The organism is Streptomyces sp. NPDC093600, assembly GCF_044764755.1.
GTDB lineage: Bacteria > Actinomycetota > Actinomycetes > Streptomycetales > Streptomycetaceae > Streptomyces.
In genome coordinates, this window is the sequence record NZ_JBIWIU010000017.1 from 55574 (window position 1) to 111092 (window position 55519).

Sequence of the window (55519 nt, forward strand, 5' to 3'; positions counted from 1 at the left end):
GTGGGTCCTCGAACCGCAGCTGTGGGAGGACCTCCTCGTCGACCACGGCCTTGTCATGGAGACGGTCACGACGATCGACTCCCCGCAGCCCGACCAGCCCCTGTCGTACCGGCTGTACGCAGCTCGCCGCCCGGAACGGATCCGCAGCCGGCCCCGGACGTCGGCGCCGCCCGCACCCCACGCAGCGCTGGGGGTCGGCATCATCGTGCACGGCCCGGACGGCGTCCTGCTGGGGCGCCACAGGCTCGGCACATGGGAAATGCCCGGCGGATCGCTGGAGCCGGGCGAGACGTTCGCCGAGGCCGTGATCCGAGAGCTCGCCGAGGAAACCGGCCTGATCGCGCAGCCCGGCGACGTGCAGGTGCTCGGCACGCTTCTCGACCATGTGGGCGGCGTCCTGCGGCTCACGGTGCCCGCGCTGATCACCCGCTGGTCCGGCACACCACAGGAGTTGGAGAAAACCATCGGGTCGTGGCGGTTCTGGAGCCTCGACGCGCTGCCCCAGCCCCTCTTCGTGCCAAGCAGCCAGTGCCTGACGGCGTGGAAGCAGGAACTCCCCCTCGACCACCCGCCCGCCGACTTCCAGCCCTACAACACCCGCCTCGCCTAGCCCGGCGGCCACCACCTCAGGAAAGGAGCCCCGTCATGGCCCGCCCATCGCGCCCTTCACTCCTCGCCGTCTTCGGCCATCCCGACGACGAAGCGCTGCTGGCAGGAGGCGTCCTGGCGCAGCACGCCGCCGCAGGAGCGGACACGGCCGTCGTCACTGCGACGTGGGCCTCCGATACCCATCGAGCCGCAGAGCTGGCCGATGCCTTGGCTGTTCTCGGCGCCGGGGAACCGCGGATGCTCGGCTACGCCGATGCGCGCGTCCCCGAGTCGGCCCCCGGCCGCCCGCGGCTGTGCGACGCGCCGATCGACGAGCTGGCCGAGGCGATCGTCGCGCACATCAGGGCGGTACGCCCGCAGATCATGATCACCCACGACGCGTACGGTCAGCAGACCGGGCATCCCGATCACGTCCGCACCCACCAGGCGACCGTCCTCGCTTTTCACGCCGCCAGCCTCGAACACCGCTACCCGGACGCGGGACCGCCCTGGCACCCCCAGGCCCTGTACGCGGCCACGCACCCGCACTCGCGTGCCGGGACGCTGAGCGCGCTCATGAAGCGGGTCGGCAAGACAACACTGAGCGTCCCGGACGAGCAGGTCACCACGGCGGTCGACGTGGGCAGCTACCTCGACCAGAAGTGGAGAGCCATCCTCGCCCACAGGAGCCAAGTCGCCAGGGAACGCCCTTTGCCCGGCATCCTCTCCCGTCTCGCTCCCGTCGACCGCGAGCCGCTCATCCGGACCGAGTACTTCACTCGCCTCTCCCCCGGCCTCGTGCCCGGCATGCTGCCGGAACTGACCAGCTGAAGAGCGCGATGACCACAAACCGAATCACCGTCGCGCTGCGCGCCGAACCTGCTCAGGGCGAGAGCGGGAGGCGGGTGGCGTCGGTGCGGGAGAAGACCAGGTCGGTCATGTCCTTCGGGGTCGTGGTGCACCGGATGGGCGGCTGCGGCCGGCACATGGCCCGGGGGTAGGTGGCCGGGTCGTAGTCGTTGGTGAGCGTGTACGGGTGGAAGCCGTGCTCACGCAGGGTGGCGATGATGGCGGCGGCGCTCTCGCCCTGCTTGGCCAGGAGCCGGGGGGGGTGACCTCGATGACGAGTTCGGCGTCGTCGCGCAGGTGCGGGAGCGCGGGGGTGAGTCCGCGGACCGCGGCGGCTTCGGCGCCTTCGACGTCGATCTTGATGACGCGCGCGGTCGCGAGGTCGGCCCGGCCTACCAGATCGGCCAGGGACGCGGTGGGGACCTCGACGGTCGCGTGGACGTGGCGGGGGCGGACGGCGGTGGTGTGGCCCAGGTTGGAGGGGTCCTCCACGTACAGGACCACGACGCCGGTGGAGTCGGAGGCGGCGGAGCGGACGGTGCGGATGTTGGTGCGATGGTTGGCGGCGGCTACGACGGCCAGGTCGTCGTGGAAGCGGGGGTGGGGTTCGATGGCGACGACGCGGCCGTGGGGCCCGACGGCGTGGGAGGCCAGGAGGCTGAAGGCGCCGCGGTGGGCGCCGACGTCGATGAAGGTGTCCCCGGGGCGGAGCCGGTCGCGCAGGAAGGCCGACAGGTTGGGCTCCCACTCGCCGAACAGGTACTGGAAGCGCTGGATGACGTCGCTGGTGGTGACGGGAACCGTGTCGCCGGACCGCAGCCGGACAGTGGCATGCACGGGGTGGGTACGCAGGTGCTCGTCGAGGAAGTGGTCGACGAGCCGGGCCTTGCCGAGGGTGCCGGGGGCGTAGCGGACGTAAGCGCGCAGCATGCGGGCGAGGGCGGAGGCGGGCACGGACGGCTCCTTCGGGTGGCGGCGGCCGGGATCGGGAGTCCGGCCTGGCCAGCGGTGGCAGACTGCCGGGAACGACGGCGAAGCTGAGGGGAGTTGATGGTGGTCGAGAGCGGGGCTCCGACGGTCTTCCTGCTGGTGGGGCTCACCGGATCGGGGAAGACGACCTATGCCCAGCGGGTGCTGGAGCCTCGGGGGGCGGTGCGGCTGTCGGTGGACGAGGTGGTCTTCGAGCGGCACGGCCGGTACGGCGTCGACTACCCGGAGAACACCTATTTCGAGAAAGAGGCTCCGGTTGTCGCCGAGCTGCACGAGCGGCTGGCCGAGCTGGTTGCGGAGGGGCGGGACGTGGTGTGGGACCACGGGCTGTGGCCTCGCAAGGACCGCGAGGCGATGAAGACGCTGGTGGAGTCGGCCGGCGGGCGGTGGCGGCTGCTGTACTTCCCCGTGACCCGTGACGAGCTGCTGCGCCGGCTGGCGGAACGCAACGCTCGTGGGGACGCGAATGCCTTGCTCGTGACGCCGGAGGCGCTGGACGACTTCTTCGCGCGGTTCGAGGAGCCTCAGGGCGAGGGCGAGGAGATCGTGGAGCCGGGCTGGTTCTGAGGCGCCGGCGGGCGCCAGCCGATGGTGATCATGGCTGCCTCGGCGGCCCAGCCGTCGGGGAGCCGGTCGAGGGTGACGTGGCGGAAGGCGAGGCGGGGGTCGGCGACGTCGATGCGGCCGGAGTGCCGGCCGGTGTGCTCCAGCAGGCGAGACGCCTCGCTGCGGACGGCCGGCGTGTGCTCGACCCAGGTGCCGGAGGAGAACCGCTCGACGCGTCGGCGCAGGTCGTCCAGGACGCCCGAGCGCCACTTGAAGTGGTGCACACACGCGAGCGTGTCCGGGTCCGGCTTGTGGCCGGAGGCGCGGTGGTTGCCGGAGGCCACGGTCACCGAGGAGTGGGCGAGGACGATCTTGCGCGGGTCGCCCTGGAGTAGCCGGTGGGTGAGGTGCCCGCCGAGGGGGAAGGCCCGCTCCAGCCCGGGGCCCGGGCGCCAGGGGGCGAGGCTCCCGTCGGCCGCGACGCGGTCGAGCATCAGCCCGCCCACCACCTTCCGTCCGGCATCCTCGGCCTGGCCGATCACGTCGGCCAGCGGGGCGGGGTAGGTCTGGAACTCGTCGGCGTCGGCGATCAGGTGCCAGCCGGGCCCGGCCTTCTCGCGCAGCCCGTCGCGCAGCAGGGTGTAGGTGTGCTCGTGCCACGGGCCGGTGCTGACCTGGGTGGGGACGATGCCGAGAGCGTGGCTGGCGGCGAGAAGCTCGTGGCGCTGGGCGTCGGGGAAGTGGAAGGCGAGGAGGAACCGTTCGATGCCGAGCCGGCGGTAGTGGGCGGTCCAGGCGGCCAGCAGCGCGGGCTCGACGGGGCCGACGACCGCGACCGGGGTGGGAGGGATGAACGTCATCGGCGGCACTCCTTGAGCAGGCGGGCGTAGGTGGTGGTGAGGAAGGCGGCCTGCTCGGCCGCCGGGGACAGGTCCAGCACCGCCCGTGCCGACGGCCCCGGCCGGGCGGGGACCTCGGCCGAGAGCTTGTCCAGCGTCTCGGCGAGCGCGCCGGCGTCGCCGGCCGGGAAGGACCGGACCCACGGCTGGCCGGCGAGCCGGGCAGTCAGGTCGGGGTCGTGGTCGGAGACAAGGAGCGGAACACCGAGGCGGGCGGCGTCCATGACGAGCCCCGACTCCTTGCCCACGCCCGCGTGCCGGGCGACGAAGGCCGCGTCGGCGGCGCCGTAGACGAGCCGCAGGATCTCGTCGGCGACCGGACCGGGCACGGTGTGGAGGCGGACCTGGGGCAGTCGGTGCCAGCGGGCGAGGACGGCGTCGTCCAGAGGGGTGCCGCACACCAGGACGTGCAGCGGAGTGGTGAGGCGGGCGAGGGCGGCGTCGATGACGGCGATGTCCTTGTACGGCCACCAGCCGCCGACCACGCACACCGCCGTTGCGTCGTCGGGAATGGCGAAGGCGGTCCGGCCGCCGTCGCGTTCCGCCTGCGTCAGCCGCCGCCCGTCGTCGACCGCGAACGCCCGCACTTCGCCGGGCAGGTGGGGGAAGGCTGCGGTGGTCTGGTCGCGGACGGCCGTGGTCGGGTACAGCGCGACCACCCGCTCCTCTCCCCGGAGGGCGAGCTGGCCCAGCCACCGTGCGGGGCGGTCCTCGGTGGTGACCAGCTCGTGGACGAACCGCAGGTGCGGGGTGCCGCCGAGGACGGCGGCCAGGCCGTGCAGGGCCTCGCTCGCGCTGAGGATCACCACCGCCGACGCCCGCGGGGCGAGGCGGCGCGCGGTGCGTAGGCAGGCGGCCTCGGTCAGACATCGCGCGAGAAGTGGTGACCTGGTGCGGGAGCCGACGGACCGGCCGGGGCCAGCGCCGGGAGGCGAAGGCCCGCCGGCCGGGCGTCGAGACGCGCTCCGCCGCCCGCGCGGCGGCCAGCAGGAACCGCGCCGCTGCCCCGTCCGGGCCGGCCGCGATCCGGGCGCCGGAGCGGGCCAGCGGACCCAGCCCTTCGCCCAGGCCGGCCGGGACGATGACCAGGCTCGCCCCGGTGGCGGCGAGCGCGGTCAGCGTGTGCTGATGGTGCCCGCCGCCCCGGTGCGCGTACGGCTCGATCAGCACCAGCGCCCCCGGCGCGGTGCTCATCCGGCGACCGCCTGCTCGTCGCGCAGCACGGTGAAGTGCTGCAGCAGCCAGGCCGGGTCGTTGATCGCCTCGAAGCGCTCGGGGTCGCGGCCGACGGCCTGGGCGAAGTCGATCCCGTCGAGGGCGCCAGCCGCCGCGTAGGCAGCGAAGTCGCCGGTGCTGCTGGCCTTCCAGGCGTCGATCCGTTCCTGGGCGGAGGCGTCGGTCATGCCGTACTCGCTGCCGCGGGCGAGCATCGCGCACTCCCGGAAGCCCGCCTTCCACGCGTGGAACGGCGACTGGTTGAACCGCGTGACCCCGGCGGTCTGGCGGCAGAACTCCACCCGTCCGGGCAGCGCGGCCAGCACGTCGACGGCCTGGCCCATCTCCCGCAGCACCGACCGGCGGACCAACTTGAGCCCGCCGTAGCCGTAGACCAGGCCGTTGACCGGGTTGGCGGCCTGCCAGACCCTCATCGCCACCCCGTCGGCCAGCGGCTCCACCTCGCCGGCGCAGAAGTCCTCGTCGATGGCGAAGTCGCCGTCGGCGAGGAAGAACTGCTCGGTGTCGACCAGCTCGGCGGTGAGCCGGTAGGCCCGCCGCATCCCGCGCACGCCGTGCAGGCGCTTGACCGGACGGCCCAGCACATGGACGAGCCGGGTGTGCAAGGAGTCGGCCTGCGGCTCGTCATAGGAGAGCAGGACGGCATCGAAGCCGGTTATCGGATCGCCTCCAGGTAGCGGGCGGCCACCGCGGCCGGGGTGAGGTCGGCGGTGGAGGCGTACGCGCGCTTGGCGTGCAGCAGGTAGAACTCCGGGTCCGTGGCGAGGCGTGCGGCGATCTGGACGGCCTGCTCGTCGGTGTCGAACAGCAGCTCGTCATCGATGTGCTCGGCCAGCCAGCCGGTGCGCGGGGCGATCACGGGCAGGCCCATGGCCTGGCAGTCGATGACCGACATGGACCAGGACAGCCGGGCCGGAAGGGGGCGATGCCGAAGTGGGCGCTGGCCAGGATGTTGTGGTAGCGGACGCGGTCGCCGCGGTCGGAGGCGATCGTGACGCCGTCCGTGATCGCCAGCTCCTCCAGGTGCCGCTCGGGGCTGGGATCGAGGCGGATCCGCTCGGGGCTGCGGGTGCCGAACAGGTCCATCACCGTCAGCCGCACCGTGCCGCCGGCGACGAGGCGGCGGGCCAGCTCGGTGAAGCGGGCGGTGCCGTAGTGCCGGTAGAGGCGGTGGTTGTAGAGGCCGGTGGCCCGACCGTCGGGCGCGGTGATGCCGGCCGGGTCGCGTACCAGCCGTACGTCCCTGGGGGCGGGGAGGATGTGCAGCTTGTCGCCGAGGTCAACGCCGGTACGGGCGGCGGCAGCGGTGGTCCAGGAGGCGGCGGTGGAGGAGTGGACCAGGACGCGGTCGCAGGCCGCGAGGCCGGCGGCGAAGGCCAACAGCACGCTCCGGCCCAGACCCCGGTCGTCCATCGCCGGGTCCAGCTCCAGGCCGCCGCCGTCGCTGAAGGAGAACGGCAGGTAGTGGCAGTAGCCGACGACCAGTGCGTCCACCCCGGCCTCCAGGAGCGCGGCCCGGATCGCGGGAGCGGCCTCGACCTGGTTGGCCACCACCACCTCGGGCCGCCGCTCACGGAACAGGGCGACCAAGGCGTCCATCCCGGGGTCGAACCGGGCCCGGTACTTCGTGGACGGCGAGACGGTGGGCGCGAAGCGGACCCGTGCGAGCGGGGGTGTTCCGACACCTGCGGGCGCGTCCCCCACACAAACGACGTGGTCCCCGCGCGAGCGGGGGTGTTCCGCGCGGCCGCCGCATACGAGCAGCTCGTGACCGGTGGTCCCCGCGCGAGCGGGGGTGTTCCGGAACCAGAGGGACTTCGGGTTCCGGCAGGTCAGTGGTCCCCGCGCGAGCGGGGGTGTTCCGCTGGTGTGTGTGGTCCGGCCCCGCTCCTCGGTGTGGTCCCCGCGCGAGCGGGGGTGTTCCGACGTAATCAATCGTTCCGGTCATCCGCTCGTGGTGGTCCCCGCGCGAGCGGGGGTGTTCCGTCGGCCACCACGCCCGCACCCGGCTCACCCTGTGGTCCCCGCGCGAGCGGGGGTGTTCCGCCGCGGAGTCGGTACGACGGTAAGAGCCTGGCGTGGTCCCCGCGCGAGCGGGGGTGTTCCGGAGATGTCGGTGCGGCGGGCGCCGAGGCGGGGGTGGTCCCCGCGCGAGCGGGGGTGTTCCGGTGGTGGCCCGCCAGCTCCTACAGGGGGCTGGGTGGTCCCCGCGCGAGCGGGGGTGTTCCGTCGTCATACAGACCGAGGGGCAGCCATGTGCTGTGGTCCCCGCGCGAGCGGGGGTGTTCCGCACCTTTCAGGTGCCGCTTGGTGAGGCTAGGGGTGGTCCCCGCGCGAGCGGGGGTGTTCCGTACCGCGTGACGTACGCCCGTGTCGGTCGGCAGTGGTCCCCGCGCGAGCGGGGGTGTTCCGAGCGTGGGTCCGATCCTCGTCTCCCTGCTGAAGTGGTCCCCGCGCGAGCGGGGGTGTTCCGCACTTCGAGCCCGTAGTCAGCCGCCACCGACCGTGGTCCCCGCGCGAGCGGGGGTGTTCCGCGACATCAGCGGATACCGACAGGCGAGCCGTCGTGGTCCCCGCGCGAGCGGGGGTGTTCCGCCGACCGGTGACCCGTTGGACCGTAGAGGTGCGTGGTCCCCGCGCGAGCGGGGGTGTTCCGTGTTGTCGGGTGCTCATAAATGCGGAGTGCACGTGGTCCCCGCGCGAGCGGGGGTGTTCCGATCGACGACCACTCGGCGGACGCCCTCAGGTAGTGGTCCCCGCGCGAGCGGGGGTGTTCCGAGCAGCGGAACGCCCTCGTGAGCCACTCCTTCGTGGTCCCCGCGCGAGCGGGGGTGTTCCGAAGCCCGCGCCCGCCGACACCCGCCCGTACCGGTGGTCCCCGCGCGAGCGGGGGTGTTCCGGTGCAGTTGCCCCGTGACGACTTCCCGCTCCCGTGGTCCCCGCGCGAGCGGGGGTGTTCCGCTATGGGTGGACGACTGGACGGCCCGGCTGTGGTGGTCCCCGCGCGAGCGGGGGTGTTCCGAACGCCAAGCCCGCCGTGGACATCCTCGGTAAGTGGTCCCCGCGCGAGCGGGGGTGTTCCGGTCGTGGTCGGCTCGGCGCCGGCCTTGGGCGCGTGGTCCCCGCGCGAGCGGGGGTGTTCCGACGGCTGAGGAACTGGACGCGCTCAAGGGCCAGTGGTCCCCGCGCGAGCGGGGGTGTTCCGGCGACGAGTGGAACCACGTGCGCTCCGTCTGGGTGGTCCCCGCGCGAGCGGGGGTGTTCCGGCCAGGACGGCGTTCCAGCGGTTGCTGCGGCAGTGGTCCCCGCGCGAGCGGGGGTGTTCCGGCAAGAGGGTCACGTGCACCACATGCACCCGAGTGGTCCCCGCGCGAGCGGGGGTGTTCCGACGCCGTCGAAGCCCTCCAGGACTGGGCCGACGTGGTCCCCGCGCGAGCGGGGGTGTTCCGGCCAGGACGGCGTTCCAGCGGTTGCTGCGGCAGTGGTCCCCGCGCGAGCGGGGGTGTTCCCCGGTCGCCCGGTCGTGGACGACGCCGACCGACGTGGTCCCCGCGCGAGCGGGGGTGTTCCGCTGACGAGCTCGGCGGCGACGACCCACTTGGTGTGGTCCCCGCGCGAGCGGGGGTGTTCCGCCCTACGTCCTGCTCCGCAAGGCCCTCGAGCGGTGGTCCCCGCGCGAGCGGGGGTGTTCCGTACGGCCTCCGCGTCCTGGACGCCCTGAACGAGTGGTCCCCGCGCGAGCGGGGGTGTTCCGCTGGCTGGCAAAGAGCTGGAGATCGTGCCCCCGTGGTCCCCGCGCGAGCGGGGGTGTTCCGTAGTTGCCGAGGTCCTCGTGTGCCTTCCGGTCGTGGTCCCCGCGCGAGCGGGGGTGTTCCGCCGCGCAGGCCCTCATGCCGCGCATCGACTGGGTGGTCCCCGCGCGAGCGGGGGTGTTCCGCGTTGCCGAAGTGCTCGTGTGGCGACTCCAACGTGGTCCCCGCGCGAGCGGGGGTGTTCCACAGCAAGGGCCCGGGAGCAGACTCCCGGGCCCGTGGTCCCCGCGCGAGCGGGGGTGTTCCGCGCCACATGACGGTCTTCTACCGCCGGTTCGCGTGGTCCCCGCGCGAGCGGGGGTGTTCCGGCCGCCGCGAAGAAGGCGCCGGCATCGACACCGTGGTCCCCGCGCGAGCGGGGGTGTTCCGGTGGTCGCGCCCATCTCCTTGAGGACACTGTCGTGGTCCCCGCGCGAGCGGGGGTGTTCCGGGTGCTCGTCAGGGAATGTCGCCCTGGTGACAGTAGTCCCCGCGCGAGCGGGGGTGTTCCGGCCGACCGATGGACTGGCACGCCGTCGCCCGGGTGGTCCCCGCGCGAGCGGGGGTGTTCCATCTGGATGGCGTAGACGTCGGTGGTGACGACCGTGGTCCCCGCGCGAGCGGGGGTGTTCCGCGAACTGCGGAACCCGATTCAGCTCCGTCTCCGTGGTCCCCGCGCGAGCGGGGGTGTTCCGGAGCAGTAGTGACCTGGTGTCCGGAGGATTGGGTGGTCCCCGCGCGAGCGGGGGTGTTCCGCACCCGCAGCCGCGCACGCGGCAGGCCACGTAGTGGTCCCCGCGCGAGCGGGGGTGTTCCGATCCGTCGGGACGGACCGGTGTTGCTCTCTTCGTGGTCCCCGCGCGAGCGGGGGTGTTCCGGGCGATTACGCAGGAGCGACCCGCCCCGGCTCGTGGTCCCCGCGCGAGCGGGGGTGTTCCGTGGACCGCGAGGTTCTCCATCACGGACACCCCGTGGTCCCCGCGCGAGCGGGGGTGTTCCGCCGCAAGCTCCTGCTCGACGTGCGTCGCCTCGGTGGTCCCCGCGCGAGCGGAGGTGTTCCGACCAGCGGGCGCGCCCCACACGGTGCCACCACGTGGTCCCCGCGCGAGCGGGGCGTTCTGCGCCGCACCTACGTGGCGTCCGTCCTGAACCTGGAGTCCTCGCGCGAGCGGGGGTGTTCCGGCCCCGATCGCGACGCGGGCTTGGCCCCGCCGTGGTCCCTACGCGAGCGAGGGGTGCGATTCCGGCGACAGCCCCTATAGCGTCGAGTCCGAATGGGTGCTCCTGACCAGGTGAACACCTCACGGGCAGCGTAACGCTTGAGGCATCGGACGATTTTTCGCGCCGGGTCTTGCCCTGCCGGATACGGCGCTCGTAGTACTCCTGGGTGCGCGGGTCGAAACGCAGGCGGGTCTGCACGATCCGGTACAGGGCTGCGTTGGCCTGCCGGTCGCCTCCGCGGTTGAGGCGACGGTACTGCCTCGCGCCCGAGGACCGCTCGACGGGACTGACCCCGCACAACGCGGCAAAAGACGCCTCACTGCCCAGACGCTCGGGGTTGTCCCCCATCGTGATCAGCAAAGTCACGGCGGTATCCGGGCCGATGCCCGCCACGTCGAGGAATTGCGGGGCATGGCGTTTCGCGAGCCGGGCCAGGCGCGCGTCCACGTCCCGGATCTGCTCGGAGAGCTGGCCGATCCGGTCGGCCAGCAGACGCAGGATGATACGGGTGGCCTGCGCCACCGACTCATCACCGCCCTCTTCATGACTGCTCACATCGGCGAACCGCGCACAGGTACGGAAGAGCTCGGCATTACCCAGTCCGGCCAGCTCTTCCCGCAGAGCGGGGTCAGCAGTGACGAGAACGGCCTTGAGCTGGTTGACGGCTTGCGTGCGGGCCTTGACCGCCGACGCCTTCGTGAGTCTGTACAGTCTCGCGATCTGTACCGGTCCGTCGCCCGATTTTGCCCGGGCGCGGGCCCGCCCGCTTAGTACGGCTCGCGCTGCGTTCTGGGCATCGAACGGATCCGAGGCGCCCAAACCGGTGGACGCGTGGTGACTCCACCGCACCGCAAGTTCAAGAAGAACACCCCGGACTGGTACGAGGAAATGCACGAGCGACAGCGCAAGGCGCACTCCTCACGACGCATCCGCGTCGAGCACGGCATCGCCCACATGAAGAACTGGCGGGCCCTGGCCCGCCACCTCGGCCGCCTCGAGCACATGAGCGACATGATCCAGGCCGTCGCTGGCCTGCTCTCCCACCAGCAGACTGCAGACCTGGGCCCGCGACGACAGCGGTGAGCACCGGCGCTACCGAAGCCCTCGACGTCTCACCGCTAACCGTGCACGAGCTCGTTAGGGGCCATGGATCCTGCCGCTAATCCGGTGACGGGGTGTGTAGCCGTCTCGCGGCGCGATGACGTTGCCTCACCAGCGGAAGATGCCGTCCCGAACAGGCTGGGCTGGGGAGAATCTGGGGAGTATGAGCGGCCCTGGGGAGCGGCTGGGGAGAATCGACGACACAACGCGGGACGACTCTGAAAGACGCTGAAAGGGCCATCGACACAGGTCAGAGAGGGCGCAAACCCCATCACTGCAGGTCAGAGCGGCTCGGTAGTGGACTTCATGACGTACGTGCCGAGATCGTCGGCCTCGACGATCCCGGGGAGCGAGCCGCCCTCACGCAGGGGCGTGACATAGCGGGTCGCTACGACCTCTTTCAACATTCTCCTAGGCCACCCATCTGTTCAGCCTTGCAATCAACGGACGGCTTCTTCGGGGGCGTAGAGGCGGGAGTCTCCGGTCGACGGCGCCGGGGGCATCCGGGGAGTCTCGACCGGTAAGCCGGTCTCCCCGCTCCCCGAGCAGTCCGTCGATGGTGCCGCGCCCCTTGCTGCCGGCCTCCGGCATGAAGTGAGCATAGTAACCGGGGGCGGCCGCGGGGCCGTGGGCGAAGCCGCTCCCGCCCCCGCCCACGGTGCGGTCACTTCCGGCTGAGTGCCTTCAGGGCGATGTTCAGCTTCAGGACGTTGACCCGGGGCTCGCCCATGAAGCCCAGAACGCGTCCGTCGGTGTGGTCGGCGACCAGCTTCTCCACCTGGGCGACGTCGAGACGGTTCCGTTCGGCGACCCGGTGGACCTGGAGCTCGGCGTACTCCGGGGAGATGTGGGGGTCCAGGCCGGAGCCGGAGGAGGTGACGGCGTCGGCGGGGACATCCGTCGGCCTCACCTTGTGGTCGGCGGTGGAGTTGTCCTTCACCACGGCCGCCTTGGCGTCCGTCACCCACTTGATCAGGTCGGCGTTGTCGCCGGAGCGGTTGGTCGCGCCGGACAGGAGGATCGAGTACTGGGTGTTGACGGAGTTGGTGCCCAGGCCGTTCGAGGGGCGTGGCTGGAACCAGCGGAGGTCCGGGGCCGGTGTCTCCTCGCCGTCCTTGAGCGGGAGGTCGTAGCGCTGGCCGATGAGTTCCGAGCCGACGACCTTCCCGCTCGCGTCCTTGATCTCGGAGCCGTTCGCCCGGTAGGGGAAGGCCGCCTGGGCGATGCCGGTGACGGCGAGCGGGTAGAGGATGCCCGTGATCACGGTCAGGACGAGCAGGGCGCGCAGGCCCGCCCAGAGCACACGCCCGGTGTTTCCTACGGAGTTGTTCATCGTGGATCAACCGATTCCGGGGATGAGGGAGAGGAGCAGGTCGATGAGTTTGATGCCGATGAACGGGGCGACCAGGCCGCCGAGTCCGTACAGGCCGAGGTTGCGGCGGAGCATCGAGTCGGCGCTGGAGGGGCGGTAGCCCACGCCCTTCAGCGCGAGCGGCACCAGCGCGATGATGATCAGCGCGTTGAAGACGACCGCGGAGAGGATCGCGGACTCGGGCGAGGTCAGGCCCATGATGTTGAGCTTGTCGAGGCTCGGGTAGGCGACGGCGAACATGGCGGGGATGATCGCGAAGTACTTGGCGACGTCGTTGGCGATGGAGAAGGTGGTCAACGCCCCGCGCGTGATCAGGAGTTGCTTGCCGATCTCGACGATCTCGATGAGCTTGGTCGGGTTGGAGTCGAGGTCGACCATGTTGCCGGCCTCCTTCGCGGCCGACGTGCCCGTGTTCATCGCCACGCCGACATCGGCCTGAGCGAGGGCGGGGGCGTCGTTCGTGCCGTCACCGGTCATCGCGACCAGCTTTCCGCCGGCCTGCTCGCGCTTGATCAGCGCCATCTTGTCCTCGGGCGTCGCCTCGGCGAGGAAGTCGTCGACCCCCGCCTCCTCGGCGATCGCCTTCGCGGTCAGCGGGTTGTCACCCGTGATCATGACCGTCTTGATGCCCATGCGGCGCAGCTCGTCGAACCGCTCCCGCATGCCCTCCTTGACGACGTCCTTCAGATGGATCACGCCGAGGACGCGCGCGCCCTTGCCGTCCTCCGCGGCCACAAGGAGCGGCGTGCCACCAGCCTCGGAAATCCGGTCCGTGAGCGCCTGGGCGTCCTCGGCGACGGTGCCGCCCCGCTCCTCCACCCACGCCACGACCGAACCCGTCGCGCCCTTGCGGATCTTCCTGCCGTCGACGTCCACGCCCGACATGCGGGTCTGGGCGGTGAACTCGATCCACGTGGCGTGCGCCGGCTCGCCCTGGTGACGTTCGCGCAGGCCGTACGTCTCCTTGGCGAGGACGACGATCGAGCGGCCCTCGGGCGTCTCGTCGGCGAGGGAGGAGAGCTGAGCGGCGTCGGCGAGCTCGGCCTCCGTGGTCCCCCTGACCGGGACGAACTCCGCCGCCTGCCGGTTGCCCAGGGTGATGGTGCCGGTCTTGTCCAGCAGCAGCGTGGACACATCGCCGGCCGCCTCGACAGCCCGGCCGGACATGGCGAGGACGTTGCGCTGGACGAGCCGGTCCATGCCCGCGATGCCGATGGCCGAGAGCAGGGCCCCGATCGTCGTCGGGATGAGGCAGACGAGGAGCGCCGTCAGGACGATCAGGGAGGTCTGCTCGTCGGCACCGGCGTAGATCGCGAACGGCTTCAGCGTGACGACGGCGAGCAGGAAGACGATCGTCAGCGACGCGAGGAGGATGTTGAGGGCGATCTCGTTCGGCGTCTTCTGCCGGGCCGCGCCCTCGACCAGGTTGATCATCCGGTCGATGAACGTCTCGCCGGGCTTCGTCGTGATCTTGATGACGATGCGGTCGGACAGGACCTTCGTGCCGCCGGTGACCGCGGACCGGTCGCCGCCGGACTCGCGGATGACCGGGGCGGACTCGCCGGTGATGGCGGACTCGTCGACCGAGGCGACGCCCTCGACGACATCACCGTCGCCGGGGATGACGTCGCCGGCCTCGCAGACCACGAGGTCACCGATGCGCAGCCCGGTGCCCGGGACCCGCTCCTCGTCCGTGCCGACGAGACGGCGGGCGACGGTGTCGGTCTTGGCCTTGCGCAGGGTGTCCGCCTGGGCCTTGCCGCGGCCCTCGGCGACCGCCTCCGCCAGGTTCGCGAAGATGGTCGTCAGCCACAGCCAGGCGGTGATCGCCCAGCCGAACCAGTCCCCCGGGTTCTTGACCGCCAGCACGGTGGTGACCACCGAGCCGACGAGGACCACGAACATCACGGGCGACGTGACCATCACGCGCGGGTCGAGCTTCTTGATCGCGTCCGGGAAGGAGGCCAGCAGCTGCCTGGGGTCGAAGAACCCGCCGCCGACCCGGCCCGGCGTCGGCTTGTGGCCGGTGGGGACGTCACTGTGCGGAGCCACTGAGGGTGAGGCCGTGGGGGGCATGGTGTCCTGCTGCTTCTCTACGTCGATGGTCATGCCGCGAGCCCTTCGGCGAGCGGGCCAAGCGCGAGGGCCGGGAAGTAGGTGAGACCGGTGATGATCATGATTGTGCCGACCAGAAGGCCCGTGAACAGCGGCTTCTCCGTCCGCAGCGTGCCCGCCGTCTCGGGTACCGGCGTCTGCTCGGCGAGCGAGCCGGCCAGGGCGAGGACGAACACCATCGGCAGGAAGCGGCCCAGCAGCATCGCGATGCCGATGGCCGAGTTGAACCACTGGGTGTCGGCGTTCAGGCCGGCGAAGGCCGAGCCGTTGTTGTTGGCGCCCGAGGTGAAGGCGTACAGGATCTCGGAGAAGCCGTGCGCGCCGGAGTTGGTCATCGAGTTCACCGGGGTGTCGAGGACGAACGAGGCGGCGGTGAAGCACAGCACCAGGGCCGGGGTGATCAGGATGTAGCAGGCGGCGAACCCGATCTCGCGGGTGCCGATCTTCTTGCCCAGGTACTCGGGGGTGCGGCCGACCATCAGACCGGCGATGAAGACGGCGATGACCGCCATGATCAGCATGCCGTAGAGGCCGGAGCCCACACCGCCGGGCGCGATCTCGCCGAGCTGCATGCCCAGCATGGTGATGCCGCCGCCGAAACCGGTGTACGAGGAGTGGAAGGAGTTGACCGCACCCGTCGACGTCAGCGTGGTGGCCACCGCGAAGATCGACGAGCCGCCGATCCCGAACCGGGTCTCCTTGCCCTCCATCGCACCGCCGGCGAGCTCGAACGCGGGACCGTGGTGGGCGGACTCGGTCCACATCATCAGCGCGGTGAAGCCGAGCCAGATCGTGGCCATCGTGCCGAGGATCGCGTACCCCTGCCTGAGGCTGCCGACCATCCGCCCGAAGGTGCGTGTGAGGGCGAACGGAATCACCAGGATGAGGAAGATCTCGAAGAGGTTCGACAGCGCGTCGGGGTTCTCGAAGGGGTGGGCGGAGTTGGCGTTGAAGTAACCACCGCCGTTCGTGCCCAGCTCCTTGATGACCTCCTGCGAGGCCACCGCCCCGCCGTTCCACTGCCGCGTCCCGCCCATGAACTGCCCGACCCCGTGGATGCCGGAGAAGTTCTGGATCGCACCACACGCGACGAGGACGAGCGCGCCGACCACGGAGATCGGCAGCAGGATCCGTACGACGCCGCGGACCAGGTCGGCCCAGAAGTTGCCCAGCTCACCGGTACGGGAGCGGGCGAAGCCGCGCACCAGTGCCACCGCCACCGCGATGCCCACCGCCGCCGAGACGAAGTTCTGCACCGCCAGGCCGCCGGTCTGCACGACGTGGCCCATGGCCTGCTCGCCGTAGTACGACTGCCAGTTGGTGTTGGCGACGAACGAGGCGGCGGTGTTGAACGCCTGGTCGGGGTCGATCGACACGAAGCCGAGCGAGCCGGGCAGGGAGCCCTGCGCCCGCTGCAGCACGTACAGGAACAGCACGCTCACCGCGGAGAAGGCGAGGACTCCGCGCAGGTAGGCGGGCCATCGCATCTCCACCGACGGATTCGCGCCGATCGCCTTGTAGATCCACTTCTCGGGCCTGTAGTGCCGCTCCGAGGAGTAGACGCGCGCCATGTGGTCGCCCAGCGGCCGGTACGAGAGACCGAGCGCGACGACGAGCGCCAGAAGCTGGAGAATCCCAGCCAGAACAGGACTCATATCCGGGCTCAGAACCTCTCCGGCTTGACCAGCGCGAGGACGAGGTATCCCAGCAGGGCGGCGGCGACGAGCAGACCGACCACGTTCTCGGCACTCACAGCTTCGCCACCCCCTTGGCGATGAACGCCACCAGCGCGAAGACCGCGATCGTGGTGACGACGAAGGCCACGTCGGCCATCGTGAACTCCCGGAAGAAAGGAAGAGCGGATTCTCTGACGAAATGAGGAAATAGCCTTTTCAGCCACACTTCGTCGTCGTTGACGCCTCTCTGACGCCCTTGACACCCCTCTTGACGCATCCCCTACGCGACACACCGGCGGCCGGTGCCCAGCGTGACGACGGGCGGTTCACACGGTCGGGCGCGTGCCGCGCGCGAAGGCGTGGGGTCGGCGTGGGTGGGGGCGTGTGCCTGACCGGGGTCGGCTGCTTCCCTACCGCGACAAGGGCGGGTCAGAGCCAGTCGCGGCGCTTGAAGACCACGTACAGGCTCGCGCACACCACGCCCATCAGCAGCAGAGCGAAGGGGTAGCCGAACACCCAGCCCAATTCGGGCATGTGGTCGAAGTTCATGCCGTAGATCGTGCCGACCAGGGTCGGGGCGAACAGGATCGCCGCCCACGAGGAGATCTTCTTGATCTCCTCGTTCTGCGCGTGGCCGGCCTGTGCCAGCGCCTTCATCTCCTCGTTCTGCTGCTGGGTCACGAGGGTGGTGTTGACGGTGAGGATGTCCTGAAGGGCCTGCTTGAACCCTTCGACGCGTTCGGTGACATGCGTGGCGTGGTCGGCCACGTCCCGCAGATAGCGCCGCAGCTCCTCGTCGATGTTGTACTTCTCGAACCCGGCCGAAAGGCCGCCGACGATCCCGGCCAGGGGGCGGGTGGCACGCTGGAACTCGACCACCTCGCGGGAGAGTTCGTAGATGCGGCGTGAGACGCCCGGGGCGTTGCCGAAGACCTCGGTCTCGATCTCGTCGATGTCGTTCTCCAGACCGGCGACGACGGGGGCGTAGCCGTCGACGACCGCGTCCAGGATGGCGTAGAGGACGGCCTCCGGGCCGCGGCCCAGGAGGTCGGGGCTGTCCTCCATCCGGCGGCGGACCGCTGCCAGGTCGGGGGCCGCGCCGTGGCGGACGGTGATCACGAAGTCCGGTCCGACGAACATGTGCAGTTCCCCGAAGTCGACCTCCTCGGCGGCGTCCATGTAGCGGGCCGCGCGCAGCACGACGAAGAGGGTGTCGCCGTAGCGCTCCAGCTTGGGCCGCTGGTGCGCCTCCAACGCGTCCTCGATCGCCAGGGGGTGGAGATCGAACTCCGCGGCCAGAGAGTGCAGTTCCTCCGGGTCGGGCCGGTACAGGCCGATCCACGCCATGCCGCCGGGCCGCTTGCGCAGCTGCCGGTAGGTCTCCGCCAGCGAGTCGGGGGTGCTGACGCGCCGCCCGTCCTCGTAGAGCGCGGCGGCGATCACACTGCCCTCACGCCCCGGCGTCCCGGCCTGCGGCGGGGCCGCGGCGTGCTCGTCCGCAGCGCGGTCGGGGACGGAGCGCCTGGGCGGCATGGAGGGGGTGAACGCGCGCAGACGGCGCGGACGACGCTCGAACATCGAGGGACCCTTTCCGGGGCGGGAAGATCGGGAAGCGACGGAAGCGGCATGCCGCTGACGCCACCGCCGGATCTCCTGCTCAGGTCCCGGTTCGGGCGGCGCCGTGCGGCATGCGACTGGGAGGTTCACCACTCATCGCGGACTCCACCACCTTTCGACGCGAACACACACGGGGCCACTGGGCAGCGTATATCCCCTCGCGGGCGGCCAGGACCGCCGCCGCCACGCTCGTACGCGATCCTTACGGTGGGCGGCCGTCGCGGGTCCTCGTCCCGTAGGGCACGCGCGGGGCCCCTGGGACAGCGGCCGCTCTCCGCGCGCGTTCAGAGGCGCAGGCGGAGCCGGCAGATCGTCGCGTCCGCAGCCTCCCGGTCACCTGGGACGAGAAGTGAGCACGTCGCGGCTGAGCGTCGACCGCGAGCGCTGCATCGGTGCCGGGATGTGCGCCATGACCGCCCCCGACGTCTTCGACCAGGACCCCGACGACGGCCTCGTGCTCCTGCTGCAAGCCGAGCCGCCCACGGTCCATCGCGCGGCCGCACAGATGGCCGCCGGCCTCTGCCCCTCCGGGGCGATCACCCTCCACGAGCCGAAATCCGGCGCCTCCTAGAGGCCCTTCACCGCCGCCATGGAGCCGTCGGCGGGGCGGTCAGGGGCGGTCTCCCGGGCTCTGCCCCCGCGGCGTCGTGCTCGGAGCCGGGCTCGGGGTCACGGTGGGGGGCCCGGTAGGGGTCGCGCCCCGGGATGTACCCGGAGTCGGGGACGTCATCGCGGGCGGGACGGCCGGCGGCACGGGGCGCGGGTCGGCAGGGGCCGGGGCCAGCGTCAGATAGGCGAGGCCGGCCACGGCTGCGGTCGCGAGGCCGGCCAGACCGGTGCGGCCGGCCCGGGACACGGGGGCGCGCCTCCACCACGGCCGCGGGCGGGCCGGCCGGGGCGGGGCGGCCGGGCGCAGATCCCGTACGGTCACCGACTCCGCTCGGGCTTCGAGCGCCTGCCGGAGCCGGTGTTCCACGAGACGTTCGCGTTGCCCTTCGGCCGTCATACGCGTCCCTCCAGGATCTTCTCCAGCGCGTCCAGGGCGCGGCTGGCGTTCGATTTGACGGCCCCTCGGCTGATGCCCAGCGTCTCGGCGATCTCCGCCTCGCTGAGGTCGGCCCAGTACCGCAGGACCAGGACCTGGCGGCGGCGCGGGGTGAGCCTGCCCAACGCGGCGAGCACCTCGCGGTGCGCCTCGTCCAGCACGACGTGCTCCTCGGCGGAGGGGATGTCGGTGGGGGCCGGCGGCGTCCAGGCGCGGACGGTCCGGCGGCGTCGCAGCACCGAACGGGAGGTGTTCACGACCGCCGTACGCAGATAGCCCAGCGCGTTGTCCACCTCCGTGATGTGCTCGCCATGGCGCCGGTAGAGGGCGGTGAAGGCGTCCTGGACGACGTCCTCGGCGGTGGCGAGGTCATCGACGAGGAGCACCGCGAGGCGGACCATGCCGAGGCGGTGGGCGTGGTAGAGGTCGGTGACGGTGGGAGGCCGGTGGGCCGACGTGTCGTACGAGGGCGTGGGCGGACGGTGGGCCGCGGTGCCGTACGAGGGCGTGGACGGGCGGTGGCTCGCGGGCGGGCGGTCGACGGGTGGGGCCGACCGGTCGCGGCGCTGCAGCAGGTCGCGCAGCGCCGCACGCACGCCCCGCGCACCGCCGAGCCGCACCCGGGGGAATCCGGGCGCGGCAGGGCGGAACGGCAGGGCATGGTGCGGCACAAGGCTTCTCGGGTCGAGCACGTCAGCGAAGAGCACGCCGCCGTACGACGAACAGGGTGCCGGCTCCGAGCCCGACAAGCCCGACGGCGACGGCGCCCAGGGCGGCGTTGGTGGAATCGGAGCCACCAGTATGCGCGAGCTCGGGGGCGGCGGAGGGCTGCGGGGCCCCGGGGGCGGCAGGTGCCGGCGTGGCGGACGGGTCACCGGGGGCGGCAGGCTCCGGCGCGGCGGTCGGCGCGCCGCTGGTCGCCGGTGCCGGTACGGCGGACGGTCCGGTGTTCGCCGGACCACGGGTGGCCGGTGCGGAAGGCACCGGTGTGGCGCGCGGCGCACTGCCGGTGACGGAGGTCGGCGCGGCGGACGGCGCGGCGCTCGGCCCGGCCGCCGCCCACGCGGGGACGGCGGCGGTGACGATCGCACCGGTGGCGGCGGCGATGACGACTGCGCGCTTCAGATGGGACACGGTGGTTCTCCCGACTCGGGTACGAGGGCGCGGGATCACGCCCCTTCATCCCGCACGACGTGCGAGTGGCCGGGAGGTTGCCGCCTCCGGCGAAGATTTTTTCGAGACGGAGGGTGGGACGGGGTGGGGTGGGACGGAGGGCGGGGCGGCGCGGTGGGGCTGCGCCGTCATCCCAAAGCGCGGCCCGGTCTTTGGGCCACGGGACCGAGAGCCGCGTGCGGGTGTGCGGGTTGGCTGGGGTGCGTGGCCGGCCGAACCACCGGCTCCGGACGGCGAAGTGCCGCCGGGCGGATCACCGGATCCCCTGATCTCTCCTCGATGCGGAGGTGTGCGCCATGCGCACAGCCAATCTCAATGACCGTCTGACGCTCGTGTTCGACGACGGCGTGGTGGACGTGGAGACGGCCAGCGGCGGCCTCTTCCCGGCCGACCCGCAGGTTGTCTTCGACCGGTGGCCGGAGTTCCGCGCCTGGGCGGACTCCGCGGCGGCGGCCGGTCACGAGCGCGCCCCGTTCGACCCTCGGGACCTGGGCGCGCCCGTACCGCGACCGCGGCAGGTGTTCGCCGTCGCCCTGAACTACTCGGACCATGTGGAGGAGTCGGCGGCCACGGCGCCCGCCCAGCCGGCCGTCTTCACCAAGTACCCCACCTCGCTGGCCGGCCCCCACGACACGATCGAGCTGCCCAGCACCCTCGTGGACTGGGAGGTGGAGCTGGTGGCGGTGATCGGGGCCAAGGCCCACCAGGTGGCGGCCGAGGACGCGTGGCGGTACGTCGCGGGGCTCACCGCCGGCCAGGACCTGTCCGAGCGGCGCATCCAACTGGAGGGACCCGCACCGCAGTTCTCCCTCGGCAAGTCGTTCCCCGGGTTCAGCCCGACCGGACCGGTCATGGTCACCCCCGACGAGTTCGCGGACCCCGACGACCTGGCGCTCGGCTGCGCGCTGGGCGGGGAGACGATGCAGGAGTCGCGCACCAGCCGGATGATCTTCCCGGTGTCCGAGCAGATCGCCTGGATCTCAAGGATCTGCCCGCTGCTGCCCGGTGATCTGGTCTTCACCGGTACCCCTGCCGGCGTGGGTGGCGCCCGGGACCCGCGCCGCTTCCTCGCGCCCGGCGAGGAACTGCGCAGCTGGGTCGAAGGTGTCGGGGAACTCCGCAATCCGCTGATCGCCGGCCCGGCCCACCCCCACGGCCCGCACGGCCCCGACAGCCGCTGACAGCCACCACGGCCGGAGCACACCACCTCCCCACCATTCGTTTTCTCGAGGAGCCCGCCATGCCTCTGCACCGTCTCGCCCGCATCACCATGGGCGTCCCCGACGTCGACGCGACCTCGGCCTACTACGCCGACTTCGGCCTCACCCCCCTGGGTGACGGACGCTTCGCCTCCACCGACGGCGGCGAGCAGCTGAAGATCGTCCACGCCCGCCGTCGCCGCCTGGAGGAGCTGGTCGTCGGCACCGACGACGCCGACGACCTGGGCCGGATCGGCGCGGCCCTGGACCGGCTGGAGGTGCCGTTCATCCGCGACGCGCACTCCCTGCGCACCGTGGACAGCGGCACCGAGGTCACCGTCACCGTCGAGGTCCAGCCCCGTACCGTCCAGCCCGCCCCCGCCCCCGTCCCGTACAACGCGCCCGGTCGAGCCGAACGCCCCGACGTGCGCGCCCCCGGCGTGCTGCGTGAGGGCGCCGTCCGTCCGCGCCGGCTCGGCCACGTCGTCCTCGGGTCGACGGACCAGGAGGCGTCCCAGCGGTTCTTCACCGAGGGACTCGGCTTCAAGGCCAGTGACCTGGTGCCCGGCGCGGCGTTCCTGCGCTGCTCCACCGACCACCACAACGTCCTCGTCCAGCGAGCCCCGATCGCGTTCCTGCACCACTCCTCCTGGCAGGTGGACGACGTGGACGAGGTCGGCCGCGGCGCCACCCGCATGCTGGAGGGCCACCCCGAGCGGCATGTGTGGGGGTTGGGCCGCCACCACCTGGGCTCCAACTTCTTCTGGTACCTCAAGGACCCGGCCGGCAACTTCTCCGAGTACTTCGCCGACATGGACTGCATCGTCGACGACCAGCTGTGGACGCCGCGCGTGTGGGAGGACGTCCGCGCGCTCTACAGCTGGGGCCCGCCCGTGCCTCCGTCCTTCCTCCACCCCGAAGACCTCGCCGCTCTCATGACCGGCGCCCACGACGCCGGCTGACGGGAGTACGGGACACCATGCGCACCGAGCACGACACGAGCACAGACACAACCACGGACACGGGCGTGACGTACCCATACGACGTTCTGGTCGTCGGCGCGGGGCCCGTCGGGCTCACCACCGCCATCCAACTGGCCGTGCGCGGCCGCCGCGTCGGTGTGGTCGAACGCTGGCCGCGGCCATACCCGCTGCCGCGCGCCGTGGTCTTCGACCACGAGATCGCCCGCGTCCTCGCCTCACTCGGGCTGGCCGACGTCCTGCCGGCCCTCAGCGAGCCCGCCGAGGACTACGAGTGGCGCAACGGCGAGGGCCGGACCCTGCTCCGCCTCGCCTTCGACGACACCGGCCACTCCGGCTGGCCGTTCATGAGCGTCTTCACCCAGCCCTGCCTCGAAGCCGCCCTGGAGGAACGGGCCCGCGCCCTGCCCGGCATCGACGTCCTGCGCGGCTGGGAGGCCGTGGACCTGACCGAGGAGCCCGCAGGCGTCGCGCTGACCGTGGCCGAGAGCGCCGGTGACCGGCCGCTGCTCCGCAACGGCGAACGGGAGCACCGCACATGGCGGGCCGCGTACGTCGTCGGCTGTGACGGCGCCAACAGCTTCGTACGCTCGCGCATGCGGACGGCGATGACGGACCTCGGTTTCCGGTACGACTGGCTCGTCCTCGACGTCGTCCCGCACGACCGGGACCGGGTGTGGTCCCCCCGTAACCTCCAGGTGTGTGACCCGGCGCGGCCCAGCACGGTCGTGTCGGGAGGCCCCGGCCGGCGGCGGTGGGAGTTCATGCGGCTGCCCGGTGAGACGGTCGACGAGCTCAGCCGGGCGGAGACGGCGTGGAGGCTGCTCGAACCGTGGGACGTGCACCCCGGCAACGCCACCCTGGAGCGGCACACCGTCTACACCTTCCAGGCCCGCTGGGCGGACACCTGGCGCGAAGGCCGGCTGCTGCTCGCCGGTGACGCCGCCCACCAGATGCCCCCGTTCGCCGGACAGGGCATGTGCTCGGGCATCCGGGACGCCGCCAACCTCGGCTGGAAGCTCGATCTCGTCCTGTCCGGCCACGCCGACGAGGCGCTGCTGGACACCTACACCACCGAACGCTCCCAGCACCTGCGGCACGCCATCGAGCTCTCGGTGCACCTGGGCCGGATCATCTGCGAGCCGGACCCGGCGGCGGCCGCCGAGCGCGACGCGCGGATGCTCGCCGACCAGCGGGCTCGCCGCGATCCCCTGGCGGGCATGCCGCCGCAGACGCTCACGGGTGGTCTCCTCGTGCGCCGGGCGGACGGCAGCCCGGCGGAACCGGCCGGGGAACTCGGCCGTCAGGGCCGGGTGCGTTTCCGCGGTCGTACGGGCTTGTTCGACCAGGCGGTGGGTACGGGGTTCACCCTGCTGGCGGTCGAGGACCCGGGCCGTGTGCTGGACTCCGACACGGCCGCGTGGTGCGAGCTGGTCGGGATGCGTCTGCTGAGGATCACCGACGACCCGACGGCCGACGGCCCGGGGGATGTCGTGGACCTGGACGGCACGTATCTTCCCCACCTGGCCCAGGCCGGGCTGGGGGCCCTGCTGCTGCGCCCTGATCACTACGTCTTCGGCGCGGCGGCGCACATGGAGGACGTGCCCGCCCTGGTGAGCGCCCTCCGCGACGGGCTCTCCCCCGCCTCGCCCGTCCGGTGAGCCGGCCGGGCGGGGGCTGGGCCGGGCCGGCGAGCGGCTTGTCATGCTTGAAGGACGGGGCACGCGCGGGTACGCACCCGACCACTCCACCACCCGAGGGCACGGTTCATGACGCGACAGTGGCTCCAGCGGCTCCGGCCGGACCCCGATGGGGCGGTCGACCCGGCGATGCCGTCGGCGGCCATCGCCGGTGCGGTCGAACTCCTGGGCACGGGCCCGGCCCGGTGGGCGGTCCAGACCGCCGAGGCCATCGCCGCGGAGATCCTGGAGCAGGTCCCGGAGCACGGCGGCGGCCATGGCCCCGTGGCCACCCTGCGGCGCTCCACCGAGTCGGCCGTCCTGGCCGCTCTGCGGCTGCTCCTCTCGGAGTCCCCGCGCGGTATCTCGGAGCTGACCGACGAGACGCTGGCGGGGTGCCGCGAGTTCGCCCGCCGTGGTATCCCTCTCGCCCAGGTGCTGCGGGGCGTACGGCTCGGCCACGCGCGGCTGGCGCACGACCTGGCCGCGGCGATCGAGGAGCACGTGCCGGCCGACCAGCGCCTGGCGGAGGTGCGCCGGGTCAACGACCTGCTGTTCACCTACGCCGACAGCCACGCGAGCATGATGGCCGAGGAGTACATCGCCGAACGCGACCGCTGGCGCGGCAGCGACGAGGCCGCCCGCCGCGCGATCGTCGACGACGTCCTCGCCGGACGTCCGGTGGACGCGGTGACGGCGGCCCGGCGTCTGCGCTACGACATCTCACGCACCCACCTCGCCGCCGTCCTGTGGTGCGACGACGCCGACGGCCGGACGCCCGTGGCGGAGCGACTGCACCGGACGGCCATGGCGATGACACGCACCATGGAAGCGGCCGGCATGCTGCTGATCCCCGCCGACAGCGTGAGCGCCTGGGTCTGGTTCGCCCTCACCGACGAGGACTCCGCCGACTTCCCCGGCCGGGCGGAGCGCCTGCGGGCCGGTCCCGGCCGGGCGCACGGCGTGCGGGCGGCCCTCGGCTCGCCCGGTGCCGGCCCGCAGGGCATGCGCCGAAGCCACCTGGGAGCCCTCCAGGCAGAGCGCGTCGCACGCGGCTCGGGGCAGTCGGGGCAGTGGCTGTGCGACTTCCGGGAGGTCCGTCTGCTGGCCCTGGCGACGGCGGACCCCGAACAGGCCCACTGGTTCGTCCAGGACGTCCTCGGCCCCCTGGCGTCCAGTGGAGACAGAGTGCGGGAACTGCGGGAGACCTTGCGTGTCTACCTCGCCGAGGAGCGCGGTCTGCGCGCGGCCGCCGACCGCCTGCACGTGGCCCGCAACACCGTCACCTACCGCGTCAGACGCGCCGAGGAGCTCCTGCCCACCGCCACCACGGCGAGCGACTCGCTGGAACTGCGCCTGGCCCTGGAGATCGCCCGGCACCTCGACACCTGACGCGAGGGAGCGGCTCGGCTCCGTAGATGGCACCGGAGATGACACCGGAGATGTCCGTCTACACGGTGCGTTTCCGCTTCTCGGTCGTGCGGCGCCGCGCGTCCGCGGTCTCCGACTTCGCCAGCTCACGGCACCAGGGACAGTCGTCGAGCGGATGTCCGTCCGTGAAATCTCCTGTCAGTCCCCGGGTACCGGTGAACTCGGCCCGCACACCGGAGATGTACTCATCGTGTTCGCGGCGTTGCTGGTTCATGGCCAGCCCAACGCGGTCGAGGACGATTCGTGCATGTTCCTGACCGAGCTGCCGTGGACCAGTGACAGGACGATCACAAACGGCCACGATTGTCGCATCTGCGACATGCCGATTGTCATCAACTGCTACCGGACGCCCTCCGTCCAGCCGCCGACCGACCCCGCACACAGCGGAGGCCCCGGCGGAAAGGAATCCGCCGGGGCCCACCGCCCGGATGTGCCGGGCCCGCGGCCCAGGTGTGTACGCCCGACGGCCGGCCGCCGTCAGTCCGTGCCGGACTCCATCGCGGCACGGTCCAGCATGGTCTCCTCGTCCGTGGCCGCGCCGCGCGACGCGATCGCCTCGGCGCCGCCCCGGTCCATGGCGCCGATCAGCCCCGTCGCCGCCGCCTGCGCGGCGCCGATCGGCGTCGGGTGGGCGGTGCCGACCAGGCCGAGCCCCACGTACTGCTCGAGCCGGGCCCGCGAGTCCGCGATGTCGAGGTTCCGCATGGTGAGCTGGCCGATGCGGTCCACCGGACCGAACGCCGAGTCCTCGGTCCGCTCCATGGAGAGCTTGTCCGGGTGGTAGCTGAGCGCCGGTCCCCGGGTGTCGAGGATCGAGTAGTCCTCGCCGCGCCGCAGCCGCAGGGTCACCTCGCCGGTGATCGCCGCGCCGACCCAGCGCTGCAGCGACTCGCGCACCATCAGCGCCTGCGGGTCCAGCCAGCGGCCCTCGTAGAGCAGCCGGCCGAGCCGCCGGCCCTCGTTGTGGTACGCGGCCACGGTGTCCTCGTTGTGGATCGCGTTGACCAGGCGCTCGTAGGCGATGTGCAGCAGTGCCATGCCCGGCGCCTCGTAGATGCCGCGGCTCTTGGCCTCGATCACCCGGTTCTCGATCTGGTCGGACATGCCCAGGCCGTGCCGGCCGCCGATGGCGTTGGCCTCCATGACGAGGTCGACCGGGGAGCCGAACTCCTTGCCGTTGATGGTGACCGGGCGGCCCTGGTCGAAGCCGACCGTCACGTCCTCCGTGGCGATCTCCACCGACGGGTCCCAGAACCGCACACCCATGATCGGCTCGACCGTCTCGATGCCGGTGTCGAGGTGCTCCAGGGTCTTCGCCTCGTGCGTGGCGCCCCAGATGTTGGCGTCCGTGGAGTACGCCTTCTCCGTCGAGTCCCGGTACGGCAGCCCGTGGGCGAGCAGCCACTCCGACATCTCCTTGCGGCCGCCGAGCTCGCTCACGAAGTCGGCGTCCAGCCAGGGCTTGTAGATCCGCAGGTGCGGGTTGGCGAGCAGCCCGTACCGGTAGAACCGCTCGATGTCGTTGCCCTTGAACGTGGAGCCGTCGCCCCAGATCTGCACGCCGTCCTCGAGCATGGCCCGCACCAGCAGCGTGCCGGTGACGGCCCGGCCCAGCGGCGTGGTGTTGAAGTACGGGCGGCCGCCGGACTTGATGTGGAACGCGCCGCACGCGAGCGCCGCGAGGCCCTCCTCGACCAGTGCGGCACGGCAGTCGACGAGCCGGGTGATCTCGGCGCCGTACGCGGAGGCACGGCCGGGCACGGACGCGATGTCGGGCTCGTCGTACTGACCGATGTCGGCGGTGTACGTGCAGGGGACGGCGCCCTTGTCACGCATCCAGGCGACGGCGACGGAGGTGTCGAGCCCGCCGGAGAAGGCGATGCCGACGCGCTCGCCGGCCGGAAGGGAGGTGAGGACCTTGGACATGGCAAAAGTATGCATGAAACCGCATGACCATGCAACGTCGGCGGTTCGACGGGTGTCATCGAACATGCGGAGCCCCTCGTTGAACATGTGGACCCCGTCGTTGAACATTCCGAGCCCCTCGCCCGTACTCCCCCCTGACAGGTCGACGTGTCGACCGGACGGGAACCCGAAGGGGAGCGCATGAGCACAGTGGCACGGCGAACGGTGGTCTCGGCGGCGGGCGGCGCAGGGCTGGTGGTGGCACTCACCGCGTGCGGCGCCGGCTCGGACGGCAAGGCCGGCGCGGACACGGGCGGCAAGCCGGACGGGGGAACGTCCGACGCCCCCCAGGGCGCGGGGGCGCCGCTCGCGCGGACCGCGGACATCCCGGTGGGCGGCGGCAAGGTGCTCGCCGATCAGGGGGTGGTCATCACGCAGCCGACCGCCGGCGAGTTCAAGGCGTTCTCGTCGAAGTGCACCCACCAGGGCTGCGCCGTCAGCGGCGTCGGCGACGGGGTCATCACCTGCCCCTGCCACCAGAGCCTCTTCGACGTGTCGGACGGCAGCGTGAAGGGCGGACCCGCGACCTCTCCGCTGCCTCCCACACCGATCAAGGTCGAGGGGGACGCGATCACCCTGGCGTGACGCGCCCCGGGCTCCTCCAGCAGCGCAGCACCTCCTCGGTGGTGGCGATGGTGGAGACGAGCGCGAGCGTATGGCGGATCATCGCGGGGGTGTAGTCGGCCGGCACCCCCGCGATGGCGTCAGCGGGCACGACCACGGTGTAGCCGAGGTTGACGGCGTCGAAGACCGCGTTGGGGATGGCGACGTTGGCCGAGACTCCGGTCACGACCAGGGTGCGGCAGCCGAGGTTGCGCAGTAGCGGGTCGACATCGGTCCCGGCCATGGGCGAAAGCCCGTGCAGCCGTCGTACGACGAGGTCCTCGTCCGCGACCTCGATCGGTGCGGCGATCCGTACCGCCGTGCTGCCGCTGTACTGCTGCACGGGAAGCCGGGCGGCGGCGCGGAAGAGCCGGGCGTTGCGGTTGGCGCCCCGCCCGTCGGGCCGGCGCTCGGCGACCGCGTGCAGCACCTGCACGTCGGCCTCGTGCGCGGCCGCGACCAGCCGCGCGACGTTCCGGAGCGCCCCCGAAGACCGGGCCGCGGCGGCGAGTTCGGGCAGTGCGCCGTCCCGGCCGACCACACCCTGCTGGCACTCGACGGTGAGCAGCACCGTGCCGGCCGGTGCGAGCTGCTCCCGCAGCTGTTTCCACTGAGCGGCGCCGGTCATGTCTCCCCCTCCGTGCCGGTGCGATCGGGCGCCGCCCCGGGCGGGCGAGGCTAGCCACCCTTGCCCGTGGAAGGAAGAGCCTCCATTCTTTCTGACACATCATCAGAACAATTGAAGGGGGCGGACGATGGCCGTGACGCAGCGCCGGGGGCGCCGGATCATGATGACCCCGGCCGAGCTGGACACCTTCCTCACCGAGCAGCGCACCTGCCGGGTCGCGACCGTCTCCGCCGACGGCCGGCCGCATGTCGGCGCGCTCTGGTTCGTCTGGGACGGCACCTCGCTCTGGCTGTACTCGATCACCCGCAGCCGCCGCTGGACGCAGCTGCGCGCCGACCCCCGGATCGCGGTGGTGGTGGACGACGGCGAGGAGTACGGGGAGCTGCGCGGCGCCGAACTGTCGGGTACCGCCGTCTTCGTCGGCGAAGCCCCGCGCACGGGCGAGCCCTGCCCCGAGCTCGACGTCCCGGAGCGGCTCTTCGCGGCCAAGTACTTCGGCCTGGCGTCCATGCCGCACGACGGTCTGCACGCGTGGCTCAAGCTGACTCCGACCGCGATCGCCTCCTGGGACTTCCGCAAGCTGGCGCACCTCTGAAGGAACCCGGCGAGGACGGTCGGGCGCGGTCCGGCCGCGGGCCGTTCGCAGCACCCACCACTCTCGTACGCCGCCCAGTCGCCCACGCACTCAGCCGTTCACGTACTCAGCCGTTCACGTACTCAGCCGTTCACGTACTCGGTTGCTCGCGTACTCAGCTGCTCAGCGAGGCGCCCGCCTCCCGCAGCGCCTCCACCGCGGCCCGGATCGACGGCCGCCGGGCGGCGTCCGTGCGCCAGGTCGCGTAGATGTGCCGCCGCACCTTCTGCCGTACAGGCACGAAAGCCACGCCGTCCGGGGCGCGGCCGCGCCCGAGGCGGGGGGTCAGGCAGACGCCGAGCCCCGCGGCGATCAGCACGAGCTGGGTGTGGTGCTCCCCGGCGCAGTGGGTGATGCGCGGCTCGATGCCCTGCGAGCGCAGGGTGAATATCAGCCAGTCGTGGCAGAACTCGCCCTCCGGCCAGGACACCCAGTCCTCGTCGCCGAAGTCCTCCAGGTCCACCTCCGCGCGTCCGGCCAGCGGATGATCGACGGGCAGGGCGACGTCGGCGGCGTCGTCGAGAAGATGGACCCGCTCCAGTCCGCCGGGGACCGGAGCCCGCTTGTTGCTCCAGTCGAGCACGATCGCGAGGTCGGCATCGCCCCGGAGCACCTCCCGAATGCCCTGCTCCGGTTCCATCTCACTGGTACGCACCCGCAGTTCGGGGTGGGCGGCGCGCAGCGCGCGGAGCGTACCGGGGAACAGCCCGCGGGCGGCCGTGGGGAACGCGGCGATCCGCACCTCGCCGACGACCTGGCCGCGCTGGGCCTCGATGTCGGACTGGGCGAGCTCCACCTGGGAGAGGATCCGCGCGGCGTGCTCGGCGAGGAGCAGTCCGGCGTCGGTGAGCCGCACACCCCGTCCGTTCTTCGCGAGCAGCTGCTGGCCGATCTCGCGCTCCAGCTTGGACAGCTGCTGCGAGACGGCCGAGGTGGTGACATGCAGACCGTCGGCCGCGCCGCTGACCGAGCCGTGCCGCGCGACGGCGTCCAGGGTCCGCAGGCGCTCCAGATTCAACATGTAAGCGATGCTAAGGCATGAGGTCCAAATAATCTCGCTTGTTCTACGAGATCGGAGCGGTCAGTCTGTACGGCATGAGCTCCGCCGCCCCGTCCCGGGCCCTCCTTCCCGCCGCCCACCACCCTCGCCGCACGCTGGACTGGCGCGTCCGCTTCGGCATCCTCGCCCTGATCTGGGGCTTCAGCTTTCTGCTCATCAAGGTCGGTACGGAAGGGTTCGCCCCCTTCCAAGTGACGTTCGGGCGGCTGCTGTTCGGTACGGCGGTGCTCGCCACCGTCATGGCGATCAAGCGTGAGCGGCTGCCGCGAGGTGCCCGCACATGGCTCCATCTCACGGTCGCCGCGTTCCTCCTCAACGCGCTCCCGTTCTCGCTCTTCGCCTACTCCGAGCTGACGATCCCGTCGACCCTCGCGGGCATCTGCAACGCGACGACGCCCCTGTGGGGCATGGCGCTGTCCCTGGTGGCGCTCTCCGAGGACCGCCCGACGCGGGTGCGCGCGGCGGGTCTGGGCATCGGTTTCATCGGGGTCCTGACGGTGCTCGGCGCCTGGCAGGGTTTCTCCGGCCTCGATGTCTCGGGCACGGCGATGGCGCTGCTCGCCTCGTTCAGTTACGCGGTGGGCTGGATCTACGTCCGCCGCACGCTGGCGGGGACCGGCGCCTCCCATCTCTCCCTCGCGGGTTCCCAGGTGGGCCTTGCGACACTGCAACTGGCCGTGGTCACCCCGCTGTTCACCACGCTTCCGGCGTCCGTCGAGATCGTTCCGCTGCTCGCCGTGATCGCGCTGGGGGCGCTGGGCACGGGGTACGCGATGCTGCTGCAGTACGGGGTCGTGGCCGAGGTGGGCCCGACGACGGCCTCGATGGTCACGTACTTCATCCCCGTCATCGCCACGACGGCGGGCGTCGCGCTCCTGGACGAACAGCTGACGTGGAACACCCCGATCGGCGCCGTCATCGTCCTCGCCGGCGCCGCCCTCACCCAGACACGCGGCCCTCGCCGCCGGTCGGCGACGAGCCCGGCCAGCACGGGTACGGCGGTCGCCGGTACGGCAGCCGCGGGTACGGCGGCCGCGGCCGGGTCCTCCGGCCCGCACGGCCCCGCCAACGGCCCCGCCCCGGCAGGCCCGGTTCCGGCAGAACCCGTCGTCACGGAGCCGCCCGTGCCGACGCCCGCAGACCACCCCTCCCCCTCGCCCGTGGCATGCACCTCGGGCACCACGACGGGCCGCCCGTGAGGACGGCCTGCCCGCCCGGAGGACAGCCCGGCCTTCTCCCCGCCTCAGCCGTAACTCCGCGCCGGCGCCGGTCCCGCCGCGGCGGCGACGGCGTCGGCCAGGGGCTCGATGTCGTCCATGGTCAGGCCGGAGACGGTCAGCCGGACGGCCGGCCCGGCGTTCATCCGGAAGCGGGCTCCCGGAGCCACCGCCCAGCCCGCGCCGAGGAGCCGCGCCACGGCTCCCGTCTCGTCGGCGACCGGCACCCACACGTTCATTCCGCTGCGCCCGTGCGCCTCGACCCCGCGTCGTCCAAGGGCGCGCACGAGCCCGTCGCGCCGCCGGGCGTAGGAGCCCGCGACGGCCGCCGCGTCCACGGCGCCGGTGGCCCACAGATGTGCGACGGCGCTCTGGAGCAGTCCACTGACCCAGCCGGGCCCGAGCTGTTGGCGCCCCAGCACCCGGTCGACGGTCTCCGCGTCCCCGGTCAGCGTGGCGATCCGCAGATCCGGTCCGTACGCCTTGGCGACCGAGCGGACCATCGCCCAGCGGTCGGTCGCACCGGCCAACGGGTGCAGCGGAAGGTCGACGATGCCGTGGCCGTGGTCGTCCTCGATGAGCAGCACGTCCGGGTGGGCGCCGAGGAGGCGCCGCAGCTCCTCGGCGCGGCGCGCGGTCACCGCCGCGCCGGTCGGGTTCTGCGCCCGAGCGGTGACGATCACGGCCCGCGCCCCTTGCCGCAGCGCCCGCGCCATGTCGTCCGGCAGCGGCCCCTCGTCGTCGACCGCGACCGGCACCGGACGCAGCCCGAGCGCCGGAACCAGGTCGAGCAGACTCCCCCACCCGGGGTCCTCGACGGCGACCCCGTCCCCCGGCCTGAGGTGGACGGCGAGGACCCGCTCGATGGCGTCGAGCGACCCCGATGTGACGGCGATCGGCCCGTCGGGCACCCCGTCCGCGTCCAGCGCGGCCCGCGCGAGCCGGGCGAACTCCTCGTCGACCGGCGCCTCGCCGTACAGCCTGGGCCGCTCGGCCGCCTGGCGGGCCGCCTCCGCGAGCGCGGGCCCCAGCGCCGGCAGCAGCGCGGGGTCCGGGTTGCCCTTGCCCGCGTCCCGGACACCGGCCGGTGACTCCACGCGGATGGACCCGCGAGCCGTGGTCGCGGGCCTGGGCCGCACCCGGCTGCCGCGCCGGCCGTCCGTCTCGATCACCCCGCGCTCGCGCAGGATGCGGTACGCGGCCGCGACCGTATTGGCGTTCACCCCGAGGCTGCCGGCCAACTCTCGCATGGGAGGGATCAGTTGCCCTGGTTCCAGCGCACCCGTGGCCACTCCCCGCTCCACGCTCGCGGCAATCTCCGATGCGCGACGACCTTCGATCCGATACTCTCCTAGCACAAACCACATTATGCACTAGTGCAATGGAGAGCGCAATGACGGACACCTACGAGCGGACCGAGCGGACCTTCCCCACGCGGGGACGCGACCGTGCCTCGTACGACCGCGCCCTGGTGCACTCGATACTCGACGAGGCGTACGTCTGCCACCTCGGCTTCGTCCGCGACGGCGCCCCGGTCGTGCTGCCGACCCTGTACGGCCGGATCGGTGAACGCCTCTATGTCCACGGTTCGACCGGCTCCCGCCCATTGCGCATGGCGGGCAAGGGCGCCGAGACCGCCGGGCTGCCCGTCTGCCTCACCGTCACCCATGTCGACGGCCTGGTCCTGGCCCGGTCCGCCTTCCACCACTCGATCAACTACCGCTCCGTCATGGTCCACGGCACCGCCCACCAGGTGACCGACCCCGAGGAACGGCGCACCGCGCTGGACGCCCTGGTCGACCATGTCGTCCCCGGCCGCTCCCACGACGCGCGCCCGGCCGACGCCAAGGAGCTCGCCGCCACGGCCGTCCTCCGTCTCGACCTCGACCAGGTCTCCGCCAAGGTCCGCACCGGCGGCCCCAACGACGAGCCCGAGGACCTCACGCTCCCCCACTGGGCCGGTGTGATCCCCGTACGCCCGGCCTACGGCACCCCGATCCCGTCCGACGACCTCGATCCGGTGATCGCCCTGCCCGACTACCTCTCCCTCGGCTGAGGGCCGCGCCATGCTGATCCATCCCTGGGACTCCGTTCAGGACGACGACGAGTGGCGCTCCTGGCTGAGCGGCCACGACTTCGGCCAGCTCGCGGTCAACGGCCTGCCCGGCGAACCGCCGTGGGTGCAGCCGATGCACTTCCGCTACGACTCCGAGCCGGGCCGGTACGGGCAGGTGATCGCCCACCTCGCCCGCCCGAACCCGATGTGGGCGGCGCTGGAGGAGAACCCGACGGTCCTGTTGAGCGTGGTGGACGACTATGTGTTCGTTCCCGGCCCCTGGGCGGCCCCCGAGGGGACCCCGGCCGAGCACGGCACCCCCACGTCCTTCTACGCCGCCGTCCAGCTGCGCTGCACCGCGCGGGTGGTCGACGACCCGGCGGAGAAGGCGGAGCTGCTCGACCGCCAGGTCGCCCACTTCCAGCCGGAGGGCGGCACGGCCCCCGTCACGGCCGGCGAGGCGCCCTTCGGACGGCTGCTGTCGGGCCTGCGGGTGCTGCGCCTCGAAGTGACGGACGTCCGCGCCAAGTTCAAGTACGCGAACCACAAGCCGGAGGCGGTCCAGAACCGGATCGCCGAGGGTCTCGCGCGCCGCGCCGCCCCCGGCGACGCGGCGGCCCGCACCCACCAACTCCGCCGCCGCGCCCGCTCCGGCACCACGACGTGACGGGCGGGGCCCGGCGAACGCCGGACGGACCGTTCCGGGCCGGGTGGCCCGGACGGACCGTTCCGGGCAGGGTGGCCCGGACCCCGCCCCGGAACGGTCCGCCGCGCGTCGATACAGCTAGCCCCGCACCTCCTCGCGGGACGCGGGCGCCGTCCGGCTCTCCGAGACCGACAGGCCCACGACGGCCGCGAGCAGCAGCAGGGTGCCCGTCACGGTGGCGGCGGTGAGTCGCTCACCGAGGGCCGTGACCGCGATCAGCGACGCGCTCACCGGCTCCAGGAGCATGATCACGGAGACCGTCGCGGCGCGGACGGCGGCCGCTCCGGTGAAGTAGAGCGCGTACGCCAGCGCCGTCGGGACGGCCGCCACGTACACCAGCAGGCCCAGCACCCGCAGCGGCTCGGCCGTGTGCGGCACGAGCCCCTCGACGATCGCGGCCGGCAGCAGCCCGGCCGCTCCGATCGCGAAGGCCCACGCGGTCGTCGACAGGGCGTCCGACGGCCCGCCGTCCCGCCCCCGCCACCGGGTGAGCAGGGTGACCGCCGAGTACCCGGCCGCCGAAAGGAGCGCGAAGGCCACGCCCAGCGGCCGGACGCCACCGCCGTCGCCGCCCAGGACCAGGACGGCGAGCCCGGCGAGCGCCCCGGCGACGGCGGCGATCCCGCCGCGCCCGAGCCGTTCGCCGAGGGTCAGCCGGGCGCCGACGGCGATCAGGACCGGCCCCGCGCCCAGCGTGACCAGGGTGCCGACCGCGAGGCCGGTCGCCTCGACGGCGGCGAAGTAGGCGCCCTGGAAGACGCCCATGGAGATCCCCGTACCGAGGATGCGGATCAGCCGCCGGCTGCGGGGCTCGGTCGGCCGGACTCCGGCGCGCCGAGGCCGCAGGGCCAGCGCCCCGAGCAGCAGAACCAGGCCGCCGGCCGAGCGCCAGAAGGACAGGGCGAGCGGCCCCAGGTCGCTGCCCCGGAAGATCAGCGAGGCGGCGGCACCGGCCGTGCCCCAGGCGATTCCGGCGACGGCGAGACAGAGGAGGCTCCGCCCGACGGCGGGCGCGGCCGCAGCCGGGGCCCCAGAAGCGGACCGGGCCCCAGACGCGGACGCGTCCGCGAAAGTGAGAGCGGAGGAGGGAGATTTCGACACGTGCTTCTCCGTGTGAAGACGGGTGATGTGGTCGCTCGACTGCGCACGGGGGCAGCGAGGACCCGCTCGGGGACTGCCCGAGCCCGGTCTTCGTCAGGGAGAGTGCCGCCCGCGCCTAGGCGGCCGGCGGCGAAAGTACGGTCTTCATCATGATCGTGACCCTAGAGGGAGGCCCGGTCGGCCGACAACTCCGTTTCCCGGCCGGCCGGACCGGTCCCGGCCACCGGGCCCGGCGACGCGGCCTTCGGTGTCGACGACTGGGCGATGAACGCGCCGACCAGGACCACCGCGCCGCCGAGGATCTGCGGGGCCGCGAGGTGTTCGCCGAGCAGCACCCAGGCGAGGACGGTCGCGATCACGGCCTCCAGGCAGGCGACGACGCCCGCCACCTGCGGTGAGAGCCTGCGCACCGAGATGACTCCGGTGACATAGGCGAGCACGGTGGCGATCAGCACGATCCAGCCGAGGAGCAGCCAGGCCGGCGCGTCGGTGCCGTTCATGTCGGCGGTGCCGCCGAGGACCGACCACTCCATGCCCCACGGGCGGGCGACGACGGTCAGGACGAGGGCGCCGAAGAGCAGTCCGTAGGCGATGACGCCGAGCGGATCGGCCGGGTCCGACTCGTCGCCGCTCTGGTCGGAGAGGACGAAGTAGCCGACCTGGCAGCAGGCGGCGCCGAGGGCGAGGAGCAGCCCGAGCAGGTCGAAGCTCAGCCCGGACCAGATCTGCACCACGCAGGCGAGTCCGCCGACGGCGAGGACGACGCCGAGAGCGGCGGCGCGGGTCACCGGGCGGCGCTGGACGAAGCGGACCCAGCCGAGCACGAGGGCGGGTGCGAGGTACTCGATGAGGAGCGCGACCCCGACCGGAATGCGGGACAGGGAGGCGAAGTAGAAGGCTTGGACACCGGCGACGGCGAGGAGGCCGAAGCCGGCGAGCAGCGCGGGCTTGCGTCGCAGAAGGTCGCGGTGGCGCCAGGCGACGGGCAGCATGACGAGCGCGGCACCGGTCACCCGGAGCCATACGACATGCAGCGGGTCGAGTCCCGCCTCGATGAGCGGCTTGGCCGCCACTCCTGAACCACCGAATGCGAAGGCCGAGGCCAGGGCGAGTCCCAGGCCGGCGCTTCTCCCCTGAGACGCGTGCATCGGGCCATCATGACAGGATGGCGTCAGGTGCGTAACCCCCGTTACACCTGTTGAGACAGCGCCCCGATCCGGTCCCCCAGCGCGCACGGATCCACCCGTGCCCTGCGGAGCACCTCGACGGCCCGGCTGCCCGGATCAGCGGCGATGGCGGCGAGCAGATCCAGGCCACGGGCGCACGGCTCACCGCGCGACGCGGCCCGCTCGAAGGCGCTCGCCATGGCCGCGGCGGCCGAGGGCGACCACTCCGCCGTGCCGCCCCCCAGGTCTGCCCGCCGTACGAGATGTCCGCCGCCGGGCTCCTCGACCGAGCCCTGCCAGCGCAGCCCGTATCCGATGGAGCGCTGAACCAGATAGCCGAGGAGGCGGGCGCGCTGCGAAGCGTCCTCGAAAGCGGCGCCCACCTCGGGGTCGGACTCGACGAGCGAGTGCAGCAGATGGGCGGTGTCGATCTGCCGGTCGCCGTCCCGGAGCGCTCTCCGGCGCGCACCCGCCACGACCGCCGCGAGTTCGGCGGTGAGGCCGGCGGCCATCTCCGCGCGCCGGATCGGCGACTGCGGGGGCACGCGGTGGACGGGTCTTTGCACCCTCCCACCTCATCAGCCGGCGGCGGCCGGAGCATCCCCGGTGAGAAGCATGTGCGCGTCCCACCGGAGTTGTGCGTACCCGAGCGGTTCCTCCTTCTCGGGGATGAGATCGCGCCGGTTCGGTGTCCGGGGCGCGCGCCGCCTTGCCTCGCGCCCCGGACGCAACCACAGCCCCCTCCCGTAACGTCTCCCGTACATGTTCTGGATGGTCGCCCTTCTCGCGCTCGACGGGCGGCAGTACGTGTACCGCGTGTACGCACCGCGGGAGGCACTGCCGGCCGACCTGTTCTGGGCCGCGTTCCACTGCCACGACGAGAGCGGCGGGCCCCGGGCCTCCGACTGGTTCGACTCGGCGCAGATCTGGTGGATCGGAGACGTCGAGGAACTGGCACGCAACTGACGGTTCATCAGTATTGAATGTTCACGGCCGTACGGCTACGTTCCGCGACACCGGATGCCAACCAGCGAACGTGGACGCGTGAAGGGGTGGTCGCATGGCCGAAGTCAGCGCGGAGGCACGACTCGATGCGCCGGCCGAGAAGGTCTGGGCACGGCTGACGGACTTCTCCTCGTACGGCGAGTGGAACGCCACCCACACCGACTTTCCGAACGGCGGCCCGGCCTCGCTCGAAACGGGCGCCACCTTCGCGGAGAACATGAAGCTGATGGGATTCCCGGCCGAGGTGACATGGACGGTCGAGGAGCTGGAGACCGCCCGGGTGCTGGCCATCCGGGGCAAGGGCCCGATGGGGGTCATGGTCGGGACGCGCTACTCACTGGCGGCGGACGGTGACGCGACGACCGTGCGCATCGACGGGGAGTTCACGGGCGCGGCGGTCTCCTTGATGGCGGGCAAGCTCAAGGACTCGGCGACGGCGGCGCTGAACGAGTCGCTGCGCAAGCTGGCGGGCCTGGTGACCTGACGCGCATCGGCACGCACCGGACGAGCACAGAGGCGCACCGACGCTCTCACGGCATACGCGAAAGGGGCCCCGCGGCGGATCGCCGCGAGGCCCCTCCCCCCCGGCCGCTCAGTGCTCGTCGGCCAGGATCAGATACATCTTCTTGCGGGCGTCGTTGATGACCTCGACGGCCTTCTGCCGCTGCTCGGGGCTGCCGGTCTTCCAGACCTGCCCGAACGCCTCCATCAGGCCGAAGCCGGCCTGCCGGATCTCGTTCAGGGCGTCCCAGTCGACACCGCGCCCGGCCTCCTCCCAGGGGGCCTCCGGCCCCGACTCGGCCTCGGCGCGACCGGCGCCCGTGAGCGTGAACAGCTTCTTTCCGCCGTCGCTCGCGCTGGCGATCAGCCCCTCGTCCTCGAGCAGCTGCAGGGTCGGATAGACGGAGCCGGGGCTGGGCTTCCACGCCCCGCCGCTGCGCTCACCGATCTCCCGGATCATTTCGTAGCCGTGCATCGGACGGTCCTTGAGCAGCGCGAGGATCGAGGCCCGCACGTCTCCGCGCCGGGCCCTCCCCCGTCCACCGCCCCCGCGGCCGCGGCCTCCGAAGGGCCCCCCGAACGGTCCGCCACCGAAGCCGGGCCCGAAGGGCCCGAAGGCAGCGCGCCGGCGCTCGAAGTCACCGCGCCCGAATTCCCCACGGCCGCGGTGGCCGGGCCCGCAGTCCCCATGACCATGCCCGTGCTCGTGTCCATGTGTACGCATCGCAACGCTCCTTCCGTCGGGTTACATCGTTGCACTGTCGCGATGCGTCAACGATATATCGGAACTATTCGTTTGCCAAGCGGTCCCGGGCCGCGCCGCTGTCCGGTGCCACGGAACTCCGGTGCCACTGAACGGTGACTATTTGGTGACACCCGCCGCGACGACGTGGTGTACGCGCGCTTCACCAACGGCAGGACGTACTGCGCCCCGCCCAACAGCACCACCACGTTCAACTCCTGGGTGGTCGACAAGATCCGCATCAGCTCCGCTTCCAGCTGCTGACCTGACCCACGCCGGCGCAGCGACGGCCCGCACTCACCCGAAGGAGAGTGCGGGCCGTCCGCGACTGCCGGCCGCGTTCGCGAGCCACGCCGGATTCCGTCCCACCTCACGGCTCAACCGGTCCACTCACCCGCGATTGGCCTTGGCCCGCCGCTTCGCACCGGCGGTACGTTCCGGGGCATGCGGATTCGAATCGTCGACGCCTTCACCGACCGACCCTTCTCCGGCAATCCGGCGGGGGTCCTGCTGCTCGACTCCTTCCCGGACGACCACTGGCTCCAGAAGGTGGCCGCGGAGGTCAACCTCTCCGAGACCGCCTTCGCCCACCCCCTCCCGGCGGGCGGCGAGGCCGACTGGGCGCTGCGCTGGTTCACCCCGACCACCGAGGTCGACATGTGCGGTCACGCCACGCTCGCCACCGCGCACGTCCTGCACACGACCGGCGCGGCGACCGGCACCGTCCGGTTCGCGGCCCGGTGCGGCGTCCTCAGCGCCACGGCCGAGGAGGACGGCACCATCACGATGGACTTCCCGACCTCGCCGGTGACGCCCGTGCCGGTCCCGGACGGCCTGGAGAAGGCACTGGGCGTCGAGGTGGTCTCCGTCCACGACACCGCCGCCCACATCGGTGATCTGGTCGTGGAGCTGCGCGACGAGGAGACCGTGCGCTCGGTCAGGCCCGACTTCGCGGCTCTCGCCCACCTCTCCGACCGGGGTGTCATCGTGACCGCCGCCGCCCAGCGGCCCGAGCGCGGCTACGACTTCGTCTCCCGCGGCTTCTTCCCCGGCGTCGGCATCGACGAGGACCCCGTCACCGGCAGCGCCCACACGGCGCTCGCCCCCTACTGGTCCGCCCGCTTCGGCCGCGACGAGCTGACCGGATTCCAGGGCGGCGCCCGCACCGGCCTCGTCCGCACCCGGCTGCGCGGCGACCGCACCCTTCTGACCGGCCACGCCGTGACGGTCATCGAAGGCGAGCTGCGCGCCTGACCCCGTACACCCCGAAGGGGCGCACGGCCACCGCCGTACGCCCCTTCCCGCACCCTAGGTTCCGTACCCCCTACGGGGTGGGCAGCCAGTCGACCTTCCCGGCCAGCAGGCCGTATCCCACGAAGGCCACGATGTCGAGCAGCGCGTGGGCCACGACGAGCGGTCCGACCCGGCCCCAGCGCCGGTAGAGCCAGACGAAGACGACGCCCATCACCATGTTCCCGACGAAGCCACCGACGCCCTGGTAGAGGTGGTACGAGCCGCGCAGCACCGAGCTCGCCGCCAGGGCGGCTGCCGGCGACCATCCCAACTGGTCGAGCCGGCGCAGCAGATAGCCGACGACGATGACCTCCTCCAGGACGGAGTTCTGCACCGCCGAGAGGATCAGTACCGGGTACTTCCACCACACCTCGGGCAGCGCCTCGGGCACCACCGTCAGGTTGAACCCCGACGCTCGCGCGATCAGGTAGAAGGCGAGCCCGGCGCTCCCGATCCCTGCCGCCACCAGCGCGCCCCGCCCGAGATCCGGCCACGGCCTCGTCCGGTCGAAGCCGATCGCCCGCAGCCCGGAGCCCTCGCGCAGCAGCAGATGTGCGACGAGGAGGACCGGCACGAGCGCCGAGGCGATGCCGAAGAGCTGCCAGGCGAGGTCGAGCCAGGGGCGCCCCGGAGCGTACGAGCCGTTGAGCGTCGCCGCCTGGTCCTTCAGCCCTCCCGGCTTGGTCAGCGACCCGATGAAGCTGATGAGGGCCGAGACCCCGCTCGCTCCGAGCGAGAGCGCGAGCACGACCACCGTCTCGGACCGCAGGATCCTGCGCGAGGGCTCCTCAGGGGGAAGAGAACCGGCCACCACTCGTTGCTCCGACACCACACCTGTCTCCACTTCCCCATCGCTTCCCGGGTACGGAGATCATGCGTGACGCTCCTGGCCGGACGCCATTCCCCCGCTTCTGCCGACCGTCGGCCGCCCCGCCGCGCGCGGGGCCCGGCCCTTACGGGATCCCCACCGGCCAGGTGTGGACCGGCTCCCCCGCCCGCATCAGCTCGGCGTAACGCACGGTCGTGGCCGCGAGCGCCGCCTCCCGGTCGAGGCCGGAGTCGAGCGCCCGGTGGAAGGTGTCGGCCTGCCATGACGCCCCGTTGATCCGCCCGCGGCAGCGCTCCTCGATCACGCCGAGGTAGAAGTCGCGGTCCGCCGGCTCGACGCGCCAGGCGTCGAGGCCTGCCGCGGCCAGCGGCAGCAGCTCGTCCAGGACCAGCCGTACCGCCGGAATCGCCGCCACCCCGCCCGACCGGCCGGGCCGCGGCCAGCGCAGCTCCGCGTCGATCCCGTGGCGGCACGCGGTCTCGAAGTTCACGGCCGCGTCCTCGAACGGCAGCCGCTTCCACACCGGCCGGGCCTCCTCGGCCAGCGCCCGCACCAGGCCGTAGTAGAAGGCCGCGTTGGCGACGACGTCGGTGACGGTCGGCCCGGCCGGCAGGACGCGGTTCTCCACCCGCAGATGCGGGACCCCGTCCACCCAGCCGTACACCGGGCGGTTCCAGCGGTAGACGGTGCCGTTGTGCAGCACGAGCTCGCGCAGCCGCGGCACCCCGCCCCGGTCGAGGACGAGCAGCGGGTCCTCCTCGTCGCAGATCGGCAGCAGCGGGGGGAAGTAGCGCAGGTTCTCCTCGAAGAGGTCGTACGCGGAATCCACCCACCGCTCCCCGAACCAGGTCCTCGGGCGCACCCCCTGCGCCTGGAGCTCCGGCGGCCTCGTGTCCGTGGCCTGCTGGAAGAGCGGCGGCCGGGACTCGCGCCACAGCTCGCGCCCGAAGAGGAACGGCGAGTTGGCTCCCACCGCGATCTGGACCGCGGCCACGGCCTGCGCCGCGTTCCAGACGGCGGCGAAACGCTGCGGGGTGACCTGGAGGTGCAGCTGTACGGAGGTGCAGGCCGCCTCCGGCACGATCGACGTGGCGGTGCACGTCAGCCGCTCCACGCCGTGGATGTCGAGGGTGAAGTCCTCGCCCCTGGCGGCGACGATCTGGTCGTTGAGGAGGGTGTAGCGGTCGACCGAGGAGAGGTTCTCGGAGACGAGGTCGTCCTGGGTGAGCGTGGGCAGAATTCCGATCATGACCACGCTCGCGTCGACTTCACGGGCTTTGCGGTCGGCATATCCTAGACTGGTGGTGAGCTCCTCCCCGAGGCGGTCGAATACCCGTCCGTCGAGACGGTGCGGGGCGATGTTCACTTCGAGATTGAACATTCCCAGTTCCGTCTGGAAATCCGGGCTCGCGATCCGCTCCAGCACCGGCTGATTGACCATCCTGGGCATACCGTCGCGCCCGGCGAGATTGAGTTCGATCTCCAGACCCATGAGATTCCGCGGCCGGTCGAACCTCTTCTCCGCCAGAAGCCTCGCGAGCCCCGCGAGGCACTGCTGGAGCTTCCTGCGATATCGCTGCCGGTCAGACAGGCCGAACCCGTCTGTCTCGACCTTCTCCCCCATCGAAGCGTCCCTCCAGCATGGGCGGCCGCGGCGACGGCCGCGAGTGTCACGGACGATGATGCCCCAGCCTACTGATCCATAACGCCTGCGCGACAACCCCGTGGACCGATAGGCTGAAGAGATTCCCGTCCGGCACATCCCCGAGGCACCGATCAGAGACATATTCCATCGACATAATTGTCGGAACCATGGGATCGATATCCGGCCGTCCGCAGCGGGAACAACGCCGCAGGCCGGCGCCTAGGAACCCACCGGGAAGCCGCCGAATCGCCGCACGAAAAGGACCGGATAGGACCTTGCTTGTAATATCGGCGAGCGCTAGCGGAAACACTGTGTGAACACCTCTCGTATAAACTCCGCGAACGAGGCAGAGTGTTGGCGCCCGGCCATGGCCTCCTGGCCCCCCTTCCGGCCCGGCAGCTGACAGCGCCGTCGTACCTGCCCACGCGTCACCGTGTCTCCTGAGCGAGAGGCGACCCACCATGCTCCGACCCTCACCGGCCCCTGCGCCGGCCCTGCGCAGTGTCCTCGCGGCCCTCGGTTCCCCCACCGCCGTCCGCGAGGCGCGAACGCCCGCCCTCCGAACCGCCCAGGGCCCGCTGAGCCCCGAACTCCCGCTGCCCGTACACGTCCTCGACGTACGGGACCAGGTCGTCCCCCCGGGACAGGCTCCGCGCACCCGGCTCGCCGGCTGGCGCTTCCTCATCCGGGGCACCGACAGGGCCGTCGCCGCCGCGGACACCATGCTCACCCCCGACGGCTGGTCGTTCTCGCATTTCTTCGAAGGGCCGTACGTCACCGCCACGGAACGCGCGCTGCTCCAGGCCGACGCCCTGCCCACGCCGTACCAGCCCCGGCTGCTGTCCATACCGGAGCTGTACATGCTGACGCTCTGGCTGCACGGCGACACCGAGGCCGACGGCGCCTCGGGCCCGCCCGCACCCACCGACCTGCTGGTCCCGCTCGCCCCCGCGCCGCCGGGAATCGCCGCCCATCGCCCGCACCGGGTCGCCGACCTGCTGCCCGTCCTCACCCTGCGCCTGGCGCCGCCGCCGCTGTTCGGCACGCCGGCGCCGGCCTGATCCGTCCCCCCTCCCCGCCCCGCGGCCGGCCCGGTCGCGGGGCGGAATTCCGTCCGGACCAGGTCGAACACCTTCGTCGAACGACTCCCCCCGTACGGACTAGCCCTTTGGTGCTACTCCGAACCACCCGAAGTGACCGCCCAGTTGAGCTGAACCGCCCGCGAGAGTGATACGTCTTCATGCAGTAGGAAGAGCTGCCGCGAAATCCCTGCGGATCGACGTCCGTAGGGGAACACTGGACCAACCGAACCGACAACGGGGGGCGGCCATGAGCACCGCATCGAGCCGCAGGACGACACTCATCACGACGCAGCGAAAGAACCCACCCATGTGCCAGCACCAGCCAGCCTGTCCCACCGCCGACTCCGCCGACCGGGAGGCGGCCCGCCTCATGGCGCACCACCCGGAGCAGGGCTGGAGCCTGCTGTGCAACGGGGTCCTGCTCTTCGAGGACACCGGTGAACTGCTGCCGGACGGGCAGATCATCGCCCCGCACCGCCCGCTGAGGGTGGGGCAGGTGACGACCGCCGCCTGACGACGAGGCGGTTCAGGCACCAGGACCCGTACGAGGGACCGAGAACACGACAAGGGCCGGCCCGGAGGAGACCTCCGAACCGGCCCTGACTCATGCTCGGTCCCTGATCAGTTGTCGTACTCGTCCAGCGGCGGGCAGGAGCAGACCAGGTTGCGGTCGCCGAACGCCCCGTCGATGCGGCGGACCGGCGGCCAGTACTTGTCCGCGGCCGAGACACCGGCCGGGAAGACCGCCTCGTCACGGGTGTACGGGTGGTTCCACTCGCCGCCCAGCGCGGCCGCGGTGTGCGGCGCGTTGTGGAGCGGGTTGTCGTCGGCGGGCCACTCGCCCGAGGCGACCTTCTCGATCTCGCCGCGGATCGCGATCATCGTGTCGCAGAAGCGGTCGAGCTCGGTCAGGTCCTCGGACTCGGTCGGCTCGATCATCAGCGTGCCGGCCACCGGGAACGACATCGTCGGCGCGTGGAAGCCGTAGTCGATCAGGCGCTTGGCGATGTCGTCGACGCTGACACCGGTCGACTTGGACAGCGCGCGCAGGTCGACGATGCACTCGTGGGCGACCAGACCGGCCGGACCCGTGTAGAGCACCGGGTAGTGCGGCTCCAGGCGCTTGGCGATGTAGTTCGCGGCGAGGACGGCGACCTGCGTGGCCCGCTTGAGGCCCTCGCCACCCATCAGCCGCACGTACGACCACGAGATCGGCAGGATGCCGGCCGAGCCCCACGGGGCGGCCGAGATCGGGCCGACGCCCGTCTCGGGGCCCGCGGTGGGCTGCAGCGGGTGGTTCGGCAGGTACGGAGCGAGGTGCGCGCGCACCCCGACCGGCCCGACGCCCGGCCCGCCACCGCCGTGCGGGATGCAGAAGGTCTTGTGCAGGTTCAGGTGCGAGACGTCGCCGCCGAACTTGCCGGGCTTGGCGAGTCCCACCAGCGCGTTGAGGTTGGCGCCGTCGACGTACACCTGGCCGCCGGCATCGTGCACCTGGGCGCAGATGTCGGCGACGTGCTCCTCGAAGACACCGTGCGTGGAGGGGTAGGTGATCATCAGCACGGACAGCTCGTCGCGGTACTGCTCGATCTTGGCGCGCAGGTCCTCGACGTCCACCTCGCCGTCGTCGGCGGTCTTGACGACGACGACCTTCATGCCGGCCATCACCGCGCTGGCGGCGTTGGTGCCGTGCGCGGAGGACGGGATGAGGCAGACCGTGCGCTGCAGGTCGCCGTTGGCGCGGTGGTAGGCGCGGACGGCCAGCAGACCGGCCAGCTCGCCCTGCGATCCGGCGTTGGGCTGGATCGACACCTTGTCGTAGCCGGTGACCTCGGCGAGGCGCTCCTCCAGCTCGGTGATGAGCGTGAGGTAGCCCTGCGCCTGCTCGACGGGGGCGAAGGGGTGGATCTGGCCGAACTCGGGCCAGGTCACCGGCTCCATCTCGGTGGTCGCGTTCAGCTTCATGGTGCAGGAGCCGAGCGGGATCATGCCGCGGTCGAGGGCGTAGTCGCGGTCGGCGAGCCTGCGCAGGTAGCGCAGCATCGACGTCTCGGAGCGGTGCGCGTGGAAGACCGGGTGGGTCAGGTACGCGTCGGTGCGCAGGAGCCCGTCGGGCAGCGTCTCCTCGGCGGCGGCGTCCAGGGCCTCGATGTCGGCGTCGACACCGAAGGCGCCCCACACGGCGGCGAGCTGGGCGCGGCCGGTGGTCTCGTCGCAGGAGATCGACACGTGGTCGGCGTCGACGAGGTACAGGTTGACGCCGGCCTCACGGGCGGCGGCGACGGCCTCGGCGGCCTTGCCGGGCACGCGGACGGTGAGGGTGTCGAAGTACGAGCCGTGCACGATCTCGACGCCACCGGCCCTGAGGCCCTCGGCGAGGACCGTGGCGTACCGGTGGACGCGCTGGGCGATCTGCTTCAGACCGTCGGGACCGTGGTAGACGGCGTACATGCCGGCCATCACGGCGAGCAGCACCTGCGCGGTGCAGATGTTGCTGGTGGCCTTCTCGCGGCGGATGTGCTGCTCGCGGGTCTGCAGGGCCAGGCGGTAGGCGCGGTTGCCGTCGGCGTCGACGGAGACGCCGACGAGGCGGCCGGGAAGGGAGCGGGCGTGCTTGTCCTGGACGGCCATGTAGCCGGCGTGGGGCCCGCCGAAGCCCATCGGGACGCCGAAGCGCTGGGTCGTGCCGACGGCGATGTCCGCGCCCAGCTCGCCGGGCGAGGTGAGCAGCGTGAGCGCCAGCAGGTCGGCGGCGACGGTGACGATCGCGCCGAGCTCGTGGGCGGCGTCGATGACCGGCTTGATGTCCCGGACGGCGCCGGAGGCCCCCGGGTACTGGATCAGCACACCGAAGACACCGCGCTCGGCGATGTCGGCGGGGATTCCCTCGCTCAGATCGGCGACGACGACCTCGACGCCGGTCGGCTCGGCCCGGGTCTCGATGACGGCGATGGTCTGGGGCAGGGCGTCGGCGTCCACGAGGAAGACGCCGTTCTTGACCTTGCCGACGCGCCGGGACAGGGCCATGGCCTCGGCGGCCGCGGTGCCCTCGTCGAGCAGCGAGGCGCCGGAGGTGGGCAGACCGGTGAGGTCGGCGACCATGGTCTGGAAGTTGAGCAACGCCTCCAGACGGCCCTGCGAGATCTCCGGCTGGTAGGGCGTGTACGCGGTGTACCAGGCGGGGTTCTCCATGACGTTCCGGAGAATCACCGGCGGGGTGAAGGTGCCGTAGTAGCCCAGGCCGATCATCGGGGCGAGGACCTGGTTGCGGTCGGCGAGCCCGCGCAGCTCGGCGAGGACCTCGGCCTCGGTGCGGGCGGCGGGAAGGCCGAGCGCCTCGGCGCTCTTGATCACGTCCGGCACGGCGGCGGCCGTGAGCTCGTCGAGGGAGCCGTAGCCGACCTGCGCGAGCATCTTGGCCCGGGCTTCGGCGTCGGGCCCGATGTGCCGCTGTTCGAACGGGATGCCCTGCTCGAGCTCGGAGAGCGGAATGCGGTGGGCGGTCATGTACGGAGGCCTCCTGGTCGTCACGACCTGCGAGGGGCACCACGGCGCGGGTGCCCGGACGGCCTCCCCCTCTGTCATCTCAACCTGAGAGTTTCACCGGCACGCCGAAGGGCACGCCGGCTTTCACCGTCGGTGAGAGCGGATGCCGTCGGACGCCCGCCCTGCTTTCCAGAGTGACCTCGTCCGTGCGGTACAGGGGCCTGAGAGATTCCGGGGAGGATTTGCTCCTTCGGCGCCTCCGGAATTTCTCTCCGGAGGACTCTCCCGCACGGGGTCGACAGCCACAGCCAGCCTACCAGCGCGGTTCCCGCTCCCATCGCTCAAGTGGCCGACATCCCAGATGTGCACTTTCGTAGTCTTTGAAGACCAGTCGCGACAGTTGGAGGGACCGTGCAGACCGACATCGATCCGCGCAGCCTGATCGGCCGCAAGGCGTTCGACCGCGACGGCAACAAGATCGGCACCGTGGACGAGGTGTACCTCGACGACGCGACGGGCGTGCCGGAGTGGGCCGCGGTCCGCACGGGCCTGTTCAGCCGGGACGCCTTCGTCCCTCTGGAGCCCAGCGAACTGGTCGAGGACGGCCTCCACGTCCCGTACGAGCGGGCTCTGATCAAGGACGCCCCCGACTTCGGCGTGGGCCGCCATCTCTCCCCGGAGCAGGAGCTCCAGCTCTACCGCCACTACAACATCGCCCTGCCGCCGGTGCCGGACCACGACTTCGGCCACCTGGCGGGCCAGGAGGAGGCCTGACCGGCCCCTCCGGCATCTCCAGCCCCGTTCGCCCCGGGGGCCGCGCGTCGCGGCCTTCCGGGGCGACCGCTTGCCCGCGGGAGCAACCCTCCCTGTCGGCACACCCGTGTGCGGCAGGCCGGCTCCTAGGCGACCGCCGCCGTCCCCGCCCCGCCCCCCACCAGCGGCAGCGGGTCCGCCGGCTCCAGGTCCGGGTCGTCGACGGGGAAGGTCCGCACCCGGCCCGGCCCCGACCCCGGCTCCTCGAAGCGCACGGTGACCCGCCCGACCCCGCTTCCCTGCACCCACCCGGCGCCGTACACCGCGTGCCGTACGTCGTGCCCGGGCGCCCAGCGCCGCTCGGCCGGCGCCTCCGGCTCGACCGCCTCCGGCGCCACGGACGCCTCCCCCGGCTCGTCCTCCGACGGCGGCTCCGCCGCCTCCGCCTGCGCGAACAGGTCCTCCTGCGTGTAGTCCGCCAGCCCGCTGACCCCCACGCCCAGCAGCCGCACCCCGCCCGTCGTGTCCACCCCCTCGAGCAGCCGGCCCGCCGCCTCCCGCACCACCACCGGATCGTCCGTGGGCCCGCGCAACGTCTCCGACCGCGTCAAGGTCGAGAAGTCGTACCGCCGCACCTTGAGCACGATCGTCCGTCCCGAGTGCCCCGAGCCCCGCAGCCTGCCCACGCACCGCTCCGCGAGCCGCTCCACCTCCATCCGGATCCGCACCCGGTCGTGCAGGTCCACGTCGAAGGTGTCCTCCACCGACACGGACTTCGCGTCCCTCTCGGCCACCACGGGGCGGTCGTCGTACCCCTGGGCCATCCGGTACAGGGAGGCCCCATGCGCCCGCCCCAGCAGCCGTACAAGCTCGTCCTCACCCGCTTCCGCGAGGTCCGACACCGTCGTCATCCCCGCCCTGCGCAGATGCTCCCCCGTGGCCGGCCCGACGCCCGGCAGAATCCGCACCGACCTCGGTCCGAGCAGCTCCCGCTCCGTACCCGGCTCTATGAGCACCAGCCCGTCGGGTTTCGCCTCCTCCGACGCGATCTTCGCCAGCATCTTGGATCCCGCGAGCCCCACCGACCCCGTCAGTCCCGTCGTCGCGAGGATGTCCCGGCGCAGCAGCTCCCCCGCCCTGCGGGCGCTCGCGCTGTCGTCGGCGACGCCCCCCGCCTCCAGGTCCACGAACGCCTCGTCGAGGCTGAGCGGCTCCACGAGGGGCGACAGCCGTCCGAGCAACTCCATGACCTGCTCGCTGATGGACCGGTAGAACGCGAACCGGGGCACGAGATAGGCGGCGTTCGGCGCCCGCCTGCGCGCCTGCGCCATGGGCATCGCCGAATGGACGCCGAAGCGCCGTGCCTCGTACGAGGCGGTGGCAACGACTCCGCGCGGCCCGAGACCGCCGACGACCACCGGTTTTCCGCGCAGGCTCGGTTTCGCCGCCTGCTCGGCGGCGGCGAAGAAGGCATCCATGTCCAGATGCAGAATCGTCGGCGCGGCTCTCACATCTCCGATGCTGCCCTACGCCACTGACAATCGGCTCGCACTCCCGTGCGGACGCGCCCGGCAGGCGGTCCCCAGGGGCCGGCTCTCCGGCCCGAGCACCATCCAGGGCGTCCAGGTCTCAGACGGCCCGGTCCCGCCGGCGTCGCGCCAGCTCGTCGCCGGGGTTGTGCCCGATCAGCGTCTCGCCGGTGTCCACACGCTCACCGTGCAGTTGCGAGAGCGCGGCCTCCACGTCTCGCCAGACCACTCCCACCGCGATCCCGAAGACGCCCTGCCCCCCTTGGAGCAGATCCACGACCTCGTCGGGCGAGGAGCACTCGTACACGGTCGCGCCGTCGCTCATCAGCGTCATCCGCTCCAGATCGCGAAAGCCGTGGGCCCGCAGATGCTGCACGGCCGCCCGGATGTTCTGAAGCGCGACCCCGGTGTCCAGGAAACGTTTGACGATCTTGAGGACGACGACGTCACGGAAGCTGTACAGCCGCTGCGTCCCCGAGCCGTAGGCGGGCCGAACGCTCGGCTCGACAAGGCCGGTACGCGCCCAGTAGTCCAACTGGCGGTAGGTGATCCCCGCCGCCGCGCACGCGGTGGGCCCGCGGTATCCCACGGTCTCCGTATCCGCGTCCGCACCCGTGGCCGCGTCCGCACTCGCGTCCGTACCGAAGTCGCTCACACCGCCGTGAAGCGGATACGGACCGTTCTCACCGGGCGCACGCCCGAGGGAGCCCCCTGCCGTACCGTCGCCGCTGCTCATCACGCCGACCCTCCGTCCTTGACCTGCCCACACGAAGGTAGGCAGTCACTCGGGGTGCGTCAACGATCGCCACACTCGGCACGCCGAGTGATAATCACCCTGAGAGTGGTTTCCCGTATCTCTCTTCGGGGAAAGGCTACTCGAATGCGCTGACGCGCCCTCGGATCAGCGCCCGCGCGGGACGGCACTTCGCCGCTTCGTCCGCCGGGACAGAGCCTCGCCGGAACGCCTCACTGGCTGCTGGAACCGAAGTCCTCCGGGGAGATCTGGTCGAGGAATTCGCGGAACTTCTCCACCTCGTCCTCCTGCTCGTCCGGAATCGCGATACCGGCGTCGTCCAGGACACCGTCACTGCCGAAGATCGGCGTCCCGGTGCGCAGGGCCAGCGCTATCGCGTCGGACGGCCTGGCGCTCACCTCGACGCCGCTGGCGAAGACCAGCTCCGCGTAGAAGACCCCTTCACGGAGGTCGGTGATGCGGACCTCGGTGAGCTCCTGGCCCACCGCCTCAAGGACGTCCTTGAAGAGGTCGTGCGTCAGCGGCCTGGCAGGAGCCATGCCCTGCTGAGCGAAGGCGATCGCGGTCGCCTCACCCGGTCCGATCCAGATGGGGAGGTACCGATCGCCTCCCACTTCACGCAGGAGCACGATCGGTTGGTTGGAGGGCATTTCGACCCGGACACCCACAACGTCGAGCTCGTTCACACAGCAACCCTAGGACGTGCTCGACCGGTTTGGGTAGTCGGGACCCCCCAAGATCACTGCAACCGGATGCCCAGCGCCGTCTGCACCAGTGCCGCGTGCAGCCTCACGGAGAGCCCGGCGAGCTCCTTGGCGGTGGCCTCCGCATGCGCTCTGGTCTGCGGATTACGGTGCCGGCGCAACGGCGCGACCATCTGTTCGACCAGCCCGGCCTCCCGGTCCGCGGCCGCTTTCACCGCCCGAAGATGGCGCGGTTCCAGACCGAATCTCCCCAAGTCCGCGACAAGTCTCGCGACGGTGACCGCCTCGGCGTCGTACCCGCCCTCGGCTGCCGGAGCGATGAGCCCGTACGACTCCCACTCCGCGAGCTCCTCCTCGCTCACCTCGGCGGCGGCGAGCAGCTCGGCCCGGCCCACCCGGGTGGCGGTCGGACGGTCGCCCTCCACCTCCCAGGCACCGTCCAGCAGGTCCCGCTGGGGGCTCGGGGCGGGCAGCGTGACCTGTTCACCCCGGGCGAGGGCGTCGAGATGCTCGCGGATGACTTTCAGCGGAAGATAGTGGTCACGCTGCATCCGCAGGATCTGAGCGAGCCGCTCCACGTCCTGCGGGCTGAACTTCCGGTACCCGGAGGCCGTCCGCCGGGGCTCGACGAGCCCCTCGGCCTCCAGGAACCGGATCTTGGAGATGGTCACTTCGGGAAACTCGTCGCGCAGCTGATTCAGCACCGCGCCGATGCTGACCAGCCGGTCGCCCGCGGCGGCGGCACCGTGTCCGGCACCGCCCGTCGGTGTTCGCAGCATGGACCTTCCCTGAAGGCTTCTCCGAGGCGTTACGCGCCCCGCTGGCTCGAGTAGAACACCAGCCGGTACTTGCCGATCTGCACCTCGTCGCCGTTGGACAGAACGGCCGAGTCGATCGGCTCACGGTTGACGTACGTACCGTTCAGGCTGCCGACATCGGCGACCGTGAAACTGCCGTCCTGCGCCCGCCGGAACTCCACATGCCGCCGCGACACCGTCACGTCGTCCAGGAAGATGTCGCTCTGCGGGTGACGGCCGGCCGTGGTCAGTTCGCCGTCCAGCAGGAAGCGGCTGCCGGAGTTCGGGCCACGACGCACGACGAGGAGCGCCGAACCGGTCGGCAGCGCCTCGACGGCCGCCAGCGCCTCGGGCGACAGCGACGGAACGGCGGTCTGGCCGGTGACCTCGGAGTCGTACGCCTCAAGACCCGAGATCGAGATCGTGGACGTCGTCTCGGACGCGCGCTCCACGGGCACACCGGCACGCAGTGGCGCACCGCAGTGGGAGCAGAAACGGCTGTCCGCGGTGTTGCGGTGACCGCACCTCGTACACACCGGCATGGACGCATCCTCCTGCCGCGGCTGGCCCGCGGAGGTCTGGGTCGCATACGGGTCGGGGGTGAACCCTCCACCCGCACTCGAGGTCGATGGTTCTCCGAAACCTATGCGGCCGGCACCGGCAGGGTCAACAGACGACGCGCCCTGTCCGCCCGGAATGTCACCGCCCTGGCCATCGACCTCATCACGGAAGAGGGGGCGCTCGCCACCCTGTTCCTCACTCTGGGCATGGCGCGGCGCGCGGTGCTTGGCGTTGCCGCCGTCCTCGCGTGCGCTCTTGCCGAACAACTTCGCAAACAACTTCACGGGCGATTCCCCTTGACCGAAACAGACCCGCCCGTGGGGCAGGACGAACCCTGAATGAACACACCTGCCGACCCGGACATTCTCACAACGTCCGTATCCTCCGGACAGTTTCCACCACGCACCACGCTTGTGGTGCGGCGACCCCCCGCAACCTCTTGCCCTTGTCGCGTGACCGTCATGCACCCCGCCTCACTGCGAGGACGACTGAGCGTAGTCAGGCCGCTTCGCAGGTCGCAAGGCATCCACGACGATCTTCTCGGACCGGGCCACAGTGGCTGTGGCCTGCTCCTTCTCCAGGGTCTGGACGACTCCACCGGGGATGTTGAGCGCGGGCTCGAGATCCTCGGGCTTGCCGATGACCTTGAAGACGTACGGAGCGGCCACCTTCGTTCCATCGATCTCTATCGAACCGTCACCGCCCGAGAAATAGCTGTCCGCCACCACCCGTACGTCGTTGACCTGGATCGCCTCGGCACCGGCGGCGCGCAGCTCCTGGATGGCGTCGAGCAGCATGTCCGACTCGACCGCGCCCGAACCGTCCGCGATGGTCAGTGTGATCCCCGGCCCCTCGGCCGCGACCGTGCCGGCCAGGATGCCGAGCTGCCGCTCCTTCTCCTGCGTCTGCTTCCGCGCCTCCTCGGCCTGGTCCGAACTGGACTCCAGCTCCGAGCGCTGGCTCTCCAGCCGCGCCTTCTCGTCCTCGAGTCGCTGCGTACGGTCGTCGAGCTCGTCCAGGATCCGCACCAGGTCCTCCTGGCGGGCGCCGCGCAGCGCGCTGTTGTCACTGGTCGAGCGCACCTGGATGGCGAGGCCGAGGCCCAGGACGAACAGCAGGACGGCGACGATGAGCTGAGCCCGGCTCACGCGCGGCGGCCACAGGCCGGCCTTCAGCCGCTGCCGTCCCGTCATGCCGTTCCCGGCAGCCGCCTCCTGCGGAGCTTCGTCGTGGGGAGCCGGCTCCGGAGGAGCGGCGTTCCTCGAAGTCGGGGGCGGCGTCCCGTTCGAGGGGTTCTCAGGGGTTTCGTTCTGAGGGGTTTCGTTCTGGGGAGTCTCGTCGTTGCTCATCGGCCTCACGCCCGGAACACATGGCGCCGGATGGCGGCCGCGTTGGAGAAGATCCGGATACCGAGGACGACGACCACGCCGGTCGACAGCTGGGCGCCGACGCCCAGCTTGTCGCCCAGGAAGACGATCAGCGCGGCCACGACCACGTTGGAGAGGAAGGAGACCACGAAGACCTTGTCGACGAAGATCCCGTCGAGCATGGCCCGCAGGCCGCCGAAGACCGCGTCGAGGGCGGCGACCACGGCGATCGGAAGATAGGGCTCGACCACCGCCGGAACCTCGGGCCGGACCAACAGTCCGACCACGACTCCCACGATCAGGCCCAGTACGGCGATCAAGATGTGCCCTTCCCTGTGTCGGCCGTGGCCCGCCCGGTGGCGTCGGCCGCCCCGGCTCCCCTCGGCACTGCTGTACGTACGATCAGGCTCGGCGCGGCCGGCAGACGCACCTCGGCCTGGACCGAGATGCTCGTCCGGATCCCGAAGTTCTCCTTCAGCGCGTGCAGGTACTGCCCATCGGCGCTGTCCTGGAACGCGGTGCTCAGCCGCTGCCCGTCCCCCACCGCCAGCACGGTGTACGGCGGCACCAGCGGCTTGTTGTCGACCAGTATGGCGTCGCCGGCCGCCCGGATCGCGGACAGGGACGTCAGCCGCTGCCCGTTGATCGCGACGGCCTCCGCGCCGGACTCCCACAGACCGTTGACGATCCGCTGCATGTCCCGGTCACGTACGCGCCCGGTGTCGGCGAACCCGCTGCTCTCCCGGGGGCCTCCGCCGCCCTGGTCGGTGCCCTTGGCGTCGTCGACGACGAGCCGCACGCCAGGGCCTCGCACCGGCGTGGCACCGGACAGCAGCGCCACGAGCTCGGCCTGGTCTCCACCGTGCTGCTCCAACGCCTTGCGCTGCCGCTCCCCCACCTCGGCACGGATCTTCTCGACGTCCCGCTCCAGCTTGTCGGCCGCCGCGGTCTCCGCGTCGATCCTGCCGATCAGCTCCTGCCGCTCCTTGGCGACGACGGGCGCCGAGATCCGCGCCTCGGCGGCGCCGACGGTCACCACGGCCGCCGCCAGGACCAGTCCGGCCGCCAGGCCGAGCTTGGCCCGTAGGGTACGGGGGAGACCGCCGCCCTCCGCCTCCCGCCGGGCTGACGCCTCCGCGTAGCCGTCGTCGAGCGCGTGGTCCGTCACGTTGTTCAGCAGCGACATGGACGCGTCCGGACGCGGGGCGGGTGATCCGGTGCTCCGAACGGGGTGCTGCTGCGACATGCCGCACATCGTCGCACGTCGTACGGCCTACCGCCGAATGGCCCCACCGATGAGCCGGGAGGCGTCTCACGACACCTCCCGGCTCACCCGTGCGGTCGGTCAGTGACCTGCGCTCTCGACCACACCCGCCCATTCGTCGAGCAGGGCCTGCGCCGAGGTGTCGTCGGGGCCCTCCGCCCACAGATGGGTGACGGCCTCGGCCGGGTCGGGCAGGACCATCACCCAGCGCCCGTCCGCCTCCACGACACGTACACCGTCGGTGGTGTCCACGGACCGGTCCCCGGCCGCCTCGACCACGCGCCGCATGACCAGGCCCTTCACGGCCCACGGGGTCGCGACGTCGCGCTTCAGCACATGCGCCCGCGGGATACGCGCGTCGATCTGGCTGAGCGTGAGCTGTGTCCGCGCGACCAGACCGATCAGCCGCACGAAAGCGGCCGCACCGTCGAAGACGCTGCTGAACTCGGGAATGATGAAGCCACCGCGGCCGTCACCGCCGAAGATCGTGGACTCCTCGCGGCCGACCCGGGTCAGATCATCCGGCGAGGTCGTCGTCCACTCCACCTGAGTGCCGTGGTACG

General features: G+C 71.7%; 56 protein-coding genes, 1 pseudogene, 1 CRISPR repeat array and 1 riboswitch (2 of these 59 cut by a window edge). Of the genes and pseudogenes, 21 read left to right on the top strand and 36 right to left on the bottom strand.

Annotated features, from left to right (window positions below; genetic code table 11):
* Window positions 1–610: the 3' portion of an NUDIX hydrolase gene (locus tag ACIRB4_RS29610; RefSeq protein ID WP_403295459.1), read on the top strand. It extends 182 nt beyond the left edge of the window; only the last 610 of its 792 coding nucleotides appear in the window; its start codon lies beyond the left edge, outside the window; it ends in the stop codon at window positions 608–610.
* A gap of 35 nt (window positions 611–645) precedes the next feature.
* On the top strand, window positions 646–1419 hold the full coding sequence (locus ACIRB4_RS29615; RefSeq protein ID WP_403295460.1) for a PIG-L deacetylase family protein: 774 nt from the start codon (window positions 646–648) through the stop codon (window positions 1417–1419).
* A gap of 105 nt (window positions 1420–1524) precedes the next feature.
* Here ACIRB4_RS29615 and ACIRB4_RS29620 read toward each other — a convergent pair whose 3' ends face one another.
* Window positions 1525–2391 (bottom strand): FkbM family methyltransferase, encoded by an 867-nt coding sequence (locus tag ACIRB4_RS29620; RefSeq protein WP_403295461.1) that lies wholly within the window; start codon window positions 2389–2391, stop codon window positions 1525–1527.
* A gap of 96 nt (window positions 2392–2487) precedes the next feature.
* Between ACIRB4_RS29620 and ACIRB4_RS29625 the strand changes: the two genes are divergently transcribed.
* The gene (locus tag ACIRB4_RS29625) at window positions 2488–2994 is read left to right on the top strand and encodes an AAA family ATPase (protein ID WP_403295462.1); all 507 of its coding nucleotides are present in this window, start codon (window positions 2488–2490) and stop codon (window positions 2992–2994) included.
* On the opposite strand, the gene ACIRB4_RS29630 is transcribed toward ACIRB4_RS29625, so the two are convergent.
* The 6 genes and pseudogenes from ACIRB4_RS29630 to ACIRB4_RS29655 form a co-directional block, all read right to left on the bottom strand.
* A complete protein-coding gene (locus tag ACIRB4_RS29630) occupies window positions 2952–3833 on the bottom strand; it encodes a glycosyltransferase family 2 protein (protein WP_403295464.1) in 882 nt (293 codons plus the stop codon). The genes ACIRB4_RS29625 and ACIRB4_RS29630 overlap by 43 nt on opposite strands.
* A complete protein-coding gene (locus ACIRB4_RS29635; RefSeq protein WP_403295465.1) occupies window positions 3830–4681 on the bottom strand; it encodes a hypothetical protein in 852 nt (283 codons plus the stop codon). The genes ACIRB4_RS29630 and ACIRB4_RS29635 overlap by 4 nt, the downstream gene beginning before the upstream one ends.
* A 381-nt stretch (window positions 4682–5062) precedes the next feature.
* Window positions 5063–5713 (bottom strand): hypothetical protein, encoded by a 651-nt coding sequence (locus tag ACIRB4_RS29640; RefSeq protein ID WP_403295466.1) that lies wholly within the window; start codon window positions 5711–5713, stop codon window positions 5063–5065.
* A 50-nt stretch (window positions 5714–5763) separates the two neighbouring features.
* Window positions 5764–5979, bottom strand: coding sequence for a hypothetical protein (locus ACIRB4_RS29645; protein WP_403295467.1), 216 nt, complete (start codon window positions 5977–5979; stop codon window positions 5764–5766).
* Window positions 5964–6707 (bottom strand): hypothetical protein, encoded by a 744-nt coding sequence (locus ACIRB4_RS29650; protein WP_403295469.1) that lies wholly within the window; start codon window positions 6705–6707, stop codon window positions 5964–5966. The genes ACIRB4_RS29645 and ACIRB4_RS29650 overlap by 16 nt, the downstream gene beginning before the upstream one ends.
* 53 nt (window positions 6708–6760) lie before the next feature.
* Window positions 6761–10081: direct repeats of the CRISPR family, unit length 29 nt; unit sequence GTGGTCCCCGCGCGAGCGGGGGTGTTCCG.
* 249 nt (window positions 10082–10330) lie between these two features.
* Window positions 10331–10468, bottom strand: a pseudogene (locus ACIRB4_RS29655) (transposase); the annotation flags it as partial.
* 63 nt (window positions 10469–10531) lie between these two features.
* On the opposite strand from ACIRB4_RS29655, the gene ACIRB4_RS29660 reads away from it, so the two are divergent.
* Together ACIRB4_RS29660 and ACIRB4_RS29665 are read left to right on the top strand one after the other, a co-directional pair.
* Window positions 10532–10891, top strand: a complete 360-nt coding sequence (locus ACIRB4_RS29660) for a hypothetical protein (protein ID WP_403295470.1) — start codon at window positions 10532–10534, stop codon at window positions 10889–10891.
* Between the two features lie 60 nt (window positions 10892–10951).
* Window positions 10952–11203 (top strand): transposase, encoded by a 252-nt coding sequence (locus ACIRB4_RS29665; RefSeq protein ID WP_403295472.1) that lies wholly within the window; start codon window positions 10952–10954, stop codon window positions 11201–11203.
* Window positions 11204–11502: 299 nt separating this feature from the next.
* On the opposite strand, the gene ACIRB4_RS29670 is transcribed toward ACIRB4_RS29665, so the two are convergent.
* The 7 genes from ACIRB4_RS29670 to ACIRB4_RS29700 form a co-directional block, all read right to left on the bottom strand.
* Window positions 11503–11625, bottom strand: coding sequence for a hypothetical protein (locus ACIRB4_RS29670; protein WP_403295543.1), 123 nt, complete (start codon window positions 11623–11625; stop codon window positions 11503–11505).
* A 260-nt stretch (window positions 11626–11885) separates the two neighbouring features.
* On the bottom strand, window positions 11886–12554 hold the full coding sequence (locus ACIRB4_RS29675; protein ID WP_403295474.1) for a potassium-transporting ATPase subunit C: 669 nt from the start codon (window positions 12552–12554) through the stop codon (window positions 11886–11888).
* 6 nt (window positions 12555–12560) lie between these two features.
* Window positions 12561–14702 carry a potassium-transporting ATPase subunit KdpB gene (kdpB, locus tag ACIRB4_RS29680; RefSeq protein WP_403295476.1) on the bottom strand — a complete coding sequence of 714 codons (2142 nt, stop codon included), beginning with the start codon at window positions 14700–14702 and terminating at the stop codon, window positions 12561–12563.
* Window positions 14699–16363 carry a potassium-transporting ATPase subunit KdpA gene (gene kdpA / locus ACIRB4_RS29685; protein ID WP_403295477.1) on the bottom strand — a complete coding sequence of 555 codons (1665 nt, stop codon included), beginning with the start codon at window positions 16361–16363 and terminating at the stop codon, window positions 14699–14701. Before kdpA ends, kdpB begins: the two co-directional genes overlap by 4 nt.
* Window positions 16364–16371: 8 nt before the next feature.
* A complete protein-coding gene (kdpF, locus tag ACIRB4_RS29690) occupies window positions 16372–16461 on the bottom strand; it encodes a K(+)-transporting ATPase subunit F (protein WP_123452475.1) in 90 nt (29 codons plus the stop codon).
* Window positions 16458–16610 carry a hypothetical protein gene (locus ACIRB4_RS29695; protein ID WP_403295479.1) on the bottom strand — a complete coding sequence of 51 codons (153 nt, stop codon included), beginning with the start codon at window positions 16608–16610 and terminating at the stop codon, window positions 16458–16460. Before ACIRB4_RS29695 ends, kdpF begins: the two co-directional genes overlap by 4 nt.
* Before the next feature lie 203 nt (window positions 16611–16813).
* Entirely contained in the window at window positions 16814–17962 is a 1149-nt protein-coding gene (locus tag ACIRB4_RS29700) for a magnesium and cobalt transport protein CorA (protein ID WP_403295481.1), read from the bottom strand.
* 388 nt (window positions 17963–18350) lie between these two features.
* Here ACIRB4_RS29700 and ACIRB4_RS29705 point away from each other — a divergent pair, with 388 nt between their 5' ends.
* Window positions 18351–18572, top strand: coding sequence for a ferredoxin (locus tag ACIRB4_RS29705; RefSeq protein WP_403295482.1), 222 nt, complete (start codon window positions 18351–18353; stop codon window positions 18570–18572).
* 431 nt (window positions 18573–19003) lie between these two features.
* Here the strand turns inward: ACIRB4_RS29705 and ACIRB4_RS29710 are convergent, their stop codons facing one another.
* Both ACIRB4_RS29710 and ACIRB4_RS29715 read right to left on the bottom strand, forming a co-directional pair.
* A complete protein-coding gene (locus ACIRB4_RS29710; protein ID WP_403295483.1) occupies window positions 19004–19717 on the bottom strand; it encodes an RNA polymerase sigma factor in 714 nt (237 codons plus the stop codon).
* A gap of 22 nt (window positions 19718–19739) precedes the next feature.
* Window positions 19740–20180 carry a hypothetical protein gene (locus tag ACIRB4_RS29715; protein ID WP_403295484.1) on the bottom strand — a complete coding sequence of 147 codons (441 nt, stop codon included), beginning with the start codon at window positions 20178–20180 and terminating at the stop codon, window positions 19740–19742.
* A gap of 335 nt (window positions 20181–20515) precedes the next feature.
* On the opposite strand from ACIRB4_RS29715, the gene ACIRB4_RS29720 reads away from it, so the two are divergent.
* From ACIRB4_RS29720 to ACIRB4_RS29735, 4 genes are all read left to right on the top strand, one after another.
* Window positions 20516–21400, top strand: coding sequence for a fumarylacetoacetate hydrolase family protein (locus ACIRB4_RS29720; protein WP_403295486.1), 885 nt, complete (start codon window positions 20516–20518; stop codon window positions 21398–21400).
* A 59-nt stretch (window positions 21401–21459) separates the two neighbouring features.
* A complete protein-coding gene (locus tag ACIRB4_RS29725) occupies window positions 21460–22380 on the top strand; it encodes a VOC family protein (protein ID WP_403295487.1) in 921 nt (306 codons plus the stop codon).
* 65 nt (window positions 22381–22445) lie between these two features.
* Window positions 22446–24059, top strand: a complete 1614-nt coding sequence (locus ACIRB4_RS29730) for a bifunctional 3-(3-hydroxy-phenyl)propionate/3-hydroxycinnamic acid hydroxylase (RefSeq protein WP_403295488.1) — start codon at window positions 22446–22448, stop codon at window positions 24057–24059.
* Between the two features lie 108 nt (window positions 24060–24167).
* Window positions 24168–25469, top strand: coding sequence for a PucR family transcriptional regulator (locus ACIRB4_RS29735; protein WP_403295489.1), 1302 nt, complete (start codon window positions 24168–24170; stop codon window positions 25467–25469).
* 516 nt (window positions 25470–25985) lie between these two features.
* Here the strand turns inward: ACIRB4_RS29735 and argG are convergent.
* Window positions 25986–27434, bottom strand: coding sequence for an argininosuccinate synthase (gene argG, locus ACIRB4_RS29740; RefSeq protein WP_403295490.1), 1449 nt, complete (start codon window positions 27432–27434; stop codon window positions 25986–25988).
* A gap of 180 nt (window positions 27435–27614) precedes the next feature.
* On the opposite strand from argG, the gene ACIRB4_RS29745 reads away from it, so the two are divergent.
* Window positions 27615–28058 (top strand): Rieske (2Fe-2S) protein, encoded by a 444-nt coding sequence (locus ACIRB4_RS29745; protein ID WP_403295492.1) that lies wholly within the window; start codon window positions 27615–27617, stop codon window positions 28056–28058.
* Here the strand turns inward: ACIRB4_RS29745 and ACIRB4_RS29750 are convergent.
* Window positions 28045–28704, bottom strand: a complete 660-nt coding sequence (locus ACIRB4_RS29750; protein WP_403295493.1) for a cysteine hydrolase — start codon at window positions 28702–28704, stop codon at window positions 28045–28047. The genes ACIRB4_RS29745 and ACIRB4_RS29750 overlap by 14 nt on opposite strands.
* A 127-nt stretch (window positions 28705–28831) precedes the next feature.
* Here ACIRB4_RS29750 and ACIRB4_RS29755 point away from each other — a divergent pair, with 127 nt between their 5' ends.
* Complete coding sequence (locus tag ACIRB4_RS29755; RefSeq protein ID WP_403295495.1) at window positions 28832–29299, top strand: pyridoxamine 5'-phosphate oxidase family protein; 468 nt, start codon at window positions 28832–28834, stop codon at window positions 29297–29299.
* 154 nt (window positions 29300–29453) lie between these two features.
* Here the strand turns inward: ACIRB4_RS29755 and ACIRB4_RS29760 are convergent, their stop codons facing one another.
* Window positions 29454–30359, bottom strand: coding sequence for a LysR substrate-binding domain-containing protein (locus ACIRB4_RS29760; protein ID WP_403295497.1), 906 nt, complete (start codon window positions 30357–30359; stop codon window positions 29454–29456).
* A gap of 74 nt (window positions 30360–30433) precedes the next feature.
* Between ACIRB4_RS29760 and ACIRB4_RS29765 the strand changes: the two genes are divergently transcribed.
* A complete protein-coding gene (locus ACIRB4_RS29765) occupies window positions 30434–31597 on the top strand; it encodes an EamA family transporter (protein WP_403295498.1) in 1164 nt (387 codons plus the stop codon).
* A gap of 44 nt (window positions 31598–31641) precedes the next feature.
* Here the strand turns inward: ACIRB4_RS29765 and ACIRB4_RS29770 are convergent, their stop codons facing one another.
* The gene (locus tag ACIRB4_RS29770; protein ID WP_403295500.1) at window positions 31642–32973 is read right to left on the bottom strand and encodes an aminotransferase class I/II-fold pyridoxal phosphate-dependent enzyme; all 1332 of its coding nucleotides are present in this window, start codon (window positions 32971–32973) and stop codon (window positions 31642–31644) included.
* A 35-nt stretch (window positions 32974–33008) separates the two neighbouring features.
* On the opposite strand from ACIRB4_RS29770, the gene ACIRB4_RS29775 reads away from it, so the two are divergent.
* Both ACIRB4_RS29775 and ACIRB4_RS29780 read left to right on the top strand, forming a co-directional pair.
* Window positions 33009–33671, top strand: coding sequence for a pyridoxamine 5'-phosphate oxidase family protein (locus tag ACIRB4_RS29775; protein WP_403295502.1), 663 nt, complete (start codon window positions 33009–33011; stop codon window positions 33669–33671).
* A gap of 10 nt (window positions 33672–33681) precedes the next feature.
* Entirely contained in the window at window positions 33682–34338 is a 657-nt protein-coding gene (locus tag ACIRB4_RS29780; protein ID WP_403295504.1) for an FMN-binding negative transcriptional regulator, read from the top strand.
* A gap of 117 nt (window positions 34339–34455) precedes the next feature.
* On the opposite strand, the gene ACIRB4_RS29785 is transcribed toward ACIRB4_RS29780, so the two are convergent.
* The 3 genes from ACIRB4_RS29785 to ACIRB4_RS29795 all read right to left on the bottom strand — a co-directional run bounded on the left by ACIRB4_RS29785 (window position 34456) and on the right by ACIRB4_RS29795 (window position 37210).
* The gene (locus tag ACIRB4_RS29785) at window positions 34456–35478 is read right to left on the bottom strand and encodes a DMT family transporter (protein ID WP_403295506.1); all 1023 of its coding nucleotides are present in this window, start codon (window positions 35476–35478) and stop codon (window positions 34456–34458) included.
* Between the two features lie 161 nt (window positions 35479–35639).
* Entirely contained in the window at window positions 35640–36626 is a 987-nt protein-coding gene (locus ACIRB4_RS29790; RefSeq protein WP_403295508.1) for an EamA family transporter, read from the bottom strand.
* 41 nt (window positions 36627–36667) lie between these two features.
* Window positions 36668–37210, bottom strand: coding sequence for a Clp protease N-terminal domain-containing protein (locus ACIRB4_RS29795; protein ID WP_403295509.1), 543 nt, complete (start codon window positions 37208–37210; stop codon window positions 36668–36670).
* 196 nt (window positions 37211–37406) lie between these two features.
* Here ACIRB4_RS29795 and ACIRB4_RS29800 point away from each other — a divergent pair, with 196 nt between their 5' ends.
* Together ACIRB4_RS29800 and ACIRB4_RS29805 are read left to right on the top strand one after the other, a co-directional pair.
* Window positions 37407–37610, top strand: a complete 204-nt coding sequence (locus tag ACIRB4_RS29800; protein WP_403295511.1) for a hypothetical protein — start codon at window positions 37407–37409, stop codon at window positions 37608–37610.
* Window positions 37611–37704: 94 nt separating this feature from the next.
* Entirely contained in the window at window positions 37705–38133 is a 429-nt protein-coding gene (locus tag ACIRB4_RS29805) for an SRPBCC family protein (protein WP_403295512.1), read from the top strand.
* Window positions 38134–38241: 108 nt separating this feature from the next.
* Here ACIRB4_RS29805 and ACIRB4_RS29810 read toward each other — a convergent pair whose 3' ends face one another.
* Entirely contained in the window at window positions 38242–38874 is a 633-nt protein-coding gene (locus ACIRB4_RS29810; protein WP_403295514.1) for a PadR family transcriptional regulator, read from the bottom strand.
* A gap of 462 nt (window positions 38875–39336) precedes the next feature.
* On the opposite strand from ACIRB4_RS29810, the gene ACIRB4_RS29815 reads away from it, so the two are divergent.
* A complete protein-coding gene (locus ACIRB4_RS29815) occupies window positions 39337–40146 on the top strand; it encodes a PhzF family phenazine biosynthesis protein (protein WP_403295515.1) in 810 nt (269 codons plus the stop codon).
* 70 nt (window positions 40147–40216) lie between these two features.
* Here the strand turns inward: ACIRB4_RS29815 and ACIRB4_RS29820 are convergent, their stop codons facing one another.
* A complete protein-coding gene (locus tag ACIRB4_RS29820) occupies window positions 40217–40996 on the bottom strand; it encodes a CPBP family intramembrane glutamic endopeptidase (RefSeq protein WP_403295540.1) in 780 nt (259 codons plus the stop codon).
* Between the two features lie 142 nt (window positions 40997–41138).
* Window positions 41139–42638: a glutamate-cysteine ligase family protein gene (locus ACIRB4_RS29825; protein ID WP_403295517.1), complete on the bottom strand. Its 1500-nt coding sequence runs from the start codon at window positions 42636–42638 to the stop codon at window positions 41139–41141.
* Window positions 42639–43120: 482 nt separating this feature from the next.
* On the opposite strand from ACIRB4_RS29825, the gene ACIRB4_RS29830 reads away from it, so the two are divergent.
* Both ACIRB4_RS29830 and ACIRB4_RS29835 read left to right on the top strand, forming a co-directional pair.
* Complete coding sequence (locus tag ACIRB4_RS29830; protein ID WP_403295518.1) at window positions 43121–43720, top strand: hypothetical protein; 600 nt, start codon at window positions 43121–43123, stop codon at window positions 43718–43720.
* Window positions 43721–44048: 328 nt separating this feature from the next.
* Window positions 44049–44255 (top strand): DUF5999 family protein, encoded by a 207-nt coding sequence (locus tag ACIRB4_RS29835; RefSeq protein ID WP_356886323.1) that lies wholly within the window; start codon window positions 44049–44051, stop codon window positions 44253–44255.
* 107 nt (window positions 44256–44362) lie between these two features.
* Here ACIRB4_RS29835 and gcvP read toward each other — a convergent pair whose 3' ends face one another.
* Window positions 44363–47248, bottom strand: a complete 2886-nt coding sequence (gene gcvP / locus ACIRB4_RS29840; RefSeq protein WP_403295520.1) for an aminomethyl-transferring glycine dehydrogenase — start codon at window positions 47246–47248, stop codon at window positions 44363–44365.
* A 178-nt stretch (window positions 47249–47426) separates the two neighbouring features.
* A riboswitch (glycine riboswitch) is annotated at window positions 47427–47525 on the bottom strand.
* A 113-nt stretch (window positions 47526–47638) separates the two neighbouring features.
* Here gcvP and ACIRB4_RS29845 point away from each other — a divergent pair.
* A complete protein-coding gene (locus tag ACIRB4_RS29845) occupies window positions 47639–48001 on the top strand; it encodes a PRC-barrel domain-containing protein (protein WP_403295521.1) in 363 nt (120 codons plus the stop codon).
* 125 nt (window positions 48002–48126) lie between these two features.
* On the opposite strand, the gene ACIRB4_RS29850 is transcribed toward ACIRB4_RS29845, so the two are convergent.
* The 9 genes from ACIRB4_RS29850 to ACIRB4_RS29890 form a co-directional block, all read right to left on the bottom strand.
* Window positions 48127–49491: a DNA polymerase IV gene (locus ACIRB4_RS29850; protein ID WP_403295523.1), complete on the bottom strand. Its 1365-nt coding sequence runs from the start codon at window positions 49489–49491 to the stop codon at window positions 48127–48129.
* A gap of 118 nt (window positions 49492–49609) precedes the next feature.
* Window positions 49610–50245 (bottom strand): MerR family transcriptional regulator, encoded by a 636-nt coding sequence (locus tag ACIRB4_RS29855; RefSeq protein WP_403295524.1) that lies wholly within the window; start codon window positions 50243–50245, stop codon window positions 49610–49612.
* A gap of 230 nt (window positions 50246–50475) precedes the next feature.
* A complete protein-coding gene (locus ACIRB4_RS29860; RefSeq protein WP_158985224.1) occupies window positions 50476–50949 on the bottom strand; it encodes a bifunctional nuclease family protein in 474 nt (157 codons plus the stop codon).
* Window positions 50950–51002: 53 nt separating this feature from the next.
* Window positions 51003–51746 (bottom strand): MerR family transcriptional regulator, encoded by a 744-nt coding sequence (locus ACIRB4_RS29865; RefSeq protein WP_403295525.1) that lies wholly within the window; start codon window positions 51744–51746, stop codon window positions 51003–51005.
* Between the two features lie 29 nt (window positions 51747–51775).
* Window positions 51776–52717, bottom strand: a complete 942-nt coding sequence (locus ACIRB4_RS29870) for an FHA domain-containing protein (protein WP_403295541.1) — start codon at window positions 52715–52717, stop codon at window positions 51776–51778.
* 81 nt (window positions 52718–52798) lie between these two features.
* Complete coding sequence (locus ACIRB4_RS29875) at window positions 52799–53683, bottom strand: DUF881 domain-containing protein (RefSeq protein ID WP_403295527.1); 885 nt, start codon at window positions 53681–53683, stop codon at window positions 52799–52801.
* The gene (locus ACIRB4_RS29880; protein ID WP_015032176.1) at window positions 53680–54012 is read right to left on the bottom strand and encodes a small basic family protein; all 333 of its coding nucleotides are present in this window, start codon (window positions 54010–54012) and stop codon (window positions 53680–53682) included. Before ACIRB4_RS29880 ends, ACIRB4_RS29875 begins: the two co-directional genes overlap by 4 nt.
* Window positions 54009–54938, bottom strand: a complete 930-nt coding sequence (locus tag ACIRB4_RS29885; protein ID WP_403295529.1) for a DUF881 domain-containing protein — start codon at window positions 54936–54938, stop codon at window positions 54009–54011. Before ACIRB4_RS29885 ends, ACIRB4_RS29880 begins: the two co-directional genes overlap by 4 nt.
* A 99-nt stretch (window positions 54939–55037) precedes the next feature.
* On the bottom strand, window positions 55038–55519 hold the 3' end of the coding sequence (locus ACIRB4_RS29890; RefSeq protein ID WP_403295531.1) for a sugar phosphate nucleotidyltransferase. Its footprint extends 2014 nt past the window's final position; the window shows 482 of its 2496 coding nt (coding positions 2015–2496); the start codon falls outside the window, past its right edge — the gene reads right to left on this strand; the stop codon is at window positions 55038–55040.

Bases quoted from the DNA above. Each gene is read 5' to 3' on its own strand.
- ACIRB4_RS29615 (WP_403295460.1), top strand. From the start codon at position 646: ATGGCCCGCCCATCGCGCCCTTCACTCCTCGCCGTCTTCGGCCATCCC.
- ACIRB4_RS29625 (WP_403295462.1), top strand. From the start codon at position 2,488: ATGGTGGTCGAGAGCGGGGCTCCGACGGTCTTCCTGCTGGTGGGGCTC.
- ACIRB4_RS29630 (WP_403295464.1), bottom strand. From the start codon at position 3,833: ATGACGTTCATCCCTCCCACCCCGGTCGCGGTCGTCGGCCCCGTCGAG.
- ACIRB4_RS29645 (WP_403295467.1), bottom strand. From the start codon at position 5,979: ATGGGCCTGCCCGTGATCGCCCCGCGCACCGGCTGGCTGGCCGAGCAC.
- ACIRB4_RS29650 (WP_403295469.1), bottom strand. From the start codon at position 6,707: ATGGACGCCTTGGTCGCCCTGTTCCGTGAGCGGCGGCCCGAGGTGGTG.
- ACIRB4_RS29660 (WP_403295470.1), top strand. From the start codon at position 10,532: ATGGCGTTTCGCGAGCCGGGCCAGGCGCGCGTCCACGTCCCGGATCTG.
- ACIRB4_RS29675 (WP_403295474.1), bottom strand. From the start codon at position 12,554: ATGAACAACTCCGTAGGAAACACCGGGCGTGTGCTCTGGGCGGGCCTG.
- kdpB (WP_403295476.1), bottom strand. From the start codon at position 14,702: ATGACCATCGACGTAGAGAAGCAGCAGGACACCATGCCCCCCACGGCC.
- kdpA (WP_403295477.1), bottom strand. From the start codon at position 16,363: ATGAGTCCTGTTCTGGCTGGGATTCTCCAGCTTCTGGCGCTCGTCGTC.
- ACIRB4_RS29700 (WP_403295481.1), bottom strand. From the start codon at position 17,962: ATGTTCGAGCGTCGTCCGCGCCGTCTGCGCGCGTTCACCCCCTCCATG.
- ACIRB4_RS29720 (WP_403295486.1), top strand. From the start codon at position 20,516: ATGCGCACAGCCAATCTCAATGACCGTCTGACGCTCGTGTTCGACGAC.
- ACIRB4_RS29725 (WP_403295487.1), top strand. From the start codon at position 21,460: ATGCCTCTGCACCGTCTCGCCCGCATCACCATGGGCGTCCCCGACGTC.
- ACIRB4_RS29735 (WP_403295489.1), top strand. From the start codon at position 24,168: ATGACGCGACAGTGGCTCCAGCGGCTCCGGCCGGACCCCGATGGGGCG.
- argG (WP_403295490.1), bottom strand. From the start codon at position 27,434: ATGTCCAAGGTCCTCACCTCCCTTCCGGCCGGCGAGCGCGTCGGCATC.
- ACIRB4_RS29745 (WP_403295492.1), top strand. From the start codon at position 27,615: ATGAGCACAGTGGCACGGCGAACGGTGGTCTCGGCGGCGGGCGGCGCA.
- ACIRB4_RS29750 (WP_403295493.1), bottom strand. From the start codon at position 28,704: ATGACCGGCGCCGCTCAGTGGAAACAGCTGCGGGAGCAGCTCGCACCG.
- ACIRB4_RS29755 (WP_403295495.1), top strand. From the start codon at position 28,832: ATGGCCGTGACGCAGCGCCGGGGGCGCCGGATCATGATGACCCCGGCC.
- ACIRB4_RS29760 (WP_403295497.1), bottom strand. From the start codon at position 30,359: ATGTTGAATCTGGAGCGCCTGCGGACCCTGGACGCCGTCGCGCGGCAC.
- ACIRB4_RS29765 (WP_403295498.1), top strand. From the start codon at position 30,434: ATGAGCTCCGCCGCCCCGTCCCGGGCCCTCCTTCCCGCCGCCCACCAC.
- ACIRB4_RS29775 (WP_403295502.1), top strand. From the start codon at position 33,009: ATGACGGACACCTACGAGCGGACCGAGCGGACCTTCCCCACGCGGGGA.
- ACIRB4_RS29780 (WP_403295504.1), top strand. From the start codon at position 33,682: ATGCTGATCCATCCCTGGGACTCCGTTCAGGACGACGACGAGTGGCGC.
- ACIRB4_RS29790 (WP_403295508.1), bottom strand. From the start codon at position 36,626: ATGCACGCGTCTCAGGGGAGAAGCGCCGGCCTGGGACTCGCCCTGGCC.
- ACIRB4_RS29800 (WP_403295511.1), top strand. From the start codon at position 37,407: ATGTTCTGGATGGTCGCCCTTCTCGCGCTCGACGGGCGGCAGTACGTG.
- ACIRB4_RS29805 (WP_403295512.1), top strand. From the start codon at position 37,705: ATGGCCGAAGTCAGCGCGGAGGCACGACTCGATGCGCCGGCCGAGAAG.
- ACIRB4_RS29810 (WP_403295514.1), bottom strand. From the start codon at position 38,874: ATGCGTACACATGGACACGAGCACGGGCATGGTCATGGGGACTGCGGG.
- ACIRB4_RS29815 (WP_403295515.1), top strand. From the start codon at position 39,337: ATGCGGATTCGAATCGTCGACGCCTTCACCGACCGACCCTTCTCCGGC.
- ACIRB4_RS29825 (WP_403295517.1), bottom strand. From the start codon at position 42,638: ATGGGGGAGAAGGTCGAGACAGACGGGTTCGGCCTGTCTGACCGGCAG.
- ACIRB4_RS29830 (WP_403295518.1), top strand. From the start codon at position 43,121: ATGCTCCGACCCTCACCGGCCCCTGCGCCGGCCCTGCGCAGTGTCCTC.
- ACIRB4_RS29835 (WP_356886323.1), top strand. From the start codon at position 44,049: ATGTGCCAGCACCAGCCAGCCTGTCCCACCGCCGACTCCGCCGACCGG.
- gcvP (WP_403295520.1), bottom strand. From the start codon at position 47,248: ATGACCGCCCACCGCATTCCGCTCTCCGAGCTCGAGCAGGGCATCCCG.
- ACIRB4_RS29855 (WP_403295524.1), bottom strand. From the start codon at position 50,245: ATGAGCAGCGGCGACGGTACGGCAGGGGGCTCCCTCGGGCGTGCGCCC.
- ACIRB4_RS29865 (WP_403295525.1), bottom strand. From the start codon at position 51,746: ATGCTGCGAACACCGACGGGCGGTGCCGGACACGGTGCCGCCGCCGCG.
- ACIRB4_RS29885 (WP_403295529.1), bottom strand. From the start codon at position 54,938: ATGTCGCAGCAGCACCCCGTTCGGAGCACCGGATCACCCGCCCCGCGT.